Source organism: Marinobacter sp. F4218, from assembly GCF_019443085.1.
Taxonomy (GTDB): Bacteria; Pseudomonadota; Gammaproteobacteria; order Pseudomonadales; family Oleiphilaceae; genus Marinobacter; species Marinobacter albus.
Window position 1 is genome coordinate 571,425 of sequence record NZ_JAHZIL010000004.1, and the last position, 47,493, is coordinate 618,917.

At 59.1% G+C, this 47,493-nt stretch carries 46 protein-coding genes and 1 other RNA gene (1 of these 47 cut by a window edge); 8 read left to right on the forward strand and 39 right to left on the reverse strand.

What is annotated here, in order from left to right:
* The 3 genes in view from K0B93_RS17970 to K0B93_RS17980 are tightly spaced (at most 10 nt apart) and all read right to left on the reverse strand, a layout consistent with a single transcriptional unit that may run on beyond the window.
* Nucleotides 1-225: the 5' portion of a thymidylate synthase gene (locus tag K0B93_RS17970; RefSeq protein ID WP_219868626.1), read on the reverse strand. 615 nt of this gene lie to the left of the window's left edge; only the first 225 of its 840 coding nucleotides appear in the window; it begins with the start codon at nt 223-225; the stop codon falls past the left edge of the window.
* Nucleotides 222-1,010 carry a prolipoprotein diacylglyceryl transferase gene (gene lgt, locus K0B93_RS17975; protein ID WP_219868627.1) on the reverse strand — a complete coding sequence of 263 codons (789 nt, stop codon included), beginning with the start codon at nt 1,008-1,010 and terminating at the stop codon, nt 222-224. Before lgt ends, K0B93_RS17970 begins: the two co-directional genes overlap by 4 nt.
* 10 nt (nt 1,011-1,020) lie before the next feature.
* Nucleotides 1,021-1,818, reverse strand: a complete 798-nt coding sequence (locus K0B93_RS17980; protein ID WP_219868628.1) for a sulfite exporter TauE/SafE family protein — start codon at nt 1,816-1,818, stop codon at nt 1,021-1,023.
* An 89-nt stretch (nt 1,819-1,907) separates the two neighbouring features.
* On the opposite strand from K0B93_RS17980, the gene K0B93_RS17985 reads away from it, so the two are divergent.
* From K0B93_RS17985 to dxs, 4 genes are all read left to right on the forward strand, one after another.
* Nucleotides 1,908-2,681 carry an NRDE family protein gene (locus tag K0B93_RS17985; RefSeq protein ID WP_219868629.1) on the forward strand — a complete coding sequence of 258 codons (774 nt, stop codon included), beginning with the start codon at nt 1,908-1,910 and terminating at the stop codon, nt 2,679-2,681.
* Between the two features lie 54 nt (nt 2,682-2,735).
* On the forward strand, nt 2,736-2,990 hold the full coding sequence (locus K0B93_RS17990) for an exodeoxyribonuclease VII small subunit (RefSeq protein WP_219868630.1): 255 nt from the start codon (nt 2,736-2,738) through the stop codon (nt 2,988-2,990).
* On the forward strand, nt 2,990-3,886 hold the full coding sequence (locus tag K0B93_RS17995; protein WP_219868631.1) for a polyprenyl synthetase family protein: 897 nt from the start codon (nt 2,990-2,992) through the stop codon (nt 3,884-3,886). Before K0B93_RS17990 ends, K0B93_RS17995 begins: the two co-directional genes overlap by 1 nt.
* A gap of 132 nt (nt 3,887-4,018) precedes the next feature.
* Nucleotides 4,019-5,950, forward strand: coding sequence for a 1-deoxy-D-xylulose-5-phosphate synthase (gene dxs / locus K0B93_RS18000; protein WP_219868632.1), 1,932 nt, complete (start codon nt 4,019-4,021; stop codon nt 5,948-5,950).
* A gap of 69 nt (nt 5,951-6,019) precedes the next feature.
* Here dxs and ribA read toward each other — a convergent pair whose 3' ends face one another.
* The 6 genes from ribA to K0B93_RS18030 all read right to left on the reverse strand — a co-directional run bounded on the left by ribA (nt 6,020) and on the right by K0B93_RS18030 (nt 13,517).
* Nucleotides 6,020-6,634 (reverse strand): GTP cyclohydrolase II, encoded by a 615-nt coding sequence (ribA, locus tag K0B93_RS18005; protein WP_219868633.1) that lies wholly within the window; start codon nt 6,632-6,634, stop codon nt 6,020-6,022.
* A 141-nt stretch (nt 6,635-6,775) separates the two neighbouring features.
* Complete coding sequence (gene moaC / locus K0B93_RS18010) at nt 6,776-7,258, reverse strand: cyclic pyranopterin monophosphate synthase MoaC (protein WP_324125812.1); 483 nt, start codon at nt 7,256-7,258, stop codon at nt 6,776-6,778.
* 83 nt (nt 7,259-7,341) lie between these two features.
* A complete protein-coding gene (locus tag K0B93_RS18015; protein ID WP_219868634.1) occupies nt 7,342-8,313 on the reverse strand; it encodes a Nudix family hydrolase in 972 nt (323 codons plus the stop codon).
* A gap of 2 nt (nt 8,314-8,315) precedes the next feature.
* A complete protein-coding gene (gene argJ / locus K0B93_RS18020; protein WP_219868635.1) occupies nt 8,316-9,533 on the reverse strand; it encodes a bifunctional glutamate N-acetyltransferase/amino-acid acetyltransferase ArgJ in 1,218 nt (405 codons plus the stop codon).
* A 106-nt stretch (nt 9,534-9,639) separates the two neighbouring features.
* The gene (gene secA / locus K0B93_RS18025) at nt 9,640-12,384 is read right to left on the reverse strand and encodes a preprotein translocase subunit SecA (protein WP_219868636.1); all 2,745 of its coding nucleotides are present in this window, start codon (nt 12,382-12,384) and stop codon (nt 9,640-9,642) included.
* A gap of 197 nt (nt 12,385-12,581) precedes the next feature.
* Nucleotides 12,582-13,517, reverse strand: coding sequence for a M23 family metallopeptidase (locus K0B93_RS18030; RefSeq protein WP_228743582.1), 936 nt, complete (start codon nt 13,515-13,517; stop codon nt 12,582-12,584).
* A 233-nt stretch (nt 13,518-13,750) separates the two neighbouring features.
* On the opposite strand from K0B93_RS18030, the gene K0B93_RS18035 reads away from it, so the two are divergent.
* The gene (locus tag K0B93_RS18035; protein WP_219868638.1) at nt 13,751-14,197 is read left to right on the forward strand and encodes a DUF721 domain-containing protein; all 447 of its coding nucleotides are present in this window, start codon (nt 13,751-13,753) and stop codon (nt 14,195-14,197) included.
* Between the two features lie 11 nt (nt 14,198-14,208).
* On the opposite strand, the gene lpxC is transcribed toward K0B93_RS18035, so the two are convergent.
* The 18 genes from lpxC to rsmI form a co-directional block, all read right to left on the reverse strand.
* Nucleotides 14,209-15,126 carry a UDP-3-O-acyl-N-acetylglucosamine deacetylase gene (gene lpxC, locus K0B93_RS18040; RefSeq protein ID WP_219868639.1) on the reverse strand — a complete coding sequence of 306 codons (918 nt, stop codon included), beginning with the start codon at nt 15,124-15,126 and terminating at the stop codon, nt 14,209-14,211.
* Between the two features lie 223 nt (nt 15,127-15,349).
* On the reverse strand, nt 15,350-16,507 hold the full coding sequence (gene ftsZ, locus K0B93_RS18045) for a cell division protein FtsZ (RefSeq protein ID WP_219868640.1): 1,158 nt from the start codon (nt 16,505-16,507) through the stop codon (nt 15,350-15,352).
* Nucleotides 16,508-16,604: 97 nt separating this feature from the next.
* Nucleotides 16,605-17,840, reverse strand: a complete 1,236-nt coding sequence (gene ftsA / locus K0B93_RS18050; RefSeq protein WP_219868641.1) for a cell division protein FtsA — start codon at nt 17,838-17,840, stop codon at nt 16,605-16,607.
* A gap of 35 nt (nt 17,841-17,875) precedes the next feature.
* A complete protein-coding gene (locus tag K0B93_RS18055) occupies nt 17,876-18,715 on the reverse strand; it encodes a cell division protein FtsQ/DivIB (protein WP_219868642.1) in 840 nt (279 codons plus the stop codon).
* Nucleotides 18,708-19,673, reverse strand: a complete 966-nt coding sequence (locus tag K0B93_RS18060) for a D-alanine--D-alanine ligase (RefSeq protein ID WP_219868692.1) — start codon at nt 19,671-19,673, stop codon at nt 18,708-18,710. The genes K0B93_RS18055 and K0B93_RS18060 overlap by 8 nt, the downstream gene beginning before the upstream one ends.
* 1 nt (nt 19,674) lies before the next feature.
* On the reverse strand, nt 19,675-21,120 hold the full coding sequence (murC, locus tag K0B93_RS18065) for a UDP-N-acetylmuramate--L-alanine ligase (RefSeq protein WP_219868643.1): 1,446 nt from the start codon (nt 21,118-21,120) through the stop codon (nt 19,675-19,677).
* Nucleotides 21,113-22,198, reverse strand: coding sequence for an undecaprenyldiphospho-muramoylpentapeptide beta-N-acetylglucosaminyltransferase (murG, locus tag K0B93_RS18070; RefSeq protein WP_219868644.1), 1,086 nt, complete (start codon nt 22,196-22,198; stop codon nt 21,113-21,115). The genes murC and murG overlap by 8 nt, the downstream gene beginning before the upstream one ends.
* A complete protein-coding gene (gene ftsW / locus K0B93_RS18075; RefSeq protein WP_219868645.1) occupies nt 22,191-23,390 on the reverse strand; it encodes a putative lipid II flippase FtsW in 1,200 nt (399 codons plus the stop codon). The genes murG and ftsW overlap by 8 nt, the downstream gene beginning before the upstream one ends.
* Nucleotides 23,390-24,730, reverse strand: coding sequence for a UDP-N-acetylmuramoyl-L-alanine--D-glutamate ligase (murD, locus tag K0B93_RS18080; RefSeq protein WP_219868646.1), 1,341 nt, complete (start codon nt 24,728-24,730; stop codon nt 23,390-23,392). The genes ftsW and murD overlap by 1 nt, the downstream gene beginning before the upstream one ends.
* Nucleotides 24,731-24,745: 15 nt before the next feature.
* A complete protein-coding gene (mraY, locus tag K0B93_RS18085) occupies nt 24,746-25,831 on the reverse strand; it encodes a phospho-N-acetylmuramoyl-pentapeptide-transferase (protein ID WP_219868647.1) in 1,086 nt (361 codons plus the stop codon).
* A complete protein-coding gene (locus K0B93_RS18090; RefSeq protein WP_219868648.1) occupies nt 25,816-27,207 on the reverse strand; it encodes a UDP-N-acetylmuramoyl-tripeptide--D-alanyl-D-alanine ligase in 1,392 nt (463 codons plus the stop codon). The genes mraY and K0B93_RS18090 overlap by 16 nt, the downstream gene beginning before the upstream one ends.
* Nucleotides 27,204-28,688, reverse strand: a complete 1,485-nt coding sequence (locus K0B93_RS18095) for a UDP-N-acetylmuramoyl-L-alanyl-D-glutamate--2,6-diaminopimelate ligase (protein WP_219868649.1) — start codon at nt 28,686-28,688, stop codon at nt 27,204-27,206. The genes K0B93_RS18090 and K0B93_RS18095 overlap by 4 nt, the downstream gene beginning before the upstream one ends.
* A gap of 4 nt (nt 28,689-28,692) precedes the next feature.
* Nucleotides 28,693-30,432, reverse strand: coding sequence for a peptidoglycan D,D-transpeptidase FtsI family protein (locus tag K0B93_RS18100; protein WP_219868650.1), 1,740 nt, complete (start codon nt 30,430-30,432; stop codon nt 28,693-28,695).
* Between the two features lie 33 nt (nt 30,433-30,465).
* Nucleotides 30,466-30,870 (reverse strand): cell division protein FtsL, encoded by a 405-nt coding sequence (gene ftsL / locus K0B93_RS18105; protein WP_219868651.1) that lies wholly within the window; start codon nt 30,868-30,870, stop codon nt 30,466-30,468.
* A 2-nt stretch (nt 30,871-30,872) separates the two neighbouring features.
* Nucleotides 30,873-31,856: a 16S rRNA (cytosine(1402)-N(4))-methyltransferase RsmH gene (rsmH, locus tag K0B93_RS18110; RefSeq protein ID WP_219868652.1), complete on the reverse strand. Its 984-nt coding sequence runs from the start codon at nt 31,854-31,856 to the stop codon at nt 30,873-30,875.
* Complete coding sequence (gene mraZ / locus K0B93_RS18115; RefSeq protein ID WP_218636862.1) at nt 31,853-32,305, reverse strand: division/cell wall cluster transcriptional repressor MraZ; 453 nt, start codon at nt 32,303-32,305, stop codon at nt 31,853-31,855. The genes rsmH and mraZ overlap by 4 nt, the downstream gene beginning before the upstream one ends.
* Before the next feature lie 305 nt (nt 32,306-32,610).
* Nucleotides 32,611-32,961: RNase P RNA component class A (gene rnpB / locus K0B93_RS18120), an RNA gene on the reverse strand.
* A 54-nt stretch (nt 32,962-33,015) separates the two neighbouring features.
* A complete protein-coding gene (gene rsmI / locus K0B93_RS18125) occupies nt 33,016-33,912 on the reverse strand; it encodes a 16S rRNA (cytidine(1402)-2'-O)-methyltransferase (RefSeq protein ID WP_228743583.1) in 897 nt (298 codons plus the stop codon).
* A gap of 75 nt (nt 33,913-33,987) precedes the next feature.
* Here rsmI and K0B93_RS18130 point away from each other — a divergent pair, with 75 nt between their 5' ends.
* Genes K0B93_RS18130 through K0B93_RS18140 form a run of 3 tightly spaced genes read left to right on the forward strand, consistent with a single transcriptional unit; the run spans nt 33,988 to nt 36,918 of the window.
* On the forward strand, nt 33,988-35,928 hold the full coding sequence (locus K0B93_RS18130; RefSeq protein ID WP_228743584.1) for a penicillin-binding protein activator: 1,941 nt from the start codon (nt 33,988-33,990) through the stop codon (nt 35,926-35,928).
* Nucleotides 35,929-35,952: 24 nt separating this feature from the next.
* Nucleotides 35,953-36,318, forward strand: coding sequence for a YraN family protein (locus tag K0B93_RS18135; protein ID WP_219868653.1), 366 nt, complete (start codon nt 35,953-35,955; stop codon nt 36,316-36,318).
* Between the two features lie 9 nt (nt 36,319-36,327).
* Entirely contained in the window at nt 36,328-36,918 is a 591-nt protein-coding gene (locus K0B93_RS18140; protein WP_219868654.1) for a D-sedoheptulose-7-phosphate isomerase, read from the forward strand.
* A 47-nt stretch (nt 36,919-36,965) separates the two neighbouring features.
* Here the strand turns inward: K0B93_RS18140 and K0B93_RS18145 are convergent, their stop codons facing one another.
* The 12 genes from K0B93_RS18145 to K0B93_RS18200 form a co-directional block, all read right to left on the reverse strand.
* On the reverse strand, nt 36,966-37,373 hold the full coding sequence (locus tag K0B93_RS18145; RefSeq protein ID WP_228743629.1) for a ClpXP protease specificity-enhancing factor: 408 nt from the start codon (nt 37,371-37,373) through the stop codon (nt 36,966-36,968).
* 59 nt (nt 37,374-37,432) lie between these two features.
* On the reverse strand, nt 37,433-38,062 hold the full coding sequence (locus K0B93_RS18150) for a glutathione S-transferase N-terminal domain-containing protein (RefSeq protein WP_219868656.1): 630 nt from the start codon (nt 38,060-38,062) through the stop codon (nt 37,433-37,435).
* Nucleotides 38,063-38,170: 108 nt separating this feature from the next.
* The gene (locus K0B93_RS18155) at nt 38,171-38,926 is read right to left on the reverse strand and encodes a cytochrome c1 (RefSeq protein ID WP_219868657.1); all 756 of its coding nucleotides are present in this window, start codon (nt 38,924-38,926) and stop codon (nt 38,171-38,173) included.
* Complete coding sequence (locus tag K0B93_RS18160) at nt 38,926-40,158, reverse strand: cytochrome b (protein WP_218636856.1); 1,233 nt, start codon at nt 40,156-40,158, stop codon at nt 38,926-38,928. Before K0B93_RS18160 ends, K0B93_RS18155 begins: the two co-directional genes overlap by 1 nt.
* Entirely contained in the window at nt 40,158-40,751 is a 594-nt protein-coding gene (petA, locus tag K0B93_RS18165) for a ubiquinol-cytochrome c reductase iron-sulfur subunit (RefSeq protein WP_219868658.1), read from the reverse strand. The genes K0B93_RS18160 and petA overlap by 1 nt, the downstream gene beginning before the upstream one ends.
* A gap of 242 nt (nt 40,752-40,993) precedes the next feature.
* Nucleotides 40,994-41,386, reverse strand: a complete 393-nt coding sequence (gene rpsI, locus K0B93_RS18170) for a 30S ribosomal protein S9 (RefSeq protein WP_218636854.1) — start codon at nt 41,384-41,386, stop codon at nt 40,994-40,996.
* Nucleotides 41,387-41,398: 12 nt separating this feature from the next.
* Nucleotides 41,399-41,827, reverse strand: a complete 429-nt coding sequence (gene rplM / locus K0B93_RS18175; RefSeq protein ID WP_218636853.1) for a 50S ribosomal protein L13 — start codon at nt 41,825-41,827, stop codon at nt 41,399-41,401.
* A 208-nt stretch (nt 41,828-42,035) separates the two neighbouring features.
* Nucleotides 42,036-42,812 carry a TatD family hydrolase gene (locus K0B93_RS18180; RefSeq protein ID WP_219868659.1) on the reverse strand — a complete coding sequence of 259 codons (777 nt, stop codon included), beginning with the start codon at nt 42,810-42,812 and terminating at the stop codon, nt 42,036-42,038.
* A 20-nt stretch (nt 42,813-42,832) separates the two neighbouring features.
* On the reverse strand, nt 42,833-44,413 hold the full coding sequence (prfC, locus tag K0B93_RS18185; protein ID WP_219868660.1) for a peptide chain release factor 3: 1,581 nt from the start codon (nt 44,411-44,413) through the stop codon (nt 42,833-42,835).
* Between the two features lie 62 nt (nt 44,414-44,475).
* On the reverse strand, nt 44,476-44,991 hold the full coding sequence (gene rimI, locus K0B93_RS18190) for a ribosomal protein S18-alanine N-acetyltransferase (protein WP_285369014.1): 516 nt from the start codon (nt 44,989-44,991) through the stop codon (nt 44,476-44,478).
* The gene (locus K0B93_RS18195) at nt 44,958-45,794 is read right to left on the reverse strand and encodes a DNA polymerase III subunit psi (protein ID WP_219868661.1); all 837 of its coding nucleotides are present in this window, start codon (nt 45,792-45,794) and stop codon (nt 44,958-44,960) included. The genes rimI and K0B93_RS18195 overlap by 34 nt, the downstream gene beginning before the upstream one ends.
* A gap of 6 nt (nt 45,795-45,800) precedes the next feature.
* A complete protein-coding gene (locus tag K0B93_RS18200) occupies nt 45,801-47,351 on the reverse strand; it encodes a 2-isopropylmalate synthase (RefSeq protein WP_219868662.1) in 1,551 nt (516 codons plus the stop codon).
* Nucleotides 47,352-47,493 lie beyond the last annotated feature (142 nt).

The following is a 47,493-nucleotide window of genomic DNA, read 5'->3' on the forward strand; positions in this document are numbered from 1 at the left end:
GCGCTCTTGCAGCCAGGAGTTGTCGGTGGAACCGTTCAGGAACCAGAGCAACTCGTAAATAATACTGCGCAGATGGACTTTCTTGGTGGTGACCAGCGGAAAACCATCCTGGAGATTGAAGCGGACCTGGCGCCCGAACACGGATCGCGTGCCGACGCCAGTCCGGTCACCTTTACCGTATCCGTTATCGACAACATCCTGCATCAGGTCGAGATAGGCTTTCATTCCGCATTTCTCCGGTAAGCAATGTACATAAGGGCGGCACCAGCCAAAATCATCGGCGTCGACAGCACTTGCCCCATGGTTAGCCAATCAAACGCCAGGTATCCAAGTTGCGGATCCGGTTCGCGCACGAATTCCACCATGAACCGGAACACGCCATAGAAAATCAGAAACATGCCGGACACCGCCATCCGCGGTCTGGGCTTTGCTGAAAACCACCACAGGATAACGAACAGCGCAACGCCCTCAAGGGCAAACTGATACAGCTGGGAGGGGTGCCGGGCCAGTGCATCCGGCGCAGTCGGAAAGACCATGCCCCAAGACACATCGGTCGGCTTGCCCCATAGTTCGCCATTGATAAAGTTACCAATACGACCCGCGCCTAGCCCAACCGGCACCAGCGGCGCCACGAAGTCAGCGATTTTCCAGAAACCGGCTCCGACTTTGCGCCCGTACCACCACATTGCCAGCATGACGCCCAGCAGGCCACCGTGAAAGGACATGCCGCCCTCCCAAACCCGCAGCAGCCAGAGGGGGTCCGCCAGGAAAACATCGAAATTGTAGAAGATCACGTAGCCAAACCGGCCACCGAGGATTACCCCAAGGGCCAGGTAGAACAGCAGGTCCCCCATCTGCTCTTCGTCGATCGGAGACCCTGGTTTGCGAGTACGCAAGCGCCCGAGCCACCAACCGGCAACAAACCCCACCAGGTAGGTCAGGCCATACCAATGAATCTTGAGTGGACCGATGGCAATGGCCACCGGATCAATCTGGGGATGCTGCAGCATCGACAACCTCTCAGCTCAAAAGAAAACGGAGCCCCACAAGAAGCAGGACGACGGCAAAAACTCGTTTCAGGACCACGGCATCCAACCGGTGCGCCAGCGTAGCCCCCACCCGGGCGAACACCACGCTGGTCAGGATGATACCCAGGAGTGCGGGCAGGTAAATAAACCCAACGCTGTACTCTGGCAGGTAGGTGTTGCCCCACCCCGTCCAGATGTTACCCAGTGCACCGGCGACGGCAATCGGTAAGCCACACGCCGCAGAGGTGCCCACCGCGTTCTGCATGCGCACATTGCACCAGGTCATATAGGGCACCGTCAGGGTGCCACCACCGATCCCGAAGATGGCAGAGGCCCAGCCAATTACTCCCCCGGAGGCGACAAGACCCGGTTGGCCCGGAACAACCCGCCCCGGCTTGGGGTTGGCACCGGTCAGCATCTTGATGGCGACCGCGATGACAAACACCCCGATCACCAGTTCCAGTGCCGGCCCGCTCAACAACGACGCTGACCAGGCGCCAATTATCGCGCCGACCACGATACCCACTGCCATGGGCCGAAAAATATCCCAACGGACGGCCCCGTGCCGGTGATGGGACCGGATGGAGCTGAGAGAGGTAAACACAATGGTCGCCAGAGAGGTGCCAACCGCCAGATGGGCTGCGATTTCAGGACTGATGCCCTGAAGACCGAAACTGAAAATCAGTACAGGGACAATAATAAGCCCGCCACCGATACCAAACAGACCCGCCAGCGTACCAGCAAGGGCACCAAGCGCCAGATAGGAAGCAAATACGTAAATCAGGGTCATCGCCTTGTCCATAGCCCCGCAGAACAAGGCTGGTATGATACACACCGCAACTGCCAACTTCATCAAATCCGGGAGTGCCACGCGACACTATGTGCCTTATCGCTTTTACCCTTGGCCAAAACGCCAACTTTCCCCTTGTGGTGGCTGCCAACCGGGACGAATTTTTCCGGCGCCCAACAGCGCCGATGGATTGGTGGGAGACCACGCAGGGCACCCGGATACTGGCCGGACGGGATTTGCAATCCGGCGGCACCTGGCTGGCAATTTCCGGCGACGGCACCGTCAGCGCGGTGACCAACGTACGCGAGGGCACCCCCGAAGACGGCCGCAACAGTCGTGGGGAACTGCCGTTGCGAGCCCTTGAGGAGCCGATCCCGGACCTCGCGGCCAGATTATCCGATGAACCCGGGCAGTACGCAGGGTTCAACCTTGTTTATCTGAACGATTCGTCGGGCTGGTATTACAGCAATCGCGACGCTCACCCCGGTCGGAACATACACCGCGGCGTCTACGGGCTTAGCAATCATCTGCTGCAAACGCCATGGCCCAAGTTGCTGCGCCTGAGGCAGGCCGTAGGCGATACCGTGGCATCGGCCGATAATGACGCCGAAGCATTACATCAGGAACTGATCGCCCTGCTTCAGGATACGACACCGGCTCCGGACCATTTGCTGCCGGATACCGGCGTCGGCATTGATACCGAGCGCTTCCTGTCTTCGCCGTTCATTGTCGGTGATTCCTACGGAACCCGCGCCACCACCATTGTCAGCGTCTCCCGAAGCGGTGAAATACGAGTCAGCGAACAGGGCTGGGGCCCCAATGCCGAACCCCACCCATGCCGGCGTTTCCACTGGCAGCGGTAGCCGGCAAGCTCTGATATAATCCGCGAAATTCTGCCACCCATCGGAGGGCCCCTGATGGCCAGTGAACAAGGCGCCACATCCATTGCCGATTTCGAAAAATCCCTTGATGAACTGGAAACGCTCGTCCGGGATCTGGAACAGGGCGAACTGTCTCTCGAGCAGTCACTGACCGCGTTCGAGCGCGGCGTCAAACTCACCCGGGAGTGCCAACAGGCCCTGAAAAGTGCCGAACAGCGGGTCGAGCAACTGGTCCAGAACAGCGATGGCACCCTGGAAACCCAACCGTTTACTCCGGACGATTCGGATTGATGACTGATCAGAACAAGCTGGCTCAGGACTTCCTTGAGACCTGTCGCGTCCGGGTGGACGCCGAACTCGAACGCTGCCTGGAGCACGGTTGCGCCTCCGAGCGACTGCAGGAAGCCATGCGCTACAGCGTGCTTGGCGGGGGCAAACGAATTCGCCCCGCCCTTTGTCTGGCTGCAGCCAAGGCGGCCGGGCAGACCGGTGACGAAGTGCTGGCGCCCGCCTGCGCGGTGGAACTGATCCATGCCTACTCTCTGATCCACGACGATTTGCCCGCCATGGACGATGACGAGTTGCGCCGGGGTCGTCCGACCACGCATATTGCGTTCGATGAGGCCACCGCGATTCTCGCCGGCGACGCGCTTCAGGCGCTGGCCTTCCGCTGGCTGTCCGGCAATGACAAGATCGAGGCGGCGGCACGACTTGCCATGGTGCATGAACTGGCTGGAGCAAGCGGCCACTACGGAATGGTCGGCGGCCAGGCCATTGATCTGGAGTCTGTTGGCAAAACCCTGTCCCTCGCCCAGCTCGAAACCATGCACCGGCACAAGACCGGGGCACTCATTGAGGCCAGCGTGAAGCTGGGTGCACTGACTGCCCCCGCCGTGCCCGAATCGGCACTTGGCAATCTGGGCACCTACGCCAAGGCACTGGGCCTGGCCTTCCAGGTGCAGGACGACCTGCTGGACATCGAAGGCGATACCGCGGTTATTGGCAAGCCCCAGGGTTCGGATGCCGCACGCGCCAAGCCCACCTACCCGGCCCTGCTCGGCGTGGCCGGTGCCAGGGAGCATCTGGCCGCACTGCTTGCCAGTGCCCAGGAAAGTCTGAGGGACTTCGGCCCCGAGGCCGATCCACTGCGGGCGATGGCCGATTATGTGGTGGCACGGACCCATTGAATCCCGGCGCCTGAAGGGCGCACACTGAGCTTAACAATCTCGCAATAACTGGCCCAATGGGTGTGAAACAGGCGGCCCTGTTCCCCTATAATGCCAAGCAGTTGCCGAACATTCCGGAAAAGACCCGAGCAGATGCAGGACACTTATATTTTCAAGGAAATCCCGTCACAGCGGCCCAATACCCCTATGCTGGACCGAATGGATTCACCGGCTCAGCTGCGAGAGCTGCCCGCTGACCAGCTTACGCAGCTGGCCAGGGAGCTGAGGGCGTTTCTGCTGTGGTCGGTCGGACAGACCGGAGGCCATTTCGGCGCAGGCCTGGGCGTACTGGAACTGACCGTTGCCCTGCATTACGTGTTCAACACCCCGGAAGACCGCCTGGTCTGGGATGTGGGCCATCAAGCCTACCCCCACAAGATACTGACCGGCCGGCGGGAACAGATGGGCACGATTCGTCGCAAGGACGGTCTGGCCGGATTCCCGAAGCGGGCTGAAAGTGAGTACGATACCTTCGGCGTGGGCCATTCCAGCACTTCCATCAGCGCTGCACTGGGCATGGCCATCGCCGCGCGTCTTCAGAAAACCGGTCGCAAGAGCATTGCCGTGATCGGCGATGGCGCCATGACCGCGGGCATGGCCTTCGAGGCCCTGAACCATGCCGGCCACCTGCATGCGGACATGCTGGTTATTCTGAACGACAACGACATGTCGATTTCCCGTAACGTCGGCGGCCTGTCCAATTATTTCGCCAAACTGCTTTCCAGCCGGACCTACAATCAGGTCCGGGACAGCAGCAAGAAGGTACTTCAGGGCACACCACATCTGATGGCACTGGCGAAAAAGACCGAAGAACACTTCAAGGGCATGATTGCGCCCGGCACCCTGTTCGAGGAGCTGGGATTCAATTACATTGGCCCGATCGATGGCCACGACCTGCCGCTGCTGGTCGAAACCCTGGAGAACATTCGGGAGTTGGAAGGCCCACAATTCCTGCACGTAGTGACCACCAAGGGCAAGGGCTTCGCGCCGGCCGAGGCAGACCCCATTGGCTACCATGCCATTAACAAGATCGACCCGGTGCCGCCCAGCAAGCCGGAACCGGTCAAGCCCAAGCCGGCGAAGCCCAAGTACGCCAACGTTTTCGGCCAATGGCTGTGTGATGCTGCGGCCCAGGACGAGCGGGTCGTGGGCATCACTCCGGCCATGTGCGAAGGCTCGGACCTGCTGGCCTTCTCCGAACGCTTCCCGGACCGTTATTTCGACGTCGCCATTGCCGAACAGCATTCGGTCACTCTGGCTGCTGGTCTGGCCTGCGACGGTGCCAAGCCGGTGGTGGCAATCTATTCCACGTTTCTGCAACGCGGCTACGACCAGCTGATACACGACGTCGCCATTCAGAATCTGGATGTTCTGTTCGCCATTGACCGCGCTGGACTGGTCGGTGAAGACGGGCCAACCCACGCCGGCGCGTTCGATATCAGTTACCTTCGCTGCATTCCGAACATGGTGGTCATGACACCTTCCGACGAGAATGAAACCCGGCAATTGCTGCACACGGGGCTGATGTTCAGTGGCCCCGCCGCGGTACGATACCCGCGCGGCACCGGTCCCGGCGTGGCAATCCAACAGGAGTTGCAGGCGCTGCCCATGGGCAAGGGGCGCCGCGTTCGCGAAGGCAGCGGTGTGGCCATCCTGAATTTTGGCACGCTGCTGGCGCCGGCGCTGGAAGCCGCAGAGGCACTGGGTGCCACGGTCGCGGACATGCGTTTTGTGAAACCACTGGACGAGGAACTGGTGCTGGCGCTCGCCGAGCAACATGAGTTACTGGTGACCCTGGAAGAAAACGCCATTGCCGGCGGTGCAGGCAGTGCCGTAACAGAGTTCCTGAATCGGTGCGAGGTTCTGATGCCCGTGCTACAACTGGGCCTGCCTGACACCTTCATTGACCACGGCAAGCACGGCGAACTGCTCGAAGATTGCGGGCTCGACGCCGACGGCATTCGAATTGCCATTGCAGAGCGCATGGAACGCCTGCAGCGCCAGAGCCTGAAAGCGGTCAAGTAGACCGGTCGCAGGCACAAAAAAGCCCGCCATAACGGCGGGCTTTTCTTTGGGCGGACCGACAGCGCGGCATTATCCCTCGGGATCGTCGTCCTGATGAGTCTCAAACCAGTGTCCGAGCTTACTTTGCTTGGTGTCGAGGTAGTGCTCGTTATGGGGGTTGCGCCCCACGTGCAGGGGCACCCGCTCGGCTATGTCGATGCCATAGGACGACAGGGCCTTTACCTTGCGGGGGTTGTTGGTCATGAGCCTCAGGCTTTTGATGCCCAGGTGCTCCAGCATGTCCTTGCACATGCTGTAATCCCGAAGATCTGCCGCAAAGCCGAGCCGTTCATTGGCTTCTACGGTGTCCGCGCCCTGATCCTGCAGGTGGTAGGCACGAATCTTGTTCAACAGCCCAATACCCCGACCTTCCTGACGCAGATACATGAGGATCCCCCGACCTTCCCGGGCTATGCTGCGCAAGGCCTCTTCGAGTTGATAACCACAGTCACATCGCATGCTGTAAAGCGCATCACCGGTCAGGCACTCGGAGTGGGTCCGGGCAAGCATGGGTTCCGTGCTGTTCAATTCACCCAGTGTCAGTGCTATGTGTTCTTTGCCAGTGTCCGGTTCTTCAAAGCCGTGCATGTCAAACACCCCGAACGGGGTCGGCAACCGGCAGGTCTGGATGTAACGAACAGCCACAGTCGTTCCTCGTGGTTCAGTCAATCGGGCCGCGCATTCTATCACGCGGCCGTCGGCTTGGCGTAGTCCCGGCACTGTAGCTCCTCCGATGATGTTGAGATATCGGTGATTTACGCACCGGCGATCCGCCCGGATTAAACCTCAGGGACTTTCCGCCACCCAATGGCCGCTGCGCCCACCTATTTTCTCGAGCAGGCGGACCGCCCCTATTTCCATGCCGCGATCCACTGCCTTACACATGTCATAGAGGGTCAGAGCCGCAACGCTGGCTGCGGTCAGCGCTTCCATTTCCACACCGGTCTGACCAGAGAGCTTGCAGCGGGTCAGGATGTGGACCGAAGCGCCATCATCTCCAGGCGTCAGCTCTACTTTCACCGAGGTAAGGTTAAGTGAATGGCACAGGGGGATCAGCTCATGGGTTTTCTTGGCGGCCATGATGCCCGCAATTCGGGCAACCGCCAGCACATCACCCTTGGGATGTTCACCCTCAATAATCATATTCAGGGTTGCCGGTGCCATGCGTATCGTGGCCTCGGCGCGTGCCTCACGTTCGGTGACCGCTTTCTCGGTCACATCGACCATGCGGGCCTCACCCTTGTCATCAAGATGCGTCAGTTTGCTCACAATGTCTCCAGGAATTGTTGAACGGGAATGACTACTGCAGGAGGACGAGCATACCAGATGACCGGCGACACCGCCGTCAACCGTCAGAGTTCAGGCCACCAGAACCGGATGCCCGCCACACCCTGACCGCCTTCGTCACGGGCACGTGTTACATCGTCGGGCCCCAGTCCACCGAGAGCATAGACAGGAACCCGGGCGGCAGCCGCCAGGCGTCTGAATTCATCCCAGCCGATTGCTTTGGCTTCCGGATGGGTGGCCGTAGGCTTAACCGGTCCAAGGGTGACATAGTCCGCCCCCAGCGCGGTCGCGTGGGCAATCTGCCCGGCATCATGACAGGACACGCCAAGCCAGGCGCCATGAGAAATCGGGCGGGCCGACAACGCGGCAGCTTCCCGCCCGGGCAGATGCAGCCCGGCTGCCCCCGGGGTTTCCCGGTACATCGCAGGGCCGCCATGGACAATCAGTCCGACACCAGCCTCGCTGCACTCCGGCAGCGAGTGTCTTGACAATCGCAGGTATTCCACCGGCGCCAGGGCGGGCGCTCGCAGAACGACCAGGCCCGCCGCCGATCGCGCCAGCGAGGCCCGTAATGCCGACACGCCGTCAGTCACATTCCCGATGGCACCGGTGATGGGCAGGACCGCGGGCAACCTCAGGGCCCGGATGATTGGCCGGTTGGCAGCGGGAAAGTCCTCATCCCGCAGTTCATCGGGCAACACCCACTCCACCGGCTGACCTTCACGGCCCTCGGCAACTCCAGCAGCGTCCTGCGTGCGCCAGACGTCCAGAAACACTCGCTTGTCGCCGTAGTCATGGCGAATCCCGATGACCGGCTCCAGGGAGCTCTCAGGCACGCTCAGACCAGTCTCTTCCGCAATCTCCCGAATCAGGGCCTGCTGCACCGTCTCACCGGGCTCAACCTTGCCACCGGGGAACTCCAGCAACCCACCCTGATGCACATGATCTGGCCGCCGGGCAATCAGCACCCTGCCATCACGTATCACCACTGCCACTGCAACATGCACCTCTCTGACCACAGAGCTCAGCCCGGTCATGCTCAAGTCCGGTACTCGGCATTGATGGTGACGTAGTCGTGGGAGAAGTCGCAGGTCCAGATTGTTTCCCTCACATCACCGCGTTTCAGGTCGATGGCAATGGTGATCTCTTCCCGGTCCATGACTGCCTGGCCCCGTTCTTCCGAGTAGTCGTCAGCACGCCCACCGTTTCGGACCAGGCACACATCGCCCAGGAAAATCTCCAGGGCATTGAGATCCAGATCGGGAACACCCGCCCGTCCCACGGCCGCCAGAATCCGCCCCCAGTTGGGGTCCGAGGCAAACAACGCGGTCTTCACCAGAGGCGAATGGGCGACCGTATAGGCGACATCCAGTGCTTCCTTCTGGCCCGCGGCGCCCGCAACGTCAATCGTAACAAACTTGGTGGCACCCTCACCGTCCCGGACGATGGCGTGGGCCAGTTCCAGGTATACCTGCTCCAGCGCCTCCCGCAGTTTCGCCAGCGTCGGGCTGTCGGGCCTGATTTCCGGTCCCCCATACTGACCGCTGGCCATCAGCATGCAGCAGTCGTTGGTCGAGGTATCACCGTCAATGGTGATGCGGTTGAAGGATTTTTCTCCAAGCTCGACGGCCAGCGCCTGCAACAACCCGGGCTCAATGCGGGCATCGGTCGCGATGAACCCCAACATGGTTGCCATGTTCGGACGAATCATCCCGGCACCCTTGCTGATCCCGGAGATGGTCACGGTATGACCGTCAAGATCGAGCTGACGGGACGCTCCCTTGGGACGAGTATCCGTGGTCATGATACCGCTGGCTGCCTCGGCCCAACGGTTCTCATCGGTATTCGCAAGCGCCTCGGGAAGTGCCCGGACAATCTTCTCAACGGGTAACGGCTCGCCTATCACTCCGGTGGAAAATGGCAGCACCTCCTCCGGGCTAACGCCGGCCCTCTCGGCCAGGGCGCCACAGCAGGCAATAGCATCGGTCATACCTCGCTCGCCGGTACCCGCATTGGCATTACCGGTATTGATAAGCAGATAGCGCGGCGCCTTCTGTGCCAGGTGTCGGCGACTCAGGGTCACCGGCGCCGCACAGAACTGGTTACGGGTAAAAATACCTGCAACGCGGCTTTCCGGCGCCAGCTCAAACAACACAATGTCCTTTCGTCCGGGCTTCTTGATGCCGGCACTGGCAATGCCCAGCTTGACTCCGGCAACCGGGAAAAATTCGGGCAAGGTTCCGGGACCTACCGCCATCCTGCAACTCCTCTGATAACGCCTGAAACAGGCAATTCAAAACGCAAAAACCCGCAGCCTGACCATGTCAGGTTGCGGGTCTCCAACTCTCATTCAGTGTCGGTGATCAGCTGACCTTGCCGTGACACTGCTTGTACTTCTTGCCAGACCCGCACGGACACGGTTCATTGCGCCCCACCTTTGGTTCCTGCCGGACAAAGGTTTCCGGGGTACCCGCAGGCTGCTGCGCACCCTGGGCCTCTCGCTCACGCTGGCTCTCGGCGGTCGCGCTGGTCTGGTCATGGCGCAGGCGAGCCCGGGCCAGCTCCTGCTCAAGCTCCTGCTTGCGACGACGCTCGACCTCCTCCATCTCCTCGCGGCTCTGAACCCGGACGTGACAAAGCACGCGAGTGACGTCGCGCTTCATGGTTTCAAGCATGTCCTCAAACAGGTTAAAGGCCTCGCGCTTATACTCCTGCTTGGGGTTCTTCTGGGCGTAGCCACGCAGATGGATACCGCGACGCAGGTGATCCATGTTGGAAAGGTGTTCCTTCCACAAAGTATCCAGCACCTGCAGGAAGACCTGCTTCTCGAACTTGCGCATCGCCTCGGAGCCGGCTATCTCTTCCTTCGCCTTGTAGGCGGTCACAACCTCGTCGAGAATTTTCTGACGGAGATTTTCCTCGTACAGGTTGCTGTCCTCTTCCAGCCATTTCTGAACCGGCAGATCCAGGGCCATCTCCGACTGGAGCTGGGATTCCAGCCCGGCGACATCCCACTGCTCCGGCATGCTCTGGGGCGGGATATACTCGCTGATCAGAGTTTCGACGACATCGGCCCGGATGGTGTCCACCATCTCGGAGATGTCCTCAGAGGACATCACCTCGTTGCGCTGCTCATAGATGACTGTCCGCTGATCGTTGGCCACGTCGTCGTATTCCAGCAGGGTTTTCCGCATGTCGAAGTTGCGACCTTCCACCTTGCGCTGGGATTTCTCGATGGCGTTGGTGACCATGCGGTGCTCGATAGCCTCGCCCTTCTTCATGCCCATGGCCTGCATCAGGCTCTTGACCCGATCTGGCGCAAAGATCCGCATGAGGTTGTCTTCCAGGGACAGGAAGAAGCGAGAGGAACCCGGATCACCCTGACGACCGGCACGACCGCGCAGCTGGTTATCGATACGACGGGACTCGTGGCGCTCGGTGCCGATGATGTGCAGACCGCCGGCGTCCAGCACCTGATTGTGACGTTCGGTCCACTCGGCCTTGATCTTCGCGATATCTTCCTCGGACGGGTTCTCCATGTCCGCGACTTCGAATTCCCAGTTACCGCCCAGCACGATGTCGGTACCACGACCCGCCATGTTGGTGGCAATGGTAACCGCTCCGGGACGGCCGGCCTGGGCAATGATCAGGGCTTCGGAATCGTGCTGCTTGGCGTTCAGGATCTTGTGCTCGATCCGGGCCTTCTTGAGCAGCATTGACAACAGTTCGGAGGCCTCGATGGACGCCGTACCCACCAGAATCGGGCGGCCCTCGGTGGTGACATCCTTGATCTCGTCGATGATGGCGTGGAATTTTTCGTCCTGGGTCAGATAGACAAGGTCGTTGTAATCAATCCGCTGAATCGGCTTGTTGGGCGGAATGACCACGACGTCCAGGCCGTAAATCTGACGGAATTCAAAGGCTTCGGTATCCGCGGTACCGGTCATACCCGCGAGTTTGTCGTACAGACGGAAATAATTCTGGAAGGTGGTGGAGGCCAAGGTCTGGCTCTCCGCCTGGATATCAACTCCTTCCTTGGCCTCAACGGCCTGATGCAGACCTTCGCTCCAGCGGCGGCCGGGCATGGTGCGTCCGGTATGCTCGTCGACAATCACCACCTGGCCACCCTGGACGATGTAGTCAACGTCTTTCTGGAACAGATGGTGCGCACGCAGAGCCGAGTGCACATGGTGCAGCAGGCTCAGGTTGGCGGCCGAGTACAGACTCTCACCTTCCCTCAGGAGGCCCTCTTTCAGCAGCAGCTCTTCGACCCGTTCATGGCCAGCCTCAGTAAGTTCCACCTGCCGGGACTTTTCATCAATAGTGAAATCACCTGTGGGTTCGCCTTCCTCGGGCACCTCACCCTGCTCCAGGTTTGGAATCAGCTCATTGATCGCCTTGTACATCTTGGAGCTGTCTTCGGCAGCGCCAGAAATAATCAGCGGAGTACGGGCCTCGTCAATCAGGATGGAGTCCACTTCGTCCACGATGGCGTAGTTGAGTCCTCGCTGCACCTTGTCTTCGGTGCTGAACGCCATGTTGTCCCGAAGGTAGTCGAAGCCAAACTCGTTGTTGGTGCCGTAGGTGATGTCAGCCTGATAGGCAGCGCGCTTCTCTTCCTGCGGCTGACCCGATGCCACCACGCCGACCTGCAGTCCGAGGAAGCGGTACAGCTTGCCCATCCACTCGGCGTCGCGGCGAGCGAGGTAGTCGTTCACCGTCACCAGGTGCACCCCTTTGCCGGGTAACGCATTCAGATAGACCGATGCCGTCGCTACCAGCGTCTTGCCCTCGCCGGTCTTCATTTCGGCGATATGCCCTTCATGGAGCGTTATCGCACCCACCAGCTGCACATCGTAGTGGCGCATGCCCATGACTCGACGACCCGCCTCCCGAACCGTGGCAAAAGCCTCCGGCATAACGGCTTCAAGGGTCTCACCTTCATCGATACGCCGACGGAACTCAGCGGTCTTGCCCTGCAACTCAGTATCAGACAGATTGCCAAACTGCTCCTCAAGTTCATTAATGCGCGACACAACCTTGCGCATTCTCTTGATTTCCCGGGCGTTTTTACTGCCGAACATTTTGGTTGCAAGCTTTGCGAACATAGACCACTGCTTCTTTGATTAAACGGAGGAAGCCGGCATTCTAACCTTATTTCGCGACAGGACAAAAGGTGGGCCTCACAGCCGCCGGATTTGATATAACTTACTGATGTGTTCGGACCGCCGGCGCGGATGATTACAGATGCTGCCGGCGATTACGGGACTCAGGGAAAGGCAAGAAAACCGGGATGAAAACGCGCCTAGTTGCTCGAACGGGCGATGTATTTTACCGGATCTTTGGAGCGACCGTTGTCCAGAACCTCGAAATGCACATGCGGCCCGGTCGACCGGCCAGTGCTGCCCATCAGGGCGACTACCTGCCCTTTCTGGACCACATCACCGACCTTGACCTTGATGGTCTTGCAGTGCCCGTACCGGGTCACCAGGCCATCACCATGGTCGATTTCCACGAGGTTGCCGTAGCCGTACCGGTCTCCCGCCCAGGTAACGACGCCACCAGCCACCGAAATGATGTCACTGCCATCCTTACCCGCCAGGTCGACGCCGTCGTGCCAGGTACGCTTACCGGTGAAGGGATCGGAGCGGTACCCGTACTTGGAGGAGAGCCAGCCCCAGGTGATCGGGCGCCCCTCGACAAACATCTCCTCCTCCAGCTTCTTACGGGAGGCAAGCTTGTCCAGCAGGCGCAACTGCTGTTCGCGGTCATCGAGTTGGGCTTCCAGTCGCTCGATCATGGCGGTCAGACCGGGCGCGGTGAAGGACTCTTTCTCAGTACCGCCTTCCGGACCACCAACGGCTGCTGGCTCGCTAAAATTGAACTCCTCACTGGCGACCAGTCCGGATTCAACAAACCGCTGTCCGAGTGCATCCAACCGGAGCAGGCGACCCTGCATCGCACCCAAACGAAGCGTCAGCGCGTCAATCTGCTGCTGAACTTCCTGCTCCACCGCGACCAGCTCGGACTTCTGCTCATCCAGGCGCGCTTTCCAGTGGGCAACCAATCCGGAAGGAGTCGGCTTCTCTGCTTCGGCTTTACTGATCGCGACCTGATAGCCCGCCCAGCCAGCACAACCGAGCAAGGCAAGCACAAGAAGAACAAGGCCGATGGCGACGGCGCCGTTCAGTGCCACCACACGGGATTTCCCATGGTGCTTGCCAACAAGGATAATGTTCATATTGTCATCTGGTTTCATCGTTGAGCCGCAACCTGGTTCCTGTAGTGTTGCGCCCCGGAAGTTTCCGAGTGGGCTTGCCGTCCATGACAACAACTACGTACCTAAAAAGTCGCAGCGCCCGGGTAGACATAGTGAGTTTCCACAATGTAAAACGAGTCTAATACAGGCACTACGCACAAACCGTGCCGAAGTGTAACCAATCGTAAACGAATTCGTCGAGTGAACGGTCGTCAATGAAGCGAAAAAGTGAACAGAAATTGAGCTTCGACAAACTCGGTGGCACGCCGGTTTTGAAAGATCTTGTCGCCAGGGCGGAACTTCATCGCCAGGCAGAAGAACAGGTTCTTGGCGCTGTGCCGCCGGCACTTGCAGCCGGAACCCGATTTGTCAGTTGCCATGAAGGAGAGCTCGTGCTGTCCGCAGAGACCGCAGGCAAGGCCAGCCAGATCCGTTTTCGCCAGCACGAAATCATGGAAAAGGTCCGCGAATATGAGCTGTTCCGGTACGTCTGGAAGCTGAAGGTCAAAGTGACCCCACCCCGCTTTCGGGAGAAGCCGGCATTCAGAAAAGCGCCGCTCAGCAAAGAAAATGCCCGGCTCCTCAAAGAGGAAGCCGGGCACACGAAGGATAAAAAACTACGCGAGGTTCTCGAAAAACTCGCAAGCCACGTCCGGGATTAAGGCGTCCTGCCTTAAGCCTGGGCCGCCAGCACAGGTTTCATGTAGGAGATAGGCGCGGTGGCTTCGTCGTCAAACGTGACCACTTCCCATGCATCCTCTTCTGCCCTGAGCTTGCGGAGCAGCTTATTGTTCAGGTCGTGACCGGACTTGATACCACGGAACTCACCAATCAGGCTGTTGCCCAGCAGGTAAAGGTCACCGATGGCGTCCAGGACCTTGTGCTTGACGAACTCGTCGTCGTAACGAAGACCGTCTTCGTTAAGAATCTTGTAGTCGTCAACCACAATGGCGTTATCCACGCTACCACCCAACGCCAGATTCATCGCCCGCAGCTTTTCAATATCACGCATGAACCCGAAAGTCCGGGCGCGACTCACTTCCTTGACAAAGGAAGTGCTGGAAAAGTCGACAGTGGCGGTCTGGGCACGGCCCTTGAAGACCGGATGGTCGAAATCGATGCCGAAGCTGACCTTGAAGCCCTCAAACGGCAGGAAGGTGGCTTTCTTGTCACCCTCTTCAATGGTCACTTCGCGCTTGATGCGAATGAAACGCTTGGCAGCTTCCTGCTCGGCGATGCCGGCAGACTGGAGCAAAAACACAAACGGTCCCGCAGAACCATCCATGATCGGCACCTCGGCAGCACTGAGTTCCACAAAGCAGTTATCGATACCGAGACCAGCCATGGCTGACAGCAGATGCTCTACTGTTGCCACACGGACACCGTCTTTTACCAGCGTCGTGGACAGCATGGTCTCACCCACATTTTCCGCGCAGGCACGAATCTCGACCGCTGGGTCCAGATCGGTCCTCCGGAAGATGATTCCCGAGTCAACCGGCGCGGGCTTCAGGGTCAGGTATACCTTCTCTCCTGAGTGCAGCCCCACACCCGTTGCTCGGATAGTGTTTTTTAGTGTCCGTTGTCTGATCATCGGTTCATTATTCCGTCACAAAATGTCGATATTCTGAGCAAAAATCTGCCCGGAGAATATCAGAAAGTAATACTGAGTACCATTTAACCAGCTTGGCTTTGCGTCAAATTTACAATAAGCCAACGTTCGGTAATCAGTGCACGTTTTTTCCGGATTAATGGTTCATTATTTTTTACATTCCATGGAGCCAAACCCCAAACCGGACCAAAGTTACAACAGATTATCAATCAGCCTGCCGACGGAGGAATGCGGGAATGTCGAGATAGTCGACCCCCTGCTCTTCGCTCTCTTTGCTCTGATCAATCGCCACGTTACCGTGAGATACGGCACGGCGGCGCAGAACGGCCGGACGATCAAGCTGGTTGTAGTCGGTTTTGCCGTCCAGGGTGCGGGTATTGTCCACCACCTTGGTCGGCTTCTCGCGATCCCCTCCCAGGCCAGTCGCAACCACGGTTACCTTGAGCTCATCAGTCATCTCCGGATCAATCACTGTGCCCACGACGACGGTGGCGGAATCAGACGCGAATTCGCGCACGATGTCACCAACTTCAGAGAACTCGCCCAGGTTGAGATCCATACCAGCGGTGATGTTGACCAAAATACCCTTGGCACCCTGCAGGTTGATATCCTCCAGCAATGGGCTGCGGACAGCAGCTTCGGCGGCTTCGCGGGCCCGGTTTTCGCCGGTCGCGCGGGCGGTGCCCATCATCGCCATACCCATCTCCGACATGACCGTCTTTACGTCGGCAAAGTCGACGTTGATCATGCCGTTGCGGGTAATCAGGTCGGCAATGCCCTGAACCGCGCCGAGCAATACGTCGTTGGCTGAGGCGAAGGCATCCAGCAGGCTGGTCTTCTTGCCCATGACCGCCAGCAATTTCTCGTTCGGGATGGTGATCAGCGAGTCGACGCTTTCTTCCAGTTCCTTCAGGCCGGACTCGGCAACGCTCATGCGCTTGCCACCCTCAAACATGAAAGGCTTGGTGACGACGGCAACGGTCAGGATCCCGAGCTCACGGGCGACTTCCGCGACCACCGGCGCAGCCCCCGTTCCGGTACCACCCCCCATGCCGGCGGTGATGAACACCATGTCCGCGCCCTTGAGCGACTCAGCGATGCGATCCCGGTCTTCGAGGGCTGACTGACGCCCCACCTCCGGGTTTGCACCCGCACCCAGCCCCTTGGTGATGTTGCCACCCAGCTGGATGATCTGCCGGGCATCCATATCGGTCAGTGCCTGGGCATCGGTGTTGGCGCAGATGAACTCCACACCTTCAATGTCGCTGTTGAGCATGTGACGTACGGCATTACCGCCACCACCACCAACACCGACGACTTTAATGACAGCGTTTTGCTGGACATTATCGACGAGTTCAAACATTCCCCTACTCCTTCGTGCTGTTTTATTCAGCCTTTCCAGGCTGTTATTTCGAGATTGTGTTTTCGAGATACCTTCGTTTACTGCCTTCCCGGTGCCGTCAGAAATGACCGGTGAACCAGGCTTTCATTCGCTCAAACAGCGTGGGTGCTTCCTCACCCTTGAGCACTGGCGTCCGCCCAAGATCCATCTGGCGGAAGCCATGAATCAGCAACCCCACGCCCGTGGCGTAAATAGGGTTGTTGACCACTTCCGTCATGCCGGAAACCGCCTGCGGACAGGCCAGCCTTACCGGCATGTGGAAGATTTCTTCGGCCAGTTCCACCACGCCTTCCATGGTGGAGGAACCGCCTGTAATCACGATGCCCGCGGGAATCAGGTCCTCGAAGCCTGAGCGTCGCAACTCCGACTGCACAAGGGTGAACAACTCCTCATAACGAGGTTCCACTACCTCGGCCAGGGCCTGACGGGACAGGTCCCGCGGTGCTCGGTCGCCGACACTCGGGACCTTGATGGTTTCATCTGCACCCGCCAATTGGGTCAGGGCGCAGGCATACTTGATCTTGATCTCCTCGGCGTTTTGCGTGGGCGTGCGCAGTGCCATGGCAATGTCGTTGGTGACCTGGTCACCGGCGATGGGGATCACCGCGGTGTGGCGGATAGCGCCGCCGGTAAAGACGGCGATGTCCGTGGTGCCGCCACCGATGTCCACAACACAGACTCCAAGCTCTTTTTCGTCCTCGGTCAGGATCGCGTGGCTGGAGGCCAGTTGCTCCAGAATGATGTCGTCCACCTCCAGGCCACAGCGCTTCACGCATTTCTCAATGTTCTGAGCGGCGTTCACCGCACAGGTCACCAGGTGCACCTTCGCTTCAAGGCGCACACCGGACATGCCCATCGGCTCCTTGATGCCCTCCTGGCTATCAATCACGAATTCCTGCGGCAGGATGTGCAGGATTTTCTGATCTGCCGGAATCGCTACTGCCTGGGCGGCATCAATCACCCGATCGATATCGGCCTGGGTCACTTCGCGGTCACGGATCGCAACAATGCCATGGGAGTTCAGGCTCTTGATGTGGCTGCCGGCAATGCCCGCAAACACCGAATGGATGCGGCAACCTGCCATCAATTCAGCTTCTTCCACTGCGCGCTGGATGGCCTGGACCGTGGTTTCAATATTGACCACGACCCCACGCTTCAGCCCTCGCGAGGGGTGCGAGCCAATACCCACCACCTCAATGGTGCCGTCCATCTTGCGTTTGCCGACAATCGCAACCACCTTCGATGTTCCGATATCGAGGCCGACAATCATGTTTTCCGTTTCAACCGATGACATGTATCTCACCAAACCGTGGTCTGAATTAACCGTTACTATGATTTCGGGCCGGAAGCGGATTCCGCCGCTTTCCACTGCACCGCGACACCGTTGGTGTAACGGGCATCCACCCGACTGACTTCATCCGACCGTGACGCCAGCCGGGTTTCATACACTGTGATAAACCGTTCAAACCTCTGCTCTACCTGATCCCGACCCAGCACCACTTCGATGCCGTTGGCCAACTGCAGCGTCCAGGCACCGCGCTGCTCCAGTGACAGCCCCGCAAAGTTCAGACCGTGGCTAACCAGTTGTTCACTCATGATCTGAGCCATCTTGATGACGTCCCGTACCCGCTCATCCGGACCAGCCAGCCTCGGCAGCCGCCCCGCGACCTGCGGATTGGCCGGCGCAAACAGTTCCCCGGTCCGACTCACCAGGCGCCCGTCGGTCCAGTAGGCCAACGGCTTTTTCTCCCGGATATCGATCACCAGGCGATCGGGCCACACCCGGCGCACGGCGGCCGACTCAACCCAGGGCCTTTGCTCCAGATTGGCCTTGATCTCCGACAGGTCCGTGGCGAAATAACTCTTGCCAATCCAGTTACCGGCAGCCCGTTCAATCGCCACCCGGCTGTCGCCGATAAATTCGCCATTCACGTCGACCGCCATAAATTGCTGGTCCATGGCTCCCAGCACCTTGCTGGTGCCCCAGGGCACCAGCGCCGCCAACAACACGATCACCGCGCCCATGCCCACCTGCAGCCAGGGCACCGCGGCGAGCACCGCCTTCAACACACCAAACCGGTCCCGCTCGGGCCCGAGGGACGTAGCCCCCCGGCGCCGCGAGGGTTCGGACGGTACCGCCCGACTCCGGATCAGCAGTGTCTCAAGCATCGGCGTCCTCCAGGGTGTCGCGCAGAATCCGGACCACCAGTTCTTCGAAACTGATCCCGGCGGCTTTCGCAGCCATCGGCACCAGACTGTGGTCGGTCATGCCCGGCACTGTGTTCACTTCCAGCAACCAGAACTGGCCATCTTCGTCCTGCATGATGTCCACCCGCCCCCAGGTCCGGCAGCCGACTACCCGAAAGGCGTCCAGCGCCAACTGTTGCAGACGGAGCTCGTCCTCCGGTGCAAGGCCGCAGGGAATCCGGTAATGGGTATCATCGGCCAGGTACTTGGCGTCATAGTCGTAGAACACATGATCGGTGCTCAGGCCGATGGCCGGCAGTGCCTGATCCTGCAGAAGACTGACCGTGAACTCCGGACCCTCGATCCACTCCTCCACCAGCACCAGGGTGTCCAGCGCTTCCGCTTGCTTATAGGCCTCTGCCAGCTCCGCGGCATTGCTGACCTTGCGGATACCAATGCTCGACCCCTCCCGGGAAGGCTTTACGCTCAGCGGCGGTCTCAGCACGGCGACAATCTGCTCGGCCTCATCTGCAGCGGCCATGGTGCGGAACCTGGGGGTCGGCAGCCCGCAACCTTCGAACACGTACTTGGTGCGCAGTTTGTCCATCGCCAGCGCAGACGCCAGCATCTCACTGCCGGTGTAGGGAATCCCGGCCTGAGACAGAATGGCCTGTAACGTACCGTCTTCTCCGCCGCGGCCGTGCAGAGCGATAAAGACACGGTCGAAATTCGGGTTCTCGGCAGTCTTCAGCAAGCAGCCGCGAACGTCGACCGCAAAAGCATCGACACCGGCCGACACCAGTGCTGACAACACTGCCTTGCCGCTCTTCAGGGACACTTCGCGCTCGGCGGAATCCCCCCCCATGAATACCGCAACTCGGCCCAGCGCCCGGACGAGTTCCGGGGGCGCCTGGTAGGCCTGAGGTTCGGGATGTTGCATCTCACTCACTGGCAATCACTCCTGCTGCGGCCAATCTCGCCGCTACACCACCAATATCTCCGGCGCCCTGGGTCATCAACAGGTCGCCGTCCTGAAGCACATTCGCCAACAGGCTCTCGATTTCGTTGTTGTCTTCGACAAACATGGGCTCAACCTTGCCCCGTTGCCGGATGCTACGACAGAGCGCACGGCCGTCAGCGCCGGGAATGGCGGGCTCACCCGCGGAATACACTTCCATCAGCAACAGACCGTCGACCTCGGACAGAACCCGGACAAAGTCTTCGTACAGGTCTCGGGTTCGGCTGAACCGATGGGGCTGGTAAAGCATCACCAGGCGACGACCCGGCCAGGCATCGTGGGCGGCCCGGATCACCGCTTCGACTTCGGTCGGATGGTGACCATAGTCATCCACCAGGGTGATCATGCCCTTGGGCGTTTGATAGTCGCCGTATACCTGGAACCGGCGGCCCACGCCTGCAAAGCTGGCAAGGCCCTTGCAGATTGCATTATCGGCAACGCCCTCATCGGTTGCCACGGCAATGGCCGCGAGAGCGTTCAGCACGTTGTGACGCCCCGGCATCTTGAGCTCCACCGCCAGATCACTCCGGCCACCCGGACGCTTGACCAGAAAACGGGTCCGCAAGCCGTCCGATTCGATGTCCTCGGCGCGGTAGTCGGCCTCGGGATTATCAATGCCGTAGGTAATGATGGCCCGGGAAATTCGCGGGATGATTTCGCGGACAAAACCGTCGTCGACACACATGACGGCAACGCCGTAGAACGGCAGGTTGTGCAGAAAGTCGACAAAAGTCTGTTTCAGCTTCTCGACGTCCCCACCATAGGTATCCATATGGTCCGCTTCGATGTTGGTCACCACCGAGATGACCGGTGTCAGATGCAGGAACGAGGCGTCGCTCTCATCCGCTTCTGCGACGAGGTAACGGGAATCGCCAAGCTGGGCATTTGTGCCGGCGCTGTTCAGCTTGCCACCGATGACAAAGGTGGGGTCGAGACCGGCCTCACCCAGCACCGACGCGATCAGACTGGTGGTGGTCGTCTTGCCGTGGGTGCCTGCCACCGCGATGCCATGCCGATAGCGCATGATCTCCGCCAGCATTTCAGCCCGGGGAACGATAGGAACCCTCCGAGCGCGCGCCGAAACAACCTCGGGGTTGTCATCAGCCACGGCGGAGGACACCACGACAACGTCCGCCTTGGCGCTGTTTTCGGGACCATGACCGATGTGCACTTCCACGCCCATGGCCTTGAGCCTCGCAGTGACTGCCCCCTCCTTGATGTCCGAACCAGAGACATCGTAGCCCTGATTCTTCAGCACTTCGGCAATACCACTCATGCCGGCGCCGCCGATACCCACAAAATGGATATGGCGAATCCGGCGCATTTCCGGCACCTGATAGACCAGCGGCGGATTCGTTGCATCAGCCATTGGCGGCCTCCAGACAGTAATTCACGACTCTCTCCGTTGCATCCGGGCGGGCCAGCGCGCGTGCGGCCTTCGCCATGTTTGTTACCCGGGTCCGATCTCTGCTCAGGTCGCCCAGGGTCTCTGCCAGTCCTTCCGGTGTCAGCCGGTTTTGCGGAATCAATATCGCCGCACCCGCGTTCACCATTTGCTGGCCATTCTTGGTCTGGTGGTCGTCAACTGCGTGCGGGAAAGGCACGAGGATGGCCCCGATGCCGGCCGCACAGAGCTCGGAAATGGTCAGGGCTCCGGCCCGGCACAACACGACATCAGCCCAGTCGTAGGCCTCAGCCATATCCTTGATAAACGGCTCGACTCTGGCCTCGACCCCATGCTGCTCGTAGGCGGCACGGGCCGCCTCAACGTGTTTCTCGCCGCATTGATGCCGGACGACCGGCCGTTCGTTTTCAGGCATAGCTGCCAGGGCCTCCGGAACCTGCTGGTTGAAAACCTGCGCTCCGAGACTGCCACCGACCACCAGCAGCCGCAGTACACCGTCACGGTTGGCCATACGCTGGTCCGGTGTCGGCAATTTCGCCAGATCCTGCCGGACCGGATTGCCGGTGCACCGGGTAATCACCTCGGCACCGAAACTGCCCGGAAATGCCTCGAGGACCGTCTCGGCAAACCGCACCAGCAGACGGTTGGTCATCCCTGCCACCGCATTCTGTTCATGGATAACCAAAGGTGTACGCGTCAGCCACGCGGCCACGCCGCCCGGGCCGGTCACAAAACCGCCCATACCCACAACACAGTCAGGGCGAATCCGCCGCATGATGGTGAAGGCCTCACCCAGTGCCCGCATCAAGCGGAATGGAGCCAGCAGCAGTGCCAATTTCCCCTTGCCCCGCAGACCCGAGATGTGAATCAGGGACAGCGGGATGTCGGTGTCGCCGATCAGACGCTGTTCCATGCCACCGCTGGCCCCAAGCCAGTAAACCTGGTGCCCCTTTTCCTCGAGCGCGCGGGCCGTTGCCAGCGCCGGGAAAACGTGACCACCGGTACCACCAGCCATCATCAGGAAACGGCGCTGGTCAGTCATAAACCGCACCTCCCCGGGCTCGTGGGCGGGCCTTTTCCTGCCCCAGGCGTACCTGGTCCAAACGTTCCATCTCGACCCGAGCCAGGACACCGATACCCACACACATGATCATCAGACTGGAGCCGCCATAACTGACCAACGGCAGAGTCAGCCCCTTGGTCGGCAGCATGCCGGTGCTGACGGCAATGTTGATTGTCGCCTGCAGCCCAATCAGCAGGGTGATGCCATAGGAGAAACACGCACCAAAGGGCATGTTCGCTTTCTCGGCCCGACGGGCAATAACAAACCCGCTGACCACCAGCAGGGTAAATAACGCCAGGACAATCAATGAGCCCAGCAGGCCGAATTCCTCGGCGATAATGGCAAATATGAAATCCGTATGGGCCTCGGGCAGATAAAACAGTTTCTGGATTGAGTTTCCGAGGCCAACGCCGCCCCAGTCGCCACGACCGAAGGCAATCAACGACTGGGTCAACTGGTAGCCACTGTCAAACTGATCCTTCCAGGGATCGAGATAGCTCACTACGCGCTTGAGACGATAGGGCTGGGTCAGAACCAGCAGCCCGCCGAGCACAACCAGAGTCACGATCAGCGGAACGAACCGGCTCAGCCGGACGCCACTGAGGAAAATCATGCCGGCGGCAGCCGAAACCAGTACCACGGTGGCCCCGAAGTCCGGCTGAATCACCAGCAACACAGACGCCACCCCAAGCACGACCAAGGGCTTGAGAAAGCCGACCCAGGTGTTCAGCAGCTCTTCGCGGCGGCGGACAACGTACCCGGCGAGATATGCGATCAGACACAACTTGGCGACCTCGGATACCTGAACATTGAACAGACCGAAGGGAATCCAACGGGTAGAACCATTCACGGTGCGCCCCAGCGGTGTCAGAACCAGTACCAATACCAGAAGGCCTACGCCCAGCATGAGCCAACCGCTGCGCTCCCACCATGAGATGGGCACGTTGACAGCCACCAGCGCCAGCACGCAGCCCAGCGTGGCAAAGAGCAGCTGCCGAATCACATAGTGGTAGCTGTTGCCCATGGTTTCGGCAGCCATGTCCATGGACGCCGAGGAAATCATCACCACCCCCATCACCAGCAAGGCAACGGCACTGATGACCAGCATCGGAAGCGGCTGAAGCTCACCCAGCCACTGGTTTCGGTTTGGCAACGTGATTCCTGTCTGCATCACAACGCCTCCACCAGTGTGCGGAACTGGTCGCCGCGATCACCATAGTCGCGGAACATGTCGAAGCTGGCACACGCGGGTGACAACAACACGCGATCGCCGTCCTGTGCCAGCCCGGAAGCGATGGTGACCGCTTCCGCCAGCGAGCGGGCAATGTGGCTGTCAACGCCGTTGCCGATGGCTTCGGCGACCTGCCCGGCATCCTGGCCAATCAGCACCAGCGCCCGACAGTGCAAAAGAACAGGCGCCTGCAGCGGGGCAAAGTCTGCACCCTTGCCGTCGCCCCCGGCGATAAGCACGACCTTGCCTCGCTCGGGCGCCAGGCTCTCGATCGCCGCCACTGAGGCACCCACGTTGGTGCCCTTGGAGTCGTTGATGTAATCGACCCCGCCCACCTGCCGGATAAACTCACAGCGATGTGGCAGACCGGGGAAACGGCGGGCCACATCGAGCATGACCTCCATTGGCAGGCCCGCGGCATACCCAAGACCCAGGGCCGCCATCACATTGCTGATGTTGTGCTGGCCCATCAGGTGCAGGTCACTCGCCAGCAACAGATTGTCAAAACCGAAGGTAATCCAGGTGCCCTGATCGTCATCCCGGGTACTGAAGGTTTCCGGATTCACCCGGTGAAACCCGAAACAGATGAATCGGAGGTTGTCCCTCGCCATCGGCGTACTCAAGGCATCATCCAGATTGACCACCGCGTTCTTGCAGCCCCGGAATATCCGCTGCTTGGCCTGGAAATAGGCCATTTTGTTCGGATAACGATCCATATGATCGTCACTGACGTTCAGAACAGTAGCCGCCAGGGCGTTCAGTTCCTCGGTGGTTTCAAGCTGAAAGCTGGACAACTCCAATACGTATAGGTCGGCACCGCGCCCGAGGAGCTCGAGTGCCGGCGTGCCGATATTGCCACCCACTTCCACCCGGCGACCGGCGGCCTTGGCCATCTCCCCGACCAGCGTGGTAACCGTGGTTTTACCGTTGGAACCGGTAATGGCCACGATGGGGGCATCTGCCGCCTCGGCAAACAGATCGATATCGCCGCGGATCCGGGCCCCGTTCTTGCTCGCCCGGGCAATGGCCGGCTCGGCAATGTTGATGCCGGGGCTCACCACCAGTTCATTGAAACCTGCGAACAGCTCCGCATCAAAGGCGCCAAGATGAACCGGCACATCCGGCCAGCCCGCCCGCAACTCGTCAAGACCCGGCGGTGCTTCGCGACTATCCGCAACCGCAATCTCCCGTCCCTGTTCGGATAGATAGCGCACGCAGGAGAGCCCGGTTTTACCGAGCCCTACAATCAATGTGCGACGATCCGAAACAATGACGCTCATAATAGATGCGTACCCTTATCGTATCTTCAGACTGGCGAGGCCAATCAGAACCAGAACAACCGTTACCACCCAGAACCGCACGATGACGCGCGGCTCGGGCCAGCCCTTCAATTCAAAATGATGGTGCAGAGGCGCCATCCGGAAGATGCGACGGCCCGTCAACCGGAACGAAGCCACTTGCAGAATCACCGACACCGTCTCCATCACGAACACACCGCCCATGATGAACAGCACGATTTCCTGCCGAACGATGACCGCCACCACACCAAGGGCAGCGCCCAGCGCCAATGCGCCGACGTCCCCCATGAACACCTGCGCCGGATAGGTGTTGAACCACAGAAACCCGAGCCCGGCGCCGACAATGGCACCGCAGAACACGATCAGCTCACCGGTGCCCGGAAGATGGGGAATCAGGAGGTAGTCGGCAAACTGCGAGTGGCCGGAAACGTACGCGAATATACCCAACGCGCCCGCCACCATCACCGTCGGCATGATCGCCAGACCATCCAGGCCATCGGTCAGATTGACGGCGTTACTGCTGCCGACAATGACGAAGTAGCTGAGCAGGATGAAGATCACCGGTCCCAGCGTCAGGGAAACCTGCTTGACGAAGGGCACGTACAACGACGTTTCCTGCGGCATCGACGAACTGAAGAACAGGGCTATGGCGGCCCCCGCGCCAATTACCGACTGCCAGAAGTATTTCCAGCGTCCCGGCAGACCCCGCGGGTTACGCTCAACCACCTTGCGGTAATCATCGACCCAGCCAATCGCACCAAACAACAGGGTAACGAGCAGGGTGACCCAGACGTAGCGGTTGGTGAGATCTGCCCAGAGCAGCGTGCTGATCCCGATCGCCACCAGAATCAGGGCGCCACCCATGGTCGGCGTACCGGCCTTGCTCAGGTGAGTCTGGGGACCGTCGTCCCGAACGGCCTGACCGATCTGGTACTGGCTCAGCTTGCGGATCATCACCGGACCAATGATCAACGAGATCAGCAAGGCTGTGAGGGTGCCCAGTATTCCGCGCAACGTCAGATACTGAAACACGGTCAGCGCCGTGAAATATTGTGATAGAACCTCTGTCAGCCAGAGCAGCATGAGTTATTCACCTTTTCTTTTAATCCCTCCACCACGCGGTCCATGGCGGAACTGCGAGACCCCTTCACCAGCACCGTCCTCGGCGACTGACTGGCACTGACGATGGCCTCAACGGCTTCACCGTGGGTCTGGTACGCTTCCGCTCCGGCGCCGAAGCCATCGGCATAGCCTTCGCAGCCCGGCCCAACGGTGAGCAAACGGTCAATATTCTCGGTCCTGGCGAACTCGCCGACCTCACGGTGCAGGGCCGGAGCCTCCGGACCAAGCTCCGCCATGGCGCCAAACACGGCGACTCTCTCTCCACGGCGCCTGGCCAGCACGCTGAGCGCGGCCTTCATTGAGGCCGGGTTGGCGTTGTAACTGTCATCGATCACGGTGAGATCCGGCGCAAGCTCAAGGGTCTGCAATCGCCCTTTAACCGGTGCGAGTTCAGCCAGCCCTGCTGTAATTTCGTCACTGCCAGCCCCAAGATGCCGCGCTGCAGCGATCGCAAGCATCGCATTGGTCTGGTTGTGCTCTCCTTCAAGGCCGAGGCGAACGGTACATGCCCAATTGTCAGGGCCGCTTACGCGGAAACTCTGGCCCGGCGCGTCCGACTCGATCGGCTCTGAGCGATAATCTGCACCGGGGTGCCCAAGCCGACTGACACTTACCACTGTGCGATGGCCTGCACGGGCCTGCCATTGCTCAAACGCGGGGTCGTCCCGGTTCAACACAACCAGGCCATGTTCGGTAACGCCATCAATGATTTCGCCTTTGGCCTGGACAATATTTTCGTAACTGCCAAATCCCTCCAGATGCGCGGAACCGGCGTTGGTCAGGATCACCACCTCCGGGCGGGTAATCGCGACCGTGTGGGCAATTTCCCCCAGTCCGCTGGCTCCGAGCTCGATGGCACCAAAACGGTGGGCCGGGGTGAGGCCAAACAGGGTCAATGGCACACCAATGTGATTGTTCAGGTTACCCTGGGTCGCCAGGGTAGCTCCCATTCTCGCCAGAATCGCCGCCGTCATTTCCCGCACGGTGGTTTTGCCACTGCTGCCGGTGACAGCAACGAACCGGGCATCACTCTCGTTGCGATTGCCGGCAGCCAGCTGAGCCAGGGCGTTAACGGTGTCGGCGACCACCAGCTGCGGCAGGTCGACGGCCGCATCTTCGGTATCGACGATTGCCGCCACCGCGCCGCACTCCTTAGCCTTTTGCAGGAAGCGATGGCCGTCGAAATTATCACCGCGCAGAGCGACAAACAGCTGACCGTGTCCGAGAGACCGGGTATCGGTGGAAACCCCGGTAAAATGAAGATCTTCCAGGCCCCGGCTGCCAGTGGTCGCACCCGTCCAGCGCCGGGCATCGGCCAGGGAGAATTCGCGCATCATGCCACACCCCCGTTCAGGTGCAGGCCATGACGCACCTGTTCCGCATCACTGAACGGAATCTTCTGGCCAGCCACTTCCTGATAGGCTTCGTGCCCCTTACCAGCCACCAGGACAAGGTCGTCGGCGGAGGCCATCTGGATGGCGGAACGAATCGCTTCCGCACGATCATGAATCACCGATGCCCGCTCCGGCTCGGAGAAGCCCGCCACTATATCGGATGCAATGGCAGCGGGATCCTCACTGCGCGGGTTGTCATCGGTAACGATAATGACATCGGCCACTTTCTCGGCCTCCCTTGCCATCTCCGGACGCTTGCCGCTGTCCCGGTCGCCGCCGCAACCGAAAACGCAGATCAGTCGTCCCGCAACATGGGGCCGCAGGGCTGCCAGCGCATTAGACAAGGCATCGGGGGTATGGGCGTAATCCACAATCACCCGGACACCATCGGCGCTGCTGAATTTTTCGAGTCGGCCCGGAGGTGGCGTCAACTTGCTGACCGCCTGCTGTACGCGTTCAACCGGGACCCCCAGGGTCAGCACCATGGCCATCGACGCCAGAACGTTGCTGGCGTTGAAACTTCCCATCAGCGGCACCGCGATGTCGAACGTCCCCCACTGGCCATCCACACTTGCCTCAAAGCCGTCGTCGGTCGGACTGAAGGACTTCAACCAAAGCTCCGTCTGGGATTCATGCAGACTGAAACGGATGCGATCACACTGGCCTTCGAGCTGATCGAACAGCTGACGACCGAATGGGTCGTCGAAATTGATCACGGAAAAATGCAGCTCTTCCCGATCAAACAAACGGGCCTTGGCCTCGCCGTAGGCCTCCATGGAACCGTGGTAGTCGAGGTGATCCCGGGTCAGATTGGTGAAGATTCCGCCCGTGATGGTCAGGTCATCCACCCGCCCCTGATCGAGAGCATGGGAGGACACCTCCATAACCGCGGCCCGACCACCCTGAGCCAGAATGCGCGACAGAACCCGGTTTACCTGAACAACGTCCGGGGTAGTATGCGTGGCGGGCTGCAATGCTCCAGGCATGCCGTAGCCCAGCGTGCCCAACACACCACAGGGCGTACCGGTTTCCTTGAGCAGTTGCGCCACGTATTGGGTGACCGAGGTTTTGCCGTTGGTTCCCGTCACGCCAATCAGTCGCAATCGTTGGGACGGGTGTTCAAAGAAGCGGTCCGCAATCTTGCCCAACAGGGACCGCAGGCCGACTACCGGCACCAGCAGAGCCCCGTGACGCTCGGTGCATTCGCCCGCTGCCTCGGATTCCAGCAGCACTACCGTGGCGCCCGCAGCAATTGCATCCTCCAGATAATGATCCGCCGGCGTTCGGGCACCGGCCAGGGCAACAAAGGCATCGCCCGACCTGACATCGCGACTGTCCGTCTTGAGTCCGTGAATGGTTACGTCGAATACCGACGGCACCGGCACAATTCCTTGCAACAACGTGCTGAGTGATGTGATGCACATAGCTTTACCCTCGCTCCCCGGCGGTCTTTCCAGGCACTTTCGCGCCACCGACTTCCAGTTCAGGCTTCACATTCAACAGTCGCAGTGCGTCACTCATGACCCGTGCGAATACCGGAGCAGCTACTTCGCCTCCGTAGTATTCGCCGGACTGCGGCGCATCAACGGCCACAACCGTTACAATTCTGGGGTTATCAATAGGCGCCATACCAGCAAAAATCGCCTTGTACTGACTGTCCTCATAACCCTGCTTGCCAACAAGATGGACGGTCCCGGTTTTCCCGCCGGCCGAGTAGAATCCCGGCTGGGCTCGCTTACCGGTGCCTCGGGAAACAACCTCCCGGAGCATGCCCCGAACTTCGTGGGTCACCTTTTCTGAGAGTACCCGCTGTCCTTCAGGTTCCCTTTCCAGCTTGATCAGGCTTAACGGATAACGTACACCGCCGTTGGCAATAACCATATAGGCCTGGGCAAGCTGCAGCGCATTAACGCTCATGCCGTAGCCATAGGAGAGAGTGGCCTCCTCAACGGCACGCCACTTCGGCGGTGACGGAAGCACACCAACGGCCTCACCCGGAAATCCGATACCGGTGGGCTGGCCGAGCCCCAGCCGGCTGTAAAGATCGCGAATGGTGTCACCGCCAATATCAGTGGCAATTTTGCTGATACCCACGTTACTGGACTTGGCGATGATATCGGTCAGATTCATCACACCATAGTTGCGATGATCGCGGATGGTAAAACGACCAAAACGCCGGTAGCCCGGCGAGGTATCGATGGTGGTGTTGACCGAGTATTTGCCGGTTTCAAGGGCCGCGGCCATAGTCACCGGCTTCATGGTCGAGCCGGGCTCAAACAGATCCGTAATTGCCTTGTTCCGAAGATTCTCCGGCGCCAGCTGGCTCCGGTCATTGGGGTTGTAAGATCCCTGGTTGACCATGGCAAGCACTTCCCCGGTATCCACATCCAGCATGACCAGGGTTCCACCCCGGGCGTCATGAGCCTGAACCACGGCCTTCAGCTCACGGTAAGCCAGATATTGCAGGCGCAGATCGATGCTGAGCTGGAGGCTATTTCCGGGACGGGCATCGCGAATCAGCGTCAGATCCTTGATGACGCGGCCGCGATTGTCCTTGAGAACCCGCTTGCGACCAGACTCACCGGACAGCCATTGGTTGTAGGTCAGTTCCATGCCTTCCTGACCACGCTCGTCAATGTTGGTGAAACCGACAATGTGAGCGGTCACTTCGCCGGCGGGATAGTAACGGCGGTACTCCTGGCGGGTGTAGATGCCATCGATGTCCAGCGCCATTATCTGGCGCGCCAATTCCGGCTGAACCTTTCTCCGCAGGTACATGAATTCGCGACCTGCGTAATCGTCCAGGCGCTCACGCAATCCCGCTTCGCTGATGTCGAGCAATCGTGCGAGGTTAGCCAGGCGCGCTTCGCCGGAATCTGCCTCTAACGGATTGGCCCAGATGGTCTGGACCGGCGTACTTATCGCCAGGGGTTCACCGTAGCGGTCCGATATGACTCCTCGATGGGCGTCGATGGACTCAACCCGGATGGTACGGACGTCGCCCTGCTTGCGCAGGAATTCGTTATCGACAATGTGGAGATCGACCAGCCGCCAGCCCAGGCCGGCGACCACCATCAGAAAAACGCCCAGCACAGAGCAATAGCGCCAGGCTTTCAGGCCGGACACCAATCGCTGGCTCCATGTTCTCTGCGTTCCCTGACCGGACAAATCGATCACCCTGACGGTTGTTGTTATCGTGTATTAAGGCGCTGACGTCGGCGACATCAGCGGTACCAGGACAATGTCCTGGCGCCCCGGAACCACCATTCCGAAACGCTCTGCTGCAAGATTTTCAACGCGCCCATGGGCACTCAGCGCGCTCTGCTCCAACAGCAACTGACTCCACTCCTGCTGGTAACGATCACGTTCGCCCTGAAGGTGAGAGAGCGTATTGAACAGCTCTCGGTTTTCATGTGCGCTGACGACCACGCCAATAGATGAGGCCAGGAGCAAGGTCACCAACGCCAGAGAAATCATCACGTTACGCTGGCGAGTCGCATCGAAGACCTGCCGCGAAATCCGAACAGCCGTGGCTACGCCATCGCGCATTCGCTGCTTGTTAAGCTTGGCCGTCTTTACTGGCTGTTCTATGGCTACGGCGCCCATGACTATGCACTCCCCTTCGAGTTCGCATCTGAACCAATTCGTTCCAGGACCCGCATCACTGCGCTCCTGGCCCTGACGTTGTCACTTACTTCTTCTGCATTCGCCTTTGATGCTTTACCAATCAAACGGAACGCCGACGCTTCCTGATCTGCAGTCACCGGTATGCCCTTGGGAAGCTGGGGCCCGCGCGCCAGATCCCGCATGAACCTTTTGACGACGCGATCCTCAAGCGAATGAAAACTGATCACTACCAGTCTGCCCCCAGGTGCGAGGCGATCAACTGCAGCCTGCAAACCAATTTCCAGATCCTCGAGCTCCCGATTTATAAAGATCCGGATCGCCTGAAAGGTCCGGGTCGCCGGGTGCTTATGCTTCTCCTTCTTGGGCACCGCCTCACTAACCAGTTCGGCCAACTGGCGAGTCGTCTCGATTGCCTCTTCCTGGCGACGCGCCACGACCAAACGAGCGATACGGCGAGAGAACCGCTCTTCGCCGTATCGCCAGATCACATTGGCAATGTCCCGCTCGTCAGCTTCAGCGAGCCACTCTGCCGCGCTGGGTGACTGCTGCGGATTCATCCGCATGTCCAGAGGGCCGTCACGCATGAAGCTGAAGCCTCTCGACGCGTCATCCAGCTGCGGGGAGGACACCCCCAGATCCATCAGCACTCCATTCACCTCGACCCACTCCCGACGCGCGAGAGCCAGATCAAGTTCCGCAAAGGAGCCATGGAACCAAGAGAACCGCGGGTCTTTGATAGCCAACTGCTCAGCTTCGCGAATCGCCTCCGGGTCTTTGTCGATGCCCAGAAGGTGCGCACCATCGCCCAGACGGTCCAGGATGAGCCGACTGTGACCACCCCGGCCAAAGGTGGCATCCACGTAATTGCCGTCGGGGTCATTGACCAGGTAGTCGACCGCCGAATCCAGAAGCACCGAGCGATGCGGAAGCGCAGCTCCGGGCCCCTGCCTGCGATCGGAGGTCATAAGGAGAGCGCCTCCATTTCGGGTGGCATCTCGTCGTCGTCGGAGGACTCATCGAGCCAGGCGAACCAACGTTCCTCGCTCCAGAGTTCCAGTTTTTTACCCTGGCCAATCAGCATCAGTTTTTTCTCAAGGTGGGCATAGCTTCTCAGGGTTGGTGGAATCAGGATACGCCCAGCGGAGTCCAGCTCCATGGGCGCAGCATTACCAAGCAGTAAGCGCTGCAGCCGGCGCGCGGCCTTGTTCATATTGGGAAGCGCTTCGATTTTGGGCCGCAGCTCTTCCCACTCCGGCTCGGGATAAACCAGCAAACAGCGCTCTTCATCGGCATTGGCCGTCAATACAATGCGCCCACCACAGGTCTGCGCGAGCTCCTCGCGCACCTTGGCGGGGATCGCCAAGCGACCCTTCGCATCCATATTGATGGCATTGCTGCCGAGAAATTTGCTCATTTACACCGTCTCTGGGAGCTGGATACCCACAAAAAACCACTAGAAACCACTTTTTCCCACTTCTGCACACTATAGAAACACGCATTACACAATGCAAGCGCCGCAAACAGCGTCGCACTGGCAAAAGTTCCTTTTATGACAACAAGTTACGGGCAAGGATTTGGAAAAATGGAGAGATTACGAAAAAGAAAAGGTGAAAAATCAAACACCTGCAAAAATGTCTGAAGAAGGCAAGTTAGGATTAAGATTTTTTAGCTATAACGGAAATCTACTGAGAAGGAAGCGCATCACATTGGGAAAGCGGGGAAGCGAGCTCGCCGATAAGCCGGGTTCTGTCGTGGACAGTCATTCATCTAGGGCCTGCGTCACCACAGGCCTCAAGCAACCTACCCGAATCCAGCGCGGGCCACGCCATTGGATTCCTATTTGGTCTTGCTCCAGGTGGGGTTTACCATCGCCGTGGACTGTTGCCAGCCACGCGGTGCGCTCTTACCGCACCGTTTCACCCTTACCGGCACCCGAAGGTGCTTAGGCGGTCTACTTTCTGTTGCACTTTCCGTCGGCTCACGCCGCCCAGGCGTTACCTGGCACCTTGCCCTGCGGAGCCCGGACTTTCCTCCCCCGGCGAAACCGGCGGCGACTGTCTGGCGAGCTCGGGCGAGACAATACTCCTGCCTTAAGGGCCTTGCAAGGAAAACTCGCGGCAGACATCAATCCTGCTTGAGCTCCAGTGCCCGCTGGTAGAGATCGTTTTTTGAGCGGCCACTGAGTTCGGCCGCCAGTTTCGCCACTTTTTTGACTGGCATCTCCGGAAGCAACAGCCTGATCAGGTGATCAACGTCCAAAGCCCCCTCCTCATCGTCATGACCGGCTGGCTCCGCCCCCCGGATCATCACCACAAACTCTCCCTTGGTCCCGTGGGGATCGGCCTCCAGCGCAGGAAGCACTTCGGCGACAGCCCCTGAATAGAAAGTTTCGAAGGTCTTGGTCAATTCGCGACCCAACACGATCTCCCTGCTATCGCCGAGGACTGCCGCGATATCGCTGACGGCATCCAGTATTCGGTGAGGTGATTCATAAAACACCAGGGTCGCCGACTCCTGACGTAGTGGCTCCAGAGCGGCGCGGCGGCCTGTTCGCTTGGCGGGCAGAAAACCGACGAATAAAAAGCGGTCTGTGGGCAAACCGGCAGCACTCAGCGCAGCAACCAGAGCGCATGGCCCGGGAATCGGTGTAACCGTGAGCCCACGGCGCCGGGCCTCACGAACAAGCACATAGCCCGGGTCCGAAATCAGGGGCGTGCCAGCATCCGAAATCAAGGCGACACTGTGCCCCCGCTCGAGCTCATCCAGAATGCTGCCGGCCCGATCCCGCTCATTGTGGTCGTGCAGTGCAATCAATCGCTTCTGGAGCCCGAGGTGCTGCAACAGGCGACCGCTGTGGCGGGTGTCCTCGGCTGCGACCACATCAACCCGGGACAGCGTGGCGGCAGCACGGGGAGACAGATCATCCAGGTTGCCAATCGGTGTCGCCACGATATATAGAACACCACTGGCCCCTTCTTTGTTGCCGGTTATGGATGCCGACTTCTCGCCCTGGGATTTCAAATTGCCCGCCTCATTGTTGCTGCCACTCTTACCATGACACTTACGTCATGTGAATTGACCCCGGAGCTGTTAAACTTGCCACCGTTAGATCGGCGCCACAAGCCCAATAATCCGGAGTATTTCGAGCTTGCCATGATCAAAAACCCCACCAAACATCGAGCCCTCGCCACAGCCTTTACCGTGGCACTGTTGTCCGCCGGTTGTGCCAGCGTCAACCTTCAGTCCCATGTTGCACAGACCCCGCAGCAGGCCCTCGAGCTTGCCAGCCAGGAAACCAATCGCGAGACTGCTCAGCGCTATCTGCTGCGCATCGCCAGCCGTTTTCAGGATCAGGGGAACCATCAGGCTGCTCGCACGCTACTGCAAAGCTCCCAGCTGGCGCAAGCGGAACCGGCGCTGGAAAGCCAGAAGCGTCTCCTGGCCATGGCCAGCGCGACGGCACTGGAAGACGACGAATGGGCTCGCACCCTGGTGGCAGACCTGACCCCCGATAGCATCACCGACTACGGCCCCGAATTAATGGGCCGCGCCGCCCAGCTACAGTCACAGGCGTTTGCCCTGGCCGGCCAGCCTCTGCCCGCCGCCATGACGCTGGTGTTGCAGACACAAACGGACAGCAGCGCCAACCCGCAACAACTGCACGACCAGATCTGGCAGCTGCTGAAAACGGTGCCAGACGATGAGCTCAATGCCGCCAGCAGCAGTGCGATCGGCTATGAGGCACAAGGCTGGCTGGAGCTCGCCGCATCGGTGCGAACGCCGGAAGTTGAACTCGATGAGCAGGGCCGTTCCATTCGCGGCTGGCAGAACAACTGGCCCGGTCATCCGGCGGCCCAGGTTTTGCCATCAGAGCTGCAGCTGATTGCGTCCCTGGCCGAAAGCCGTCCTGAAACCATTGCGCTGGCCCTGCCACTCAAGGGCCCCCTGGCAACGGCCGGCAAAGCCATTCGCGACGGCTTCATTGCGGCCTATTATTCCGATGAATCCGCTGACCGTAGCAAAACGGACATCCGAATCGTCGACACCTCGGACTCCGAGTTCACCGAGCTGTACAAGGAACTGTCGAGCAAGGATGTGGACCTGATTGTTGGCCCTCTCGAAAAGGAGGCGCTGACCCGACTCGGGTCCATGAACACCCTTCCGGTCCCGGCACTGGGGCTCAACTACCTGCCGGTTGACCAGAAGGTGCCGGACGGTCTCTACCAGTTCGGACTGTCTGCCGAGGACGAGGCGCGGCAGATTGCCGACCGGCTGGATGCAGAGGGCCTTCGCCATGCCCTGGTTCTGATTCCGCAGGGCGAGTGGGGGGACCGGGTCGAAGCCGCCCTCCTGCAGCGCATGGGTGCCAACGGCAGTACAGCCCTGGATATTGAGCGCTTCTTCCGTGACGATAACCTTCGTGCGGTAACCGCAGACCTGCTCGGAATCACAACCTCCCGGGACCGGGCCATTCAGGTGGAGAGAACCATTGGGCTCGACCTGGAATTCGAACCCCGGCGCCGGCAAGACGCCGATGCGATCGTCATGGTGGCTGAACCGACGATAGCCCGCCAGTTCAAACCGCTATTCGCCTTTTACTTCGGCGGCGACCTTCCGGTTTATTCCCCCTCCATCGTATACGAGGGCACCCCGGATCCAGCCAGGGACAGGGACCTGGACCAGGTGATTTTCACCGATACGCCCTGGATTCTCGGTGAAGGGAACGAACTGCGAATGAAGGCAGACAAACATCTGTCCGGCACCCGGGGCCAGTTGGGCCGGCTGTTTGCCATGGGGGCGGATGCCTGGCAGCTGAGCAAGCGGCTCCCGCTGCTGCGCCAGGTCGAAACCGCCTCCATTGACGGGCAGACGGGCATTCTCACCATGACCAGCGAAGGCAGCATTCATCGCGAACAACTCTGGGCCCAGTTCCAGAACGGCACGCCCAAATTGCTGCCGGATCCTGAACCCCGACTCTCCGAGACGGAGCCCTCCCCGGTGGAGGACAGCAGCCGGTCACCGGGCCTTAACCAGTAACCCTGACTTTTGGAACCAAATGCCATGGAAGGCACAAAAGCACTGGGCAATCACTTTGAAGGGGTGGCTGCCCGGTACCTCATGAGTCGAGGCGTGACCATCTCCGAACGCAACGTCTACAACCGTGGCGGCGAAATAGACCTGATCGGACGTGACGGAGACACACTCGTTTTCTTTGAAGTGCGCTACCGCGGCGCCGGCAGCCTGACCGATCCGGCCAGCTCCGTGACGTTTCCCAAGCAGAAACGACTCCTGAAGGCGGCATCCTTTTACCTACACAAACACGGTCTCTGGGACACTCTGACCCGCATCGATGTAATTGCCATCAGCCCGGGAACGGTCAAGAAATACCGAGTACAATGGATAAAAAATGCAATCCAGGCAGGATAGACAGACACAATGACGGACACCGAACACCAGATCAGCCAATGGTTTGCCAGCCACATGGAACACACTGCCCAGGCCGCCAGCACGGTCGGTCCGGCGATTGAAGAAGTTGCAGACGCCTTTGTAAACGCGCTGCTGCAGGATGGAAAGATTGTTACCTGTGCCAACGGCAACGCCAACATTCTGGCCCAGTATTTCTGTACCGCACTGCTGAATCGATTCGATCAGGACCGTCCGGCCCTGCCCGCGATCAACCTGGGGGCCGACGCGACGACCTATTCGGCCATCTGCCGGGACAACCGCTTCAATGACACCTTCTCACGCCAGGTCAGAGCGATCGGAAAACCGGGGGACCTGCTTTTTGTCATTGTCGACGATGGTCACAAGGCCAACCTGATTCAAGCGATTCAGGCCGCCCATGATCGGGAGATGAACGTCGTGGTGCTGAGCGCGCGCGAGAAATCCGATATCACCTCCCTGATGCATCCGGAAGATCACGAAATCGCCCTGAACGACCTTACCCCGACCGAGGCTACGCCGCTGTTACTGGTGATCATCAATGCCCTGTGCGGACTGATCGACAGCAAACTGTTCGGAGGATAAAGAAAAAGCCAGCAATTGCTGGCTTTTTTGGGGCTACTTGGCGAGGATTATTTGACCACCTTCAGGGTCGGTCGCCCGGAGGGACGCTCATCGCCACCCTGACGGGCGTCATCCTTGTCGCTGGTACCGTCCGGATCGGGTGAGCCCGGCTCACTGCCAAACACCATGCCCTCACCATTCTCTTTGGCGTAGATTGCCATCACCGCCTGCAGAGGAATAAAGACCTGCATGGGGACCCCACCAAAGCGGGCACTGAATTCCAATGCTCCGTTGCCGATCACCAGCCCCCGGACAGCCCCGGGGCTGATATTAAGCACGATCTGACCGTTGGAAACATGCTCGGTGGGAACCTGAACACCTTGAACACCGGCATCCACCACAATGTAGGGGGTGCAGTCGTTGTCCAGAATCCATTCGTTAAAAGCCCGAACGAGGTACGGCCGACTGGACGTCATGGTGATTTTACTATCAGGCACTACCATTCTCCTGGCCCGGTGTTACGGGAGCCGCCAATTCAGCTGCGCATGTCTTCTTCGAGATCAGAGAGGCTGGCCTTGAACCCCTCCCGACTGAAGATGCTCTCCATGTACTTCTGCAGCGGACGGGCCTGCTTGTCATTCAGCTCAATACCGAGCGCCGGAAGGCGCCACAGGATCGGGGCAATGCAGCAGTCAACAATGGTGAATTCCTCTGACAGGAAAAATGGCATCTCTCCGAACAGAGGCGCCGTTGCCAACAGACTCTCACGCAATTCCTTGCGAGCGACCTCGGAGGCTTTTGCATTCGGCTGCGCCAGGATCTGATCGACCAGACCACACCAGTCGCGCTGGATACGGTGAATCATAAGGCGGCTGTTGGCCCGGGCCACCGGGTAAACCGGCAACAATGGCGGATGCGGAAAACGCTCATCGAGGTATTCCATCATGATGTTGGGCTCGTACAGAACCAGATCACGATCCACCAGGGTCGGCAGGGCATTGTATGGATTCAGATCGGCCAGCTCGGCCGGCGGGTTATCCGGATCCACGTCAACGATGTCGACGGTAACACCCTTCTCTGCCAATACAATACGCACCCTGTGGCTGTAATGGCTGGCCGGATCCGAGAAAAACGTCATTGATGACCGCTTGGTCACAACGCCCATAGAACTACCTCACGAGTAAACAAACCGAAATGATCCCGAAAAAACGCAAATTCCAGCGGGCCGGTTATTGCCCGCTGGAAATCAGGAAACGGGATTATACCCTATTTCTCAGTGCACGTCCTTCCAGTACTCACGATTGAGCAGGTAGGCAAAGACAAAGAAGATAGCGACAAAGATCAGTACGAAGATACCCAGACGCTCGCGCTCTACTCTGACCGGATCTGCCATGTAAGACATGAAGTTGGTCAGATCGTACATCGCCTGATCAAACTCCCCGGCTGACATGCTGCCCTCAATGGCGTACTCAGGACAGGCATCGGCGTTGTTGATGTTGCCACTTAGCGGCTCAACACTTGCCTCAACCCCGATATGCGGCTCAACGGCACACAGCCCCTGTAGCCCAACCATCACGTGCGGCATACCTACGTTCGGGAAAACCACGTTGTTCACGCCCAGCGGACGGCTGTCATCCTGGTAGAAGCCACGCAGGTATGAGTAAACCCAGGACTCGCCGCGCAGGCGTGTCTCGAGCGTCAGATCCGGTGGCGGCGCACCGAACCAGTCGGCAGCCATGTCCTTGCTCATGGAGTTCTTCATCAGTTCACCGATTTTGGCGCCCGTGAAGATCAGGTTCTCCTCGTACAGCTCAGCCGGGATGTCGAGATCGTCGGCAACGCGCTTATAGCGCGCATATTCCATGGAGTGACACCCCATGCAATAGTTGCTGAAGAGAGCCACACCACGCTGCAGGGACTCCTTGTTGGTGTGATCTGTCTCGATGTGATCGAGAGTAACCCCACCACCCGCAGCCAGCCCGAGAGCCGGCAGGAATACGATGAAAAGACCAAAAATCAGTTTTCTCATTATCCTGTCACCCTCTCTGGCACTGGCTTGGTTTTTTCCATCCGCGTGTAGAACGGCATGAGAATGAAGTAGAGGAAGTACAGCACGGTCAGAATCTGCGCGACTGTGGTCCGCCCCGCAGTTGCCGGAACCAGACCCAGGTAGCCCAGAACGACAAAGCTGACGGCGAAGATCGCGAGGGCGATTTTGCTGAGCCAGCCTTTGTAACGCATGGACCGGACCGGGCTCTTATCGAGCCAGGGCAGCACAAACAGAATGGCAATGGCCCCTCCCATGACGACCACACCCCAGAACTTGGCAGGCAGACCGAACAGATCAACTGTTACCGCCCGCAGCATTGCGTAGAACGGCGTGAAGTACCAGACCGGCGCAATGTGCGCGGGAGTTTTCAGTGCGTTAGCCGGCTCAAAGTTCGGCTTCTCCAGGAACAGACCGCCCATTTCCGGGAAGAAGAAGACCACAACGAAGAAGATGAAGAAGAACACAGCTACACCCAGCAAGTCGTGCACGGTGTAATACGGATGGAACGGAATGCCGTCTTTGGGAATGCCGTTCTCGTCCTTGTTCTTCTTGATGTCGATACCGTCAGGATTGTTCGACCCCACTTCGTGCAGCGCCAGGATATGAAGCACCACCAGACCAAGCAGCACGATTGGCAAAGCCACAACATGCAATGCAAAGAATCGGTTCAGGGTAATCCCCGAGATCAGGTAGTCACCGCGAATCCACAGGGAAAGATCTTCACCGATCACCGGGATAGCGCCGAACAGGTTAACGATAACCTGAGCACCCCAGTATGACATCTGCCCCCAGGGCAGAAGGTAGCCCATGAAGGCTTCGGCCATGAGCACCAGATAGATCAGCATGCCGAAGATCCAGATCAACTCACGGGGCTTCTGATAGGAGCCGTACATGAGGCCGCGGAACATATGGAGGTAGACCACGACAAAGAACGCCGATGCGCCCGTGGAGTGCAGGTAACGGAGCAGCCAGCCCCATTCAACATCGCGCATGATGTATTCAACGGAGGCAAACGCACCCTCCGCCGAAGGGTTGTAGCTCATGGTCAGCCAGATGCCGGTAACCAGTTGGTTGACCAGTACAAGCATGGCGAGCGAGCCGAAAAAGTACCAGATGTTGAAGTTCTTTGGCGCGTAATACTTGCCAAGGTGCTTGTTCCAGGCTTCAACGACCGGCAGACGTTCGTCTACCCACTGAATGAACTTCTGCATTACGCTGCCTCCGGGTCAAGACCAATCGTGAGGGTCACGTCATCGTCGTAACGATAGGGCGGAACCTCGAGGTTCACTGGAGCAGGCTGGGCCTCGTATACGCGACCGGCGAGGTCGTATTTCGAACCATGGCACGGACAGAAGAGGCCACCGAGCCAGTCCTCACCCAGATCCGCCGGCGCAACCTCGGGACGATAGGACGGCACGCAACCAAGGTGGGTACACAGACCTACAATCACGGCAATTTCCGGTTTGAGGGCCCGATAGATACCATCGATGTAAGGAGGCTGCTGCGGTGTTTCGGACTGCGGGTCCTTCACCTTTTCGTTCAGCTTCTCGATGTTCTGAAGCATCGCTTCATCACGGCGGATAATCCAGACTGGCTTACCTCGCCACTCAACGGTGATCTGTTGACCCGGCTCTATCTTGCTGATATTGACGGTTACCGGCGCACCAGCTGCTTCCGCCTTGGCACTGGGATTCCAGGATGCCACGAACGGAACTGCCGCACCGACGACGCCGACTCCACCTACCACCGACGTAGCACCGATCAGAAACCGGCGCCGGCCTTGGCTCACGTCGCCATTACTCATTATGGTTTTCTCCCATCAGGCGATGTCACAGCCCGCCGAACAGCCGGCAATGTGCATCAAAAAGGACTTCACAACCCAAAAATATAAGCGCCCAAATGGTAATGAAATTACCGGGGGCTTACAAGTCGGATAGCCGCCTCGGGCGGCCTCATCCCTGCTCCAGATCAATTCACCCCGAATCATCCGGACATAAAAAAACCCGACCAAAAAGGCCGGGTTTTCTGGATCCTGCTCCAGCGGTCTTAACGCTTGGAGAACTGAGGACGCTTACGCGCCTTGCGCAGACCCACTTTCTTACGCTCGACTTCGCGGGCATCACGGGTAACGTAACCCGCTTTGCGCAGCGCCGGACGCAGAGTTTCATCGTAATCCATCAGGGCACGTGTCAGACCGTGGCGAATCGCGCCGGCCTGACCACTGATACCACCACCCTTGACGGTAATGTTGATATCGAAGCGATCGGTCGATTCAGCAACAACCAGGGGCTGACGAACGATCATGCGCAGAGTCTCACGACCGAAGAAGTCTTCGATAGTGCGACCGTTGATGGAAATGTTACCGCTTCCCGGCTTGATAAAAACCCGAGCCGTGGATGTCTTGCGGCGACCAGTACCGTAATTTTGTGCTACAGACATATCCGCCTTCCGTTAAATGTCGAGTTCTTTGGGCTGCTGGGCTGCGTGAGGATGCTCAGCGCCGGCATAGATTTTCAGCTTTTTGAACATGGCGCGGCCGAGCGGGCCCTTCGGAAGCATGCCTTTGACAGACTTCTGAATGATTTGCTCAGGCGCCTTGTCCACCAGCTTCTCGAAGTTGATGGACTTGATTCCACCCGGAAAGCCGGTATGACTGTAGTACATCTTGTCAGATGACTTGTTGCCGGTAACCCGCACCTGGCCCGCATTGATAACAACAATGTAATCGCCGGTGTCTACATGAGGGGTGTACTCAGGCTTATGCTTGCCCCGCAGACGACGGGCGATTTCGGTTGACAGACGACCCAGCGTCTTGCCGGCTGCGTCTACAACGTACCAGTCACGTTTTACTGTTTCTGGTTTCGCACTCAGAGTCTTCATTGATTCCGCCTTGAACGCTATATAAGAAACGTTAAAAACCACCACCGGTACATGCTTGGCATCCGGAGGAGGTTCTGTACCTGTAATTAATGCGGCAGTGACACCGTTCGGGGCTGAGACAGTGACATCGCCTTGAAAAGCCAGGGCGCGAAGTATACTCGAACGGCTGAAGAAAGCCAACCCCGAGCCCCGGTGTTTCGTTATTCCCCTATACCCCCTGTTCCAAGCGGTATAACCGCCGGGCGTTCTCCAGCAGGACTGGCGCCAACGCTTCGGGGCTGACGCCTCGGAGTTCCGCCAGGACCCGCAAAACCAGTCCGACGTTTGCGGGGGAATTGCGCCCTTTTTCGACGCCACTCGGCGCCATATCTGGAGCATCGGTCTCCAGCACCAGGGCGCTGAGCGGCAACTTTGCCACCGCCTCGCGGGTCTTCCGGGCGCTGACGTGGGTAATCACCCCGCCGATACCGATGCAACACCCCAGATCAACTAACTTGCAGGCCTGCTGATAACTTCCGGAAAACCCGTGCACGAGAGCCGGCCCCTCCCAGTTCGCCCGGTTCAGAATGCCGTGGACCTCGTCATGGGTTCTGACCGAGTGAACGACCAGCGGAAATTGCTCTCGCATCGCCAGGCCGACCTGCGCCTCGAACCAGGGCCACTGGGCATCAAGGTCGCCATGGACGCGATCAAGACCGCATTCACCGATAGCAACACACCGTTCCGGACGCTGCCTTATGAGGCGCTCGAGCAGCTGTAAGTCGCTGTCGTCATGTTCCGCCACATACCATGGGTGAATGCCCAGACAATAAAACGTCTCCGGGTATGCCAGTGCGGTCTCGCGAACCCGATCCCAGTCTGCCCGGCGCACTCCCGGTATGACCAGTCCGACCAGCCCTGATTCCCGCGCCCGATCAAGCTCGCTGTCTCGGCATCCGTCGAACCGGGGGAAATCAAAGTGACAATGAGCATCGATCAATCGCACTCACACCTCCAGCCCGAGCCTCAGTGCTCCCGGGTCTTGTGGAACTCCACATCCGGAAATCTCTCCTGCGCGAGGTTGAGATTTACCATCGTCGGTGCGATGTAGGCGAGTCGATCACTGCCATCAAGAGCCAGGTTGTCATTATTCTTGCGCTGAAACTCATCGAATTTGCGCTCGTCCTTACAGGTTACCCAACGCGCGGTTGCCACGTTGATCGGCTCATAGATCGCCTCCACCTTGTATTCGCTCCTGAGGCGACTGACCACCACGTCGAACTGCAGCACACCAACCGCACCAACAATGAGGTCATTGTTCCTGAGCGGACGGAACACCTGGACCGCCCCTTCTTCCGACAGCTGGATCAGGCCCTTCTGAAGCTGCTTGGCCTTGAGCGGGTCCTTCAGGCGGATGCGGCGGAACAGTTCAGGCGCGAAGTTCGGAATCCCGGTGAACTTCATGTCGTCACCGGCAGTAAACGTATCACCCAGCTGAATCGTGCCGTGATTGTGCAGGCCGATGATATCGCCGGCGAAGGCCTCGCTGGCATGCTCACGATCACCAGCCATAAAGGTCAGTGCATCTGAGAAGCGAACCTCCTTGCCAATCCGGACATGGCGGGCCTTCATTCCCTGGACGTATTTTCCCGAGACGATCCGCAGGAACGCGACGCGGTCCCGGTGCTGAGGATCCATATTTGCCTGGATCTTGAAAACAAACCCGGAAAAACCGTCTTCGGCCGGCTCGACCAGACGCTGGTCCGTTTCTCGCGGTTGCGGCTGTGGCGCCCATTCAACCAGCCCATCCAGCATGTGATCGACACCAAAGTTCCCCAGAGCAGTACCAAAGAACACCGGGGTCAGTTCTCCGGCCAGGAACGCCTCTTGGTCGAACTCATGAGACGCCCCTTTCACCAGTTCGATTTCGTCCCGCAGATCACCCGCGTAAGCCCCGATCGCCTCATCAAGCTCGGGGTTGTCCAGGCCGGGAATGATCCGGGTATCCTGAATGGTATGCCCCTGGCCGGACTGGTACAGAACTACCTCGTCGCGGAGCAGGTGGTAAACCCCCTTGAAACTCTTCCCCATGCCAATCGGCCAGGTAATCGGGGCACAGGCGATTTTGAGGACATCCTCGACCTCATCCATCAGCTCGACGGGATCGCGGGTATCCCGGTCCAGTTTGTTCATGAACGTCAGAATCGGTGTATCGCGGAGGCGAGTCACTTCCATCAGCTTGATGGTTCGCTCCTCGACGCCCTTGGCACTATCGATAACCATCAGACAGGAGTCGACCGCCGTCAGGGTCCGGTAGGTGTCTTCTGAGAAGTCCTCGTGACCCGGCGTATCCAGCAAGTTGACCAGTTTACCGCCGTAGGGAAACTGCATCACGGAGGTCGTTACGGAAATCCCCCGCTCCTTTTCCATTTCCATCCAGTCGGACTTGGCATGCTGCCCGGATTTTTTCCCTTTCACGGTGCCGGCCTTCTGAATCGCCTGCCCGAACAGCAGGACCTTTTCAGTAATGGTGGTCTTACCGGCGTCCGGGTGCGAGATGATCGCGAAGGTGCGGCGCTTGGCCACTTCCTGGGAAAGGTTTGACATAGTAGAGAGGCAACCTGAATCAGATGTTCGAGAAAGCGGCTATTATAGGGGCTAAGCGACTTTTACGCGAACCGGAACGCCATCACGCGGGCATCCTCGCGCCCGTCAGCCGCGGGATAGTAGCGCGGCCTACGGCCGATTTCGGCAAAACCCTCCGCCAGATAAAGCTGGTGGGCGGCCTTATTGCTGAGGCGAACTTCGAGGATGGTCTGCCAGAGGTTTTCACGGCCCGCCTCACCCAACAGGTGACGCAACAGCTGCCGACCGAATCCCTGACCTTGCCGGTCCGGGTGTATACACAGATTCAGCAGGTGCGCCTCGTCGAACATATAGGCAACCACGGCGTACCCAACCAGCACATCCCCCTGGCAGGCGGCCCACAGGCGGTAGTTTTCCCGAAAGCAATCCCGGAAAACCGCTTCGGCCCACGGATGGGAATAACTCTGTCGCTCTATTTGAAGAACCTGAGGCAGGTCCTCCCGGGCCAGAAGCCGGATGGTCAGGTCACTGTGCATGACCCGGCGAAAGGCCTCCGATTCCAACATCACTGCCCTGCCAACGATTTCAGTTGCTGCCACAAGGCTCGCTTCTGGGCGGGATCAGACGCCAATTCGGCCAACGTGCCCGCAAAGTTCAGATCCGGACGGGTACCGGAAATGTATTGCAGCCAACTCTCATCGCCGTCATACCCCTCCGGCCCAGGGAGCCCGAGTACCACAACTTTCTGGCCCTGCAACGTCGACAAAGCATGATCAAGAACCGACCTGAGATCTGCCATCGAATTACCTGGCGCCCGCAGATTATTAAACACCGGCCAGCGGACGGGCCCCACCCGGCGAAGCTGGGTTTCGCCAAGACTCTTGAGGATGTTCTCAGCCAACGTTTCCTGCAAACGCAGGCTCGCCTCCGCCGAAAGGCTTGCGATCATTGATACGTCCCGTCCGATCCATAGCTGCAAATTGAGTTCGGGTGTCAGCCCACCACTTATGACCGGGGCCACATCCTTCTCTGCAGAGCCAGGTTCGCTCTCTTCTGGCAAAACCTTGTCACCCTGTGAGCCATCAGCCCTACCCGGACGGCCGGAAGGAGATCCGGCGTCGTCAATTAACGCCTGAAGGTTGGCGACCCTTGCGCCACCGGTTTCCTGACGATCTCCAGGCGGGGAGGCTCCGCCCCGGACAGGCCGAACTGGAGCCGAAGGGACGGGAACCTCTAGCTGATCGGCCTCGGAGCCCTGCTCATCGTCAAAAATATAGTCTGGGCTTGGTGCTGCTCCCGGCAAAGCGCTCCGGGCATACCAGAGCCGCACGCCCGCCATACCAAGATAGAATTGCCGTTCGGTTTCCGATTGCATCATTGGCTGTCTGAAACTTCCGGTCATTTACGTTTAAACATCCGCAACCTGAGGGTGCTGCCGAATACCCCCGCGGCTAATGAGGTTGAGCGCCTCGATGTAGGCCTTGGCTGAGGCGATGATGATATCGGTATCCGCACCGACGCCGTTTACGATCCGACCGCCACGCTCAAGTCGAACCGTTACTTCGCCCTGGGCATCAGTGCCACTGGTGATGTTATTGACGGAATAGAGCTGCAGATTACAGCCGGAATCCACCAGCGACTCGATCGCCTTAAAGGTGGCATCGACCGGCCCACTGCCTTCCGCTTCCACCTTATGCTCCTTGCCATCTAGGGTAAGGGTCAGGTTGGCTCTTGGTACCACACCGGTTTCGGAACAGACCTGCATACACACCAGGCCATAACGCCCAACCTCCTCTTTCTGGCGGGTATCACTGGCAATGGCTTGCAGGTCCTCGTCAAAGATCTCGTGCTTCAGATCTGCCAGGGCCTTGAACCGGGTAAAGGCCTCGTTGAGCTCGGTTTCCGTCTCGAACTCGATGCCCAGCTCCAACAACCGGGTACGGAAGGCATTGCGCCCCGAATGTTTGCCGAGAACCAGGCTGTTGGTATGCCAGCCCACATCTTCGGCGCGCATGATTTCGTAGGTTTCCCGGTGCTTCAGAACGCCATCCTGATGAATACCGGATTCGTGGGCAAACGCATTGGCCCCCACAATCGCCTTGTTCGGCTGGACCGGAAAACCGGTTATGGTCGAAACCAGACGGGACGCTGGAACGATGTGCCGGGTGTCGATTCGGGTATCAATCTCAAAGAGATCCTGACGCGTTCTTACAGCCATCACCAGCTCTTCCAGCGACGCGTTTCCCGCACGCTCTCCCAACCCATTGATCGTGCATTCCACCTGACGCGCCCCTTTGGTCACTGCCGCCAGTGAGTTGGCAACAGCCAGCCCCAGATCATTGTGGCAGTGAACGGAAAAGATGGCTTTGTCGGCGTTGGGGATGCGGGTCAGCAGTTTCGCGATGGTGTCACCGAACTGTTCGGGAATGGCGTAGCCCACGGTATCCGGAATGTTGATCGTGCGAGCCCCCGCGTCAATGGCCGCCTCAATGATCCGGCACAGGAAATCCAGCTCAGAACGACCGGCATCCTCACAGGAAAATTCAACGTCATCAACATGACTGCGGGCACGCTTGACGGCACGCACGGCCTGCGCGACCACCTCGTCGGGCTGCATCTGAAGCTTGTGCTTCATATGAATGGGCGAGGTGGCAATGAAGGTATGGATACGTCCCCGCTCGGCGGGCTGAATGGCCTCCGCCGCCCGGTCAATATCCTTATCCAGAGCCCGGGCCAGACTGCAGATGGTCGACTCCTTGATCGACTCTGCGATGGCCTTCACCGCCTCGAAGTCGCCCTGACTGGCAATGGCAAAGCCCGCCTCAATCACGTCGACGCGAAGCTTCTCCAGCGCTTTTGCAATCCGAAGCTTTTCGGCCTTGTTCATGGTGGCACCGGGGCTTTGCTCGCCGTCACGGAGCGTGGTGTCGAAGATAACCAGATGGTCGGGGGCGGGCATTCGCAGGCTCCATCAATTAATTTGGCTCGGATACCGGAGTATACCACTGACGGGGATTTTTTAGAGGGCAATAAAAAACCCCAGCCTCGAGGAAGCTGGGGTTTTTGGTATTAGGAGTCTGACGATGACCTACTCTCACATG

Coding starts and splice junctions, on each gene's coding strand:
- lgt (WP_219868627.1), bottom strand. CDS start 1,010: ATGCTGCAGCATCCCCAGATTGATCCGGTGGCCATTGCCATCGGTCCA.
- K0B93_RS17980 (WP_219868628.1), bottom strand. CDS start 1,818: ATGACCCTGATTTACGTATTTGCTTCCTATCTGGCGCTTGGTGCCCTT.
- K0B93_RS17985 (WP_219868629.1), top strand. CDS start 1,908: ATGTGCCTTATCGCTTTTACCCTTGGCCAAAACGCCAACTTTCCCCTT.
- K0B93_RS17990 (WP_219868630.1), top strand. CDS start 2,736: ATGGCCAGTGAACAAGGCGCCACATCCATTGCCGATTTCGAAAAATCC.
- K0B93_RS17995 (WP_219868631.1), top strand. CDS start 2,990: ATGACTGATCAGAACAAGCTGGCTCAGGACTTCCTTGAGACCTGTCGC.
- dxs (WP_219868632.1), top strand. CDS start 4,019: ATGCAGGACACTTATATTTTCAAGGAAATCCCGTCACAGCGGCCCAAT.
- K0B93_RS18015 (WP_219868634.1), bottom strand. CDS start 8,313: ATGACCGGGCTGAGCTCTGTGGTCAGAGAGGTGCATGTTGCAGTGGCA.
- argJ (WP_219868635.1), bottom strand. CDS start 9,533: ATGGCGGTAGGTCCCGGAACCTTGCCCGAATTTTTCCCGGTTGCCGGA.
- secA (WP_219868636.1), bottom strand. CDS start 12,384: ATGTTCGCAAAGCTTGCAACCAAAATGTTCGGCAGTAAAAACGCCCGG.
- K0B93_RS18030 (WP_228743582.1), bottom strand. CDS start 13,517: ATGAACATTATCCTTGTTGGCAAGCACCATGGGAAATCCCGTGTGGTG.
- K0B93_RS18035 (WP_219868638.1), top strand. CDS start 13,751: ATGAAGCGAAAAAGTGAACAGAAATTGAGCTTCGACAAACTCGGTGGC.
- lpxC (WP_219868639.1), bottom strand. CDS start 15,126: ATGATCAGACAACGGACACTAAAAAACACTATCCGAGCAACGGGTGTG.
- ftsZ (WP_219868640.1), bottom strand. CDS start 16,507: ATGTTTGAACTCGTCGATAATGTCCAGCAAAACGCTGTCATTAAAGTC.
- ftsA (WP_219868641.1), bottom strand. CDS start 17,840: ATGTCATCGGTTGAAACGGAAAACATGATTGTCGGCCTCGATATCGGA.
- K0B93_RS18055 (WP_219868642.1), bottom strand. CDS start 18,715: ATGCTTGAGACACTGCTGATCCGGAGTCGGGCGGTACCGTCCGAACCC.
- K0B93_RS18060 (WP_219868692.1), bottom strand. CDS start 19,673: ATGCAACATCCCGAACCTCAGGCCTACCAGGCGCCCCCGGAACTCGTC.
- murC (WP_219868643.1), bottom strand. CDS start 21,120: ATGGCTGATGCAACGAATCCGCCGCTGGTCTATCAGGTGCCGGAAATG.
- murG (WP_219868644.1), bottom strand. CDS start 22,198: ATGACTGACCAGCGCCGTTTCCTGATGATGGCTGGTGGTACCGGTGGT.
- ftsW (WP_219868645.1), bottom strand. CDS start 23,390: ATGCAGACAGGAATCACGTTGCCAAACCGAAACCAGTGGCTGGGTGAG.
- murD (WP_219868646.1), bottom strand. CDS start 24,730: ATGAGCGTCATTGTTTCGGATCGTCGCACATTGATTGTAGGGCTCGGT.
- mraY (WP_219868647.1), bottom strand. CDS start 25,831: ATGCTGCTCTGGCTGACAGAGGTTCTATCACAATATTTCACGGCGCTG.
- K0B93_RS18090 (WP_219868648.1), bottom strand. CDS start 27,207: ATGATGCGCGAATTCTCCCTGGCCGATGCCCGGCGCTGGACGGGTGCG.
- K0B93_RS18095 (WP_219868649.1), bottom strand. CDS start 28,688: ATGTGCATCACATCACTCAGCACGTTGTTGCAAGGAATTGTGCCGGTG.
- ftsL (WP_219868651.1), bottom strand. CDS start 30,870: ATGGGCGCCGTAGCCATAGAACAGCCAGTAAAGACGGCCAAGCTTAAC.
- rsmH (WP_219868652.1), bottom strand. CDS start 31,856: ATGACCTCCGATCGCAGGCAGGGGCCCGGAGCTGCGCTTCCGCATCGC.
- mraZ (WP_218636862.1), bottom strand. CDS start 32,305: ATGAGCAAATTTCTCGGCAGCAATGCCATCAATATGGATGCGAAGGGT.
- K0B93_RS18135 (WP_219868653.1), top strand. CDS start 35,953: ATGGAAGGCACAAAAGCACTGGGCAATCACTTTGAAGGGGTGGCTGCC.
- K0B93_RS18140 (WP_219868654.1), top strand. CDS start 36,328: ATGACGGACACCGAACACCAGATCAGCCAATGGTTTGCCAGCCACATG.
- K0B93_RS18145 (WP_228743629.1), bottom strand. CDS start 37,373: ATGACGTCCAGTCGGCCGTACCTCGTTCGGGCTTTTAACGAATGGATT.
- K0B93_RS18150 (WP_219868656.1), bottom strand. CDS start 38,062: ATGGGCGTTGTGACCAAGCGGTCATCAATGACGTTTTTCTCGGATCCG.
- K0B93_RS18155 (WP_219868657.1), bottom strand. CDS start 38,926: ATGAGAAAACTGATTTTTGGTCTTTTCATCGTATTCCTGCCGGCTCTC.
- K0B93_RS18160 (WP_218636856.1), bottom strand. CDS start 40,158: ATGCAGAAGTTCATTCAGTGGGTAGACGAACGTCTGCCGGTCGTTGAA.
- petA (WP_219868658.1), bottom strand. CDS start 40,751: ATGAGTAATGGCGACGTGAGCCAAGGCCGGCGCCGGTTTCTGATCGGT.
- rpsI (WP_218636854.1), bottom strand. CDS start 41,386: ATGTCTGTAGCACAAAATTACGGTACTGGTCGCCGCAAGACATCCACG.
- rplM (WP_218636853.1), bottom strand. CDS start 41,827: ATGAAGACTCTGAGTGCGAAACCAGAAACAGTAAAACGTGACTGGTAC.
- prfC (WP_219868660.1), bottom strand. CDS start 44,413: ATGTCAAACCTTTCCCAGGAAGTGGCCAAGCGCCGCACCTTCGCGATC.
- K0B93_RS18195 (WP_219868661.1), bottom strand. CDS start 45,794: ATGACCGGAAGTTTCAGACAGCCAATGATGCAATCGGAAACCGAACGG.
- K0B93_RS18200 (WP_219868662.1), bottom strand. CDS start 47,351: ATGCCCGCCCCCGACCATCTGGTTATCTTCGACACCACGCTCCGTGAC.